The organism is Paracoccus lutimaris, assembly GCF_003337565.1.
In the GTDB taxonomy this organism is placed as follows: Bacteria; Pseudomonadota; Alphaproteobacteria; order Rhodobacterales; family Rhodobacteraceae; genus Paracoccus; species Paracoccus lutimaris.
This window is the reverse complement of record NZ_QPJL01000021.1, coordinates 1-54912: the sequence shown is the minus strand read 5'-3', so window position 1 is coordinate 54912 and position 54912 is coordinate 1. Positions and strand designations below refer to the sequence as shown.

The following is a 54912-nucleotide window of genomic DNA, read 5'->3' as shown; positions in this document are numbered from 1 at the left end:
GGGCGGTGCCGATCAGCGTGCCATCGGGATCGTCGCCCACGGTCACGCGGCGGATCTCGGTGCCCGGCAGGGCGTTCAGCTGCTGCGTCAGCTCTTCGATGGCGGCGTCGGCCTGTTCGCCGCGGCCCGGCAACGACTGGCTGGCACTGCGATCATCCAGCAGGATCACGATATCGGACAGCATGTTGCGCATGCCGGTTTCCAGCGCCGGCCCGGCCAGCGCCAGCGCCGCCGCAGCCCCGGCCAGCCCGCGCCAGAACCAGCCCCGCAGGCCCCGCCACAGCGACCACAGCATGACCAGAACCGCCAGCACGGCAATCGCGCCGACCAGCGGCCATGGCAGCAAGGGATCAAAGCTCAGCCCGTTCACCGGATCGCCTCCTCTTGCCGCAAGCGGTCAAGCAAGGCCGGGACATGCACCTGATCGGATTTATAGTTTCCGGTCATCACATACATGATCAGGTTGACGCCAAAGCGGTAAGCCATCTCGCGCTGGCGCTCGCCGTCAAGGCTGGAGCCGACGCTGAACATCGGCAGGCCGTTTTCATCCATTGCCCAGGCCTCGGCCCAGGAATTGCCGCCGATCACGACCGGCGAAACCCCGTCATTCAGGCTGCGAAAGGGCACGCCCTCGGCCGCGGCAGCATCCGCCGGCGGGGCCTCGGCCCAGATGTCGCGGCCCTGATAGCGGCCGGGGAAATCCTGCAGCAGGTAAAAGGTCCGGGTCAGCACATGATCACGCGGCACCGGCGCCAGCGGCGGAATATCCAGGGGCGCCGCCAGCCGTTTCAGCGCCGCCGCCCCGTCCGGCCCGCCAAGCCCGGCAATATCGCCGTCGCGGGTGTCAAACAGGATCATCCCGCCCGAGCGCAGGAAATGGTTCAGCCGAACGTAAGCCTGCGGCGAGGGAGAGGGCTGCCCATCCGTCACCGGCCAGTAAAGAAAGGTCAGCAAGGACAGGTCGTCCCGGTCCAGATCAAGGCCGATGGGCTCGCCCGGCTCGACAGTGGTGCGCGCGGCCAGCACCTGCGAGATGCCGCGCAACCCGGCTTCGGAGGTTTCGTCCACCTCGGGGTCGCCGGTCACGACATAGGCCAGCGCCACGTCATCGGCGGCGCGGATCAGGCGCGGGTCGGGCTGTTCCTGCGCCCACACCTGTGCGGCGCCAAGGATCAGGGCCAGAATCAGGAAAATCCGCGTCATGCCAGCCCCCTTTGGCCAATGCCGCGCGCCAGCCATGCGCTGCCCAATGCGTCCAGCGCGAACAGCAGCGCCGCCAGCGCGATCAGCCAGCCGCGCAGGTCCAGCCCCGCCGTCCGCGCCGCCGTTTCCACCCGCGCGCCCGGCCAGTCGGCCAGCGCCAGGGTCCCGCCCGCATTCAGCGCGGCGACCCGTTCACCGGCGCGATAAAGCCCCGCTGGCGCGCCCGGCCCCGCCCCCTTGGTGAAATCACCGGCCGAAACCGGCACCGGGTCCTCGGGGTCCTGCGCGCGGCCAAAGCCGTCCAGCACCTGCTCGGGCGTCCAGAACGTATCCTCGGCGGGGGCGGTGTCGGGCTGCGGGCTGCTGGCGCGGGCAGTCTGGACCAGCCGTTGCAGCATCTCGACGAACAGGCCCGAGATCGCCAGATTGGTCCATTCGGCATTGGCCGAGGTGTGAAACAGCACCATCTGCCCCTGTCCGTAAGGCGCGCGCGTGACCAAGGGCGTGCCGTCGGTCAGTTGCGCCAGCGTCTTTTGCGCAAGATCGGGCGCGGGTTCGGCCAGAAGCTGGGCGCGCACGGTCGCATCAGCCGGCACGTTCAGGCCCGAAAACGGCCCCTCGGCCGGAAAGGGCGTCAGCCCGCGCGGCTCTCCCCAGCTTAGCGCGCCGCCGATGTCGCGCCCGCCTTCGCGCAGCGTGACCGGCAGGAAAGGCTCGTCGCGCAGGTGCTCGGACGCGGCCATGCGCGGCCCGGCAAAGCGGATCAGCAGGCCGCCCTTGTCCAGCCATGCCGCCAGCGCCTCGCTGTCGGGCAGGCCGATCTGATCGACCATGATCACCACATCGGGCGAGGCCTGCAGCACGTCCTCAAGCCCGCCCTCGATCAGGTCGGTGCTGGGGATCAGCGCGCGGCGCAGGTAATGCAGCGGCGAGAGCAGGCGCTGGGTCTCGGTCGCGCGGTCGTCGCCGACCAGCGCCACCTTGCGTCGGCGCAGGCTGTCATCGGCCAGCACGATGGCCCCGGCGCTGCGCTGGCCCTCGATTTCAAAGCGGGTGATGCGGTTGCGCAGTTCCGAGGGCAGCTCGATCTGGATCATGCGGGTGGTGATGCCGGATTCGGTCACGGCCTCGGGTTTGGTGGGGTCAAGGCGGGCCAGTTCGCGCGGCATGCCCTGCGGATCAAGCCCCATGGCCAGCACGGCGGGGGGCGTGCCGGGGCTGGTCGCGCGCAGGTGCAGCGCCGGGCGGTCACCGGGAATCAGTTCCAGCGACAGGCGCGCACTGGTCGGGGGAATGACGGTGACTTCGCCGCGCACGGCCAGCGCCGCAAGCAGGCCGGCACGGCCCGGATGGTCCAGCCCGTCGCTGAGCCAAAGCGTCAAAAGCCCGGATTGCGGAGCCTCGGCCAAGGTTTCGGCCAGGATTTCGGTCCGTGCCTCGGGATAGCGGGTTTCCCATGCGGCGGGGGTCAGGGCGCGCAGCCGGGCCGCGACCTCACCGGCCGGCTGAAAAGGCAGCGTGCCGCTGGCCGTGCCATCCGCGACCAAAAGCGCGGCGGGCTGGCCCTGACCCGAGGCGCGGTCCAGCGCCCGCAGGACGCGGGCCTGACGCTCGGGCCAGTCGGGCGCGGCGGCCCAGCCGGCATCCAGAACGATCAGCAACGGCCCCTGCCCGGCCTGATCGGGCAGCGGCTTCCAGACCGGACCGGCAAAACCCAGGATCAGCGCCGCAATCGCCAGCACCCGCAGCAACAGCAGCCACCACGGCGTGTGCCGCGCCACGGGATGCGCGTCCCTGAGACCCAAAAGCAGCCGCGTGCCGGGAAAGCGCACCAGTTTCGGCGCAGGCGGCATGACCCGCAGGATCAGCCAGATCGCCGGCAGCGCGATCAGTGCACTCAGCAGCCAGGGCGCAAGAAAGCCAAGGGGGCCAAGCGTCAGCATCAGTCCTCCAGCGCCGACCAAAGCCACAAGAGCGCCTGCGCAGGCGACGCCGCCGTGTCATGGGTGCCGAAATGCCAGCTTGCGTTCAGCGCCGCGCGGCCCAGCAATTCGCGCCGCTCGGCCAGCCGCGCGAGATAGGCCTCGCGCAGCCCCCCAGCATCGCGGGTGTCGTGCTTGAGCGCCCCCGAGGCCGAGCGAAACAGCACCGCCCCCGTCCAGGGAAAGCCTTCCTCATCGGGGTCGAGGACCTGCATCAGCGCCCCCCGCACCCCCATCCCCGCCGCGCGGCTCAGATAGTCCAGCACCGGCTGCGGATCGCCCAGAAAATCGTCAAACAGGATCACCCGCTGGCCGGGGCGCAAGGCCTGAGCGGGCGGCGCGTCCTCATCGCCGGCAAGCGGCGGGCGCGTGACCAGCGATTGCGCGATGCGCTCGGCCTGAAAGCGGCCCGGACGCGGCGGATCGCCGGCCAGCGCCACGCGCTCGCCCCCGTCCAAGAGCGCCATCGACAACGCCAGCGCCAGCAGATCGGCGCGTGCGCGTTTGCTGGGGCGGTTCGCGCCGCCGCTGTAATCCATTCCCGCCGCCGCCGAGACCCAGATCGAGGCCGATTGTGGCACCTCGGCCTCGCGGTCGCGGACGAACTGCCCGTCCGAGCGCGCCGAGCGGCGCCAGTCGATGCTGCGCGCGGTATCGCCCGAGGTCGCGGGACGGTATTGCCAGAAATCCTCGCCCGGCCCGGCCCGGCGCTGGCCATGGGCGCCGGCGGTCAGCGCCGCCGCCAGCCGCTCGGCCGAGAGCATCAGCGCGGGCAGCCCGGCTGATGCCGCCTCGGCCCCGGCGCGCAGCTCGACCAGTGTCAGGCTTTTCGGGGCGGTGCTCACGCGGCGGCCTGCATCCGGTCGCCGGTCAGGCGGGCGATGACGCCTTCGATGGTTTCGCCGCGGGCGCGGGCGGCAAAGCTCAGCGCCATGCGGTGGCGCAGGACCGGGGCGGCCATGGCTGCGACATCGTCGAGCGTGGGCGCGAAGCGGCCGTTCAGCGCGGCGCGGGCGCGGGTGACCAGCGTCAGCGCCTGCGCGGCGCGCGGCCCCGGCCCCCAGACCAGCGTGTCGGCCATCCAGCCGGGCGCCTCGGGGGCGCCGGGACGGGCAGCGCGGACCAGATCAAGGATCGCGTTCAGGACCGATTCGCCCACCGGCATGCGCCGGATCAGCGCCTGCGCGGCGATCAGGTTATCGGGGGTGAAAACGGCATGCGCCCGGCCCTGCTCGGTCCCGGTGGTGGCCAGAAGGATCGCGCGTTCGGTGTCGCGGTCGGGATAGCCCACGTCGATCTGCAACAGGAATCGGTCAAGCTGCGCCTCGGGCAAGGGATAGGTGCCCTCCTGCTCGATCGGGTTCTGGGTCGCCAGCACATGGAAGGGCCGGCCCAGCGGGCGGTGTTCGCCGCCGATGGTGACCTCGGCCTCCTGCATGGCCTGCAAGAGCGCCGATTGCGTGCGCGGGCTGGCGCGGTTGATTTCGTCAGCCATCAGCAGCTGGGTGAAGACCGGGCCTTCGATGAAACGAAATGCCCGGCTGCCATCGGGGCGGATGTCCAGCACCTCGGAGCCGAGGATATCGGCGGGCATCAGGTCGGGGGTGAACTGGATGCGCGCGGTATCGAGCCCCAGCACCGTGGCCAGCGTATCGACCAGCATGGTCTTGCCCAAGCCCGGCTGACCGACCAGCAGCGCATGCCCCCCCGACAGGATCGCCGCCAGAACCTGCTCGACCACCGCATGCTGGCCGACAAAGCGGCGCTCGACGCTGGCGCGCGCCTCGGCCAGACGCGCGGTCAGAACCTGCACATCGGTTACCAGTTTGTGATCCTCGGCCATGACAACGCCCCAATTCTGATTTACGACAACATGAATGACAGCCGTGGCAGGGTCCACAGGGAATGGCGCAACCGAGTGACAATAGCGTGACTGACGCGGCCGGAATCGCCGCCGCCGCAGGGCGCGCCGCCAAGAGTGGCCAACCGCCCGTGCATCTGTGGAATCCGCCCTTTTGCGGCGATCTGGACATGGAAATCCGCAGCGATGGCAGCTGGTTTTACAACGGCACCCCGATCGGGCGGCCCGAGATGGTGCGGCTTTTCGCCTCGATCCTGAAGCGCGAGGGGGACAGCTATTTCCTTGTCACTCCGGTGGAAAAGGTGGGCATCCGGGTGGTGGATGCGCCCTTTGTCGCCATCGATGCCGATATCGGCACAGATATCGCCTTCACCACCAATGTCGGCGATCAGGTCACGGCCGGCCCGGATCATGCCATCGAATTGCGCGGCACGCTTGACGCGCCCCGGCCCTATGTTCATATCCGCCGGGATTTGTGGGCGCTTATTGACCGCAAGACATTTTATCGTCTGGCCGATGCGGCCGTGCCCGATGCAAGCGGGCGGATGAATGTGCATTCGCTGGGGACGGGTTTTCCTCTGGAGTTCTAAGTATGGCGCGATTCGCGGCCAATCTGACCTATCTGTTCACCGAGCTGCCGATGCTGCAGCGATTTGCGGCGGCGCGGCGCGCGGGATTCGACGGTGTCGAGATCCTGTTCCCCTATGACCTGCCCGCCAAGGAGTTGATCGCGGCGGCGCAGGAATCCTCGCTGCGCTTCGTGCTGATGAACACGCCACCGCCGAACTGGGCTGGCGGGCCGCGCGGCTTTGCCGCCGAGCCGGGCAACGAAACCCGCTTTCGCAGCGATTTCGACCGCGCCCTGCGCTATGCCGAGGCGCTGCAGGTCGCGCATCTGCATGTCATGGCCGGCAAGGCCGAGGGCCCCAAAGCGCGCGAGACGCTGTTGCGCAATCTGGAATGGGCCTGCGCCCGCGCGCCCGAAATGAGCCTGACCCTTGAGCCGATGAACAGCAGCGACATGCCCGGCTATTTCCTGGACAGTTTCGACCTTGCCAGCGAAATCATCGACGAGATCGACCAGCCCAATCTGGGCCTGCAATTCGACGTCTATCAGGCGCATATGATCCATGGCGACGTGATCCACACCTGGGAGCGCCACGCCCGCAACACCCATCACATCCAGATCGCCGGCTGCCCCGGCCGCCACGAGCCCCGCGCCGGCGAAATCAATTACGCCGGCTTTTTCCGCGCCGTCGATGCGGCGGGATTCCGGGGCTGGGTGGGGGCGGAATACACGCCCCGCACCTCGACCGAGGCGGGGCTGCGCTGGTTGCGCTCGGCCTGATCGGGGGCCTCGCGCGGAGGTGGACCGTCACGTCTTGCGCGGCGACATCACCTTGAGGTTCAGGTCCAACGCTGCCTCAAGCGCGGTCAGGGCTGGTTGCGGCGGGTTGGCCGCGCCATCCTTGGCCACATCGCCGCGCCAGTATTTCGTATGCGCAAACCACCCGTCCCGACCGTTCGGTTTCAGTGCAATGTCGTGGATGCCGTTGCCAAAAAGCGGCGCAACCGGACCCGAGATCGGATCGCCATGAACCAGCCAGCGCTGCACGACATGGATGTTGGTCCATCTTGTGACCGAGAACATCGCTGCATGCCCCAACAGACGGATGGTGCGGGGCTGCCCGCTCTGCGACGTGTAATTGCGGGGAAAGCCGATATCCTTCGTCCGGGGATCGACCAATGACGGGCAGGTCGGCAGCTCGCCGCTGGAAACGGCACCGTCAAACCCGTCGACGGAATCCGCCAGCACGATATCGGCATGCGCAAGCGGGCTGCCCATGGTCACGAAGTCGCTTATCCGCCAATCGTTGCCCAGCTCGCGTTGTTCAAGCCACAGATCGCGCTGCAGGTTCCGAACGGCGGCTCCGTCGCCAGCGGCGCTGAGCGCGGCCACCTGCTTCTGGACGGGTTGGGCGGGCGCATCCGGCAAGGCATGCCCTTCATGCTTGCGATACCACAGATAGCGCAGGATATCATAACCGATCACCGAACCCAGACTGTGCCCGCAGACGATGATACGGTCGTAGTTCCGGTCGGCCCCGTGCAGACGCTCAAGGAAATCCACACCCAGCTTGCGCACCTTGTTGCGGGCCTCGACATTGCGCGGGTCGGCGTCGAGATAGCGCGCGGCATCGCTGATCGTTCCCAGAAAGAAGCTGTTCAGCAGATAGCGCAGGCCATAATAGACCAGCATCACCGCCGGAACGGCAGCCACCAGCGTTGCCCAGCGATCCGCGCCCATCGAATACCACAGCCAAAGGCCGGCAAGGCCCAGAACCAGAGCCGCGACCCGAAGCGCGACCATCTTCCGCTGGTAGCGCTGCGGCAATTGCGACAGCGGCCGAAAGGCGATCCTGCCAAGCCAGACAAGGAATGTCCGCAGCGAGCTTTGCTCAAACAGATGTGCCCAATAAAGCTCATAAACATCGGTGACCGGTCTGATGCGGGTCGAGGCAAGGGTGAACCGATGATGCTCGAATCCGTCCGACACCTCGTCGGGTTTGGACCAGGTGCTTCCGCTTGTGGGGTATTTCCCGAGTTTCTGGATCGCCCCGGTAAATCCGCGCAGGGTCGCCATCGGCCTTTGCTCGCCAATGCCATGAATGATGACCACGGCCTGCCGTTTGATGGGATAAGGTTTCGACACTGACACTGTCCCGGGATCGCAATTCCACATGCCGGGGTCTGGCCGGTTCAAGCTAGCACAGCGCCATCGCAAATCATAGGAATCCGGCACCGCGCCACATTGCCGCCGGGGGGGGCGGCTCAGCGCCCCCGGATGCCGTTCCACCAGCGGCGAACGCGGCCCTGCGCCTCGCTGGCGATATGGTCGCGGGCGGCGTCGGCACGGGCATCCAGCCGGTCCCATGCCTCATCGGCGGAACGCACGGCGGGGTCGATGGTGCGCTCGCGGAACTGGTTCCACATCCGCCAGATCAGGAACAGGAAGGCGCCGATCAGCGCCAGGATCAGCTGCGCCGGCCAGTTGAAGGGCCGCACGTCCGGCCCCGCCACCGGCCGGACCGAGATCGCGTTGGGATAGATCGACAGCCACGAGATCCGCCAGCCATAAGAGGTCACATTGACCCATTGCGGAGCGGCGGCGGTGGATTTCAGGTCGGTCGCCTGCGCATGCAGGTTCGAGCTGTCATATTTGAAATAGGGCGGCCAGATCCAGCCGGTATCCTCGTTGCGATAGACATAGGGTTTATTGTTCTGGCGCACCGTATCGATGAAGCGCACATCCCGCTGGCCCTGCGCGTTCTGCACCGTGCCGGTATCGGGCGAGGCGTAAAAGAACGCATTCGCCCCGATTTCGGTCAGCCGGTTATAGGTGTTGGTGATCCGCACCGTCTGCCGCGAGGGCAGCGCGTAATCCAGAAACAGGAACACGGCGACACCGAAGATCACCCCAAGAACGGTCAGGAACCAGCGCATCGGCGCCCCCTCAGTTGTAATTCACAAAGACGACGATCGCGACGATCACGACCAGCGGCAAAACCAGCACCAGCCCGACAAGGCGCGCGCGCAGGGTCTTTTCGTACCCCCGCATCGAACGCTGCACAAAAGCATCGCGTTCCCCGGTCGGACCGGCACGGTCGGGATGACGCCTGTCCCATTCCTTTTCAAGGGATTCGCGGCGCAGGCTGCGCACATAGATGTAAATCAGCGCATAGAAGATCAGCTCGACGACAAGAACCAGCCCGACCAGGCGAAGAAATGCGATCATGATGCGATCATCCGGTGGCGTCCCTCTGTCGTGCCCTGCGCATGCTGGCATGAAACGGCTCGGGCCGCGACTGTCAATCGCCCCATTGCGGGATGGCGGCGACCGGCCTAGCCTTTCGCCATGGATGCCCTTGCCCTTGAGATCGAAACCCGCCGCGACGACCTGATCCGCCTGACGCAGGATCTGATCCGCATTCCGACGCTGAACCCGCCGGGGCGGCAATATCTCGACATCTGCGAGTATCTTGCGGCGCGGCTGGCCTCGCAGGGTTGGGAATGCCGGCTGATCCGCGCCGAGGGCGCACCCGGCGATTGCGAGGAATTCCCGCGCTGGAACCTCGTCGCCAGCCACGATGCCGGGCGGTCCGGCGAATGCGTGCATTTCAACAGCCACCACGACGTGGTCGAGGTCGGCCATGGCTGGACCCGCGATCCCTTTGGCGGCGAACTGGACGCGGGCCGCATCTATGGGCGCGGTGCCTGCGACATGAAGGGGGGCTTGGCCTCCAGCATCATCGCCGCCGAGGCCTTTGTCGCCCTTTACCCCGACCATCCCGGCCGGATCGAGATCAGCGCCACCGCGGACGAGGAATCGGGCGGATTTGGCGGCGTGGCCTATCTGGCGGGGCATGGCGCCTTTGCCCATGTCGGCCATGTCATCATCCCCGAACCGCTCCACAAGGACCGCATCTGTCTGGGCCATCGCGGTGTCTGGTGGGCGGAAATCGAGACCCATGGCCGCATCGCCCATGGCTCGATGCCCTTTCTGGGCGACAGCGCCATCCGCCATATGGGCGCGGTGCTGGATGAAATGGAACGCAGCCTGTTTCCACTGCTGAAAACCAAGCGCACCGAGATGCCGGTGATCCCCGAAGGGGCGAAAAACTCGACCCTGAACATCAATTCGATCCATGGCGGCGAGGCGGATCTGGGCCCCGGCTTCACCGGTCTGCCTGCGCCCTGCGTCGCCGACCGCTGCCGCATCGTGATCGACCGCCGCTTCCTGATCGAAGAGGACCTTGCCGAGGTCAAGCGCGAGGTCACCGCGATGCTGGAAGGCATCCGCACCGAGCGCCCGAATTTCAGCTATGAGATCCGCGACATGTTCGAGGTCATTCCCAGCATGACCGACCGCGACGCCCCCGTCGTGCGCTCGACCGCCGCTGCGATCGAGCGGGTCTTGGGCCGCGAGGCGGGCTATGTCGTCAGCCCCGGCACCTATGACCAGAAACATATCGACCGCATCGGCAAGTTGAAGAACTGCATCGCTTACGGCCCCGGCGTGCTGGATCTGGCGCACCAGCCCGATGAATGGGTGGGCGTGCAGGACATGCTGGATTCAGCCCGGGTCATGGCGCTGGTACTGGATGACATCCTGCGCGACGCAAGGGGCTGATCGGGGATTCCCCCAGCCCCCGGACTGTGGCATGATTGTCGGCAAAACGAACGAGCAGCAGCCATGACCCAACGCCTGTCGATCAGCGCCATCGTGTTTTTCGTCCTGATGGCGCTTCTGGGCGTGTATTTCGCCTATGCCGCCGTACAGGGGCCATCGGGCATCCTGCGCCGGGTACAGCTGGAATCCGAGACCCGCGACCTGATCCGCCAGCGCGACAGCCTTCAGGCCGAGGTGGACCAGATGCGCAACCTGACCCATCGCCTGTCCGACGAATATCTGGACATCGACCTTTTGGACGAACGCGCCCGCGACGTGCTTGGCCTCGTGCGCGCCGACGAAGTCATCATCCGCTAGCAGCTTTCACGCTGAAACATCGGGCGCAGCCCCGCTCGGCCCCCGCAGCTTCGGCGAAACGCCGCGTGCGGGCGGCTTTTCGCAACCCGCCCCGCAGCAGATGCAGAAGGCCGGTTTACTTCCCCCGAAAGCTTGTCCTAGAGTTAGTTTAACGGTGAACTATTTCCGCCCCGAGGAGGAGGCCAGCATGGTCAGAAAGCCTGCAGCCAAGCAAAACAAGCCAAACGTGTCCAAGGACGAGCTTCTCCAATATTACCGCGACATGCTTTTGATCCGGCGATTCGAGGAAAAGGCCGGCCAGCTTTACGGCATGGGCCTGATCGGCGGCTTCTGCCATCTTTACATCGGGCAGGAAGCCGTCGTCGTCGGCATGGAGGCCGCGACCAAGGAAGGCGACAAGCGCATCACCTCCTATCGCGACCATGGCCACATGCTGGCCTGCGGCATGGAGGCGCGCGGCGTGATGGCCGAGCTGACCGGCCGCATCGGCGGCTACTCCAAGGGCAAGGGCGGCTCGATGCACATGTTCAGCCGCGAGAAGCATTTCTACGGCGGACATGGCATCGTCGCGGCTCAGGTGCCGCTGGGTGCGGGCCTGGCCTTCGCCGACAAGTATCTGGGCAATGACAATGTGACCTTCGCCTATTTCGGCGACGGCGCCTCGAACCAGGGCCAGGTCTATGAGACCTACAACATGGCCGAGCTGTGGGAGCTGCCGGTCATTTTCGTGATCGAGAACAACCAGTATGCCATGGGCACCTCGATGAAGCGCTCGACCAAGTCGACGACGCTGTTCGGGCGCGGCGAGGCCTTCGGCATTCCCGGCGAGCAGGTGGACGGCATGGACGTGCTGGCGGTCAAGGCCGCGGCCGAGAAGGCCGTCGCGCATTGCCGCGCCGGCAAGGGCCCCTACATCCTTGAGGTGATGACCTATCGCTATCGCGGCCACTCGATGTCCGACCCGGCGAAATACCGCACCCGCGAAGAGGTTCAAAAGGTCCGCGACGAGCGCGATCCGATCGAGCATGTGCGCGAGCTGCTGTTGCAGGGCAAGCATGCCAGCGAAGATGACCTCAAGGCCATCGACAAGGAAATCAAGGAAATCGTGAACGACTCGGCCGAATTCTCGAAGGAAAGCCCCGAGCCGCCGCTGGAAGAGCTCTGGACCGATATCTATGCCGAAGCGAAAGCCTGAGCGGGGGAACTGACATATGGCAACCGAAATCCTGATGCCCGCCCTGTCTCCGACCATGGAGGAAGGCACGCTGGCGAAATGGCTGAAGAAAGAGGGCGATGCGGTGAAATCCGGCGACATCATCGCCGAGATCGAAACCGACAAGGCCACGATGGAGTTCGAAGCCGTGGATGAGGGCATCCTCGGCAAGATCCTGATCGCCGAGGGCACCGAGGGGGTCAAGGTCAACACCCCCATCGCCATCATGGTCGAAGAAGGCGAAAGCGCCGATGCCGCGGTCAGCGCCGCACCCGCCGCCGCCGTCAGCACCGAATCGGAAAGCACGCCCGCAACCGTGGCCGCTCAGGCCGCACCCGCCCCGACCCCGGCGCGCGATGTCTCGCCCGACTGGCCGGAAGGCACGCCGATGAAGACGATGACCGTGCGCGAGGCCCTGCGCGAAGCCATGGCCGAGGAAATGCGCCGCGACAGCACCGTCTTCCTGATGGGCGAAGAGGTCGGCGAATATCAGGGCGCCTACAAGATCAGCCAGGGCCTGCTGGACGAGTTCGGCCCCAAGCGCGTCGTCGATACGCCGATCTCGGAAATCGGCTTTGCCGGCATCGGCACCGGCGCGGCGCTTGCCGGCCTGCGCCCCATTGTCGAGTTCATGACCTTCAACTTCGCCATGCAGGCGGTTGACCACATCATCAACTCGGCCGCGAAGACGCTTTACATGTCCGGTGGCCAGATGGGCGCGCCCATGGTCTTCCGTGGTCCGAACGGCGCCGCCGCCCGCGTGGGCGCCCAGCACAGCCAGGATTACGCGGCATGGTATGCCCAGATCCCCGGCCTGAAGGTGGTGATGCCCTATTGCGCCGCCGATGCCAAAGGCCTGTTGAAAACCGCGATCCGCGACGGCAACCCGGTGATTTTCCTTGAAAACGAGATTATGTATGGCCGCAGCTTCGAGGTTCCCGACCTCGAGGATTTCACCATCCCCTTCGGCAAGGCGCGCATCGCCCGTCCGGGCAAGGACGTGACCATCATCAGCTTCGGCATCGGCATGACCCATGCGCTGGATGCGGCTGAAAAGCTGGCCGCCGACGGCATCGACGCCGAGGTGATCGACCTGCGCACCCTGCGCCCGCTCGATTACGGCACGATCCTTGAATCGGTGAAAAAGACCAATCGCTGCGTGACCGTCGAAGAAGGCTTCCCGGTCTGCTCGATCGGCAATCACCTCTCGGCCTATCTCATGGAAAACGCCTTCGATTACCTCGATGCGCCGGTGATCAACTGCACCGGCAAGGACGTGCCCATGCCCTATGCCGCCAATCTGGAAAAACACGCGCTGATCACGGCCCCCGAGGTCGTCGAAGCGGTGAAAAAAGTAACCTATCGCTAAGGGGGGCACGAAAATGCCGACTGAAATCCTGATGCCCGCCCTGTCGCCGACCATGGAGGAAGGCACGCTGGCGAAATGGCTCAAGAAAGAGGGCGATGCGGTCAAATCCGGCGACATCATCGCCGAGATCGAAACCGACAAGGCCACGATGGAGTTCGAGGCCGTCGATGAGGGAACCCTTGGCAAGATCCTGATCGCCGAGGGCACGGCAGGGGTCGCGGTCAACACCCCCATCGCCGTCCTGCTGGAAGAGGGCGAAAGCGCCGCCGATATCGGCAGCGCCAAGGCCGCAGCCCCCGCCGCCGCGGCCCCCAAGGCCGAGGCCGCACCCGCCGCCGCAGCACCTGCGGCAGCGGCCGCCCCTGCCCCGGCCGCCCCGAAGGCCGCCGATGGCGGGCGCATCTTTGCCTCGCCGCTGGCGCGCCGCATCGCGGCTGAAAAGGGCGTGAACCTTGCCGGCGTCACCGGCTCGGGTCCGCATGGCCGCATCGTCAAGGCGGATGTCGAGGGTGCCAAGCCCGGCGCCGCCCCGGCCCCCGCCGCAGCTGCTGCCCCGGCGGCTGCCGCCGCTCCGGCGAAAGCCGCACCCACGGGCGCATCGGCGGAAACCATCCTCAAGATGTATGCCGACCGCCCGACCGAGGAAGTCGCGCTGGACGGCATGCGCCGCACCATCGCCGCCCGCCTTGGCGAGGCCAAGCAGACCATCCCGCATTTCTACCTGCGCCGCTCGGCCAAGCTGGATGCGCTGATGAAATTCCGCGCCCAGCTGAACAAGCAGCTCGAAGGTCGCGGTGTGAAACTGTCGGTCAATGACTTCGTCATCAAGGCCTGCGCGCTGGCGCTGCAAGAGGTGCCGGACGCCAATGCCGTCTGGGCCGGCGACCGCATCCTCAAGCTCAAGCCCTCGGACGTGGCGGTTGCCGTCGCGGTCGAAGGCGGGCTCTTCACCCCGGTCCTGAAAGACGCGCAGCAAAAGACGCTGTCGACCCTTTCGGCCGAGATGAAGGACCTGGCAAACCGCGCCAAGACCAAGAAGCTGGCCCCGCATGAATATCAGGGCGGCAGCTTCGCGATCTCGAACCTTGGCATGTTCGGCGTCGAGAACTTCGACGCGGTCATCAACCCGCCGCATGGCGCCATCCTTGCCGTCGGCGCCGGCATCCAGACCCCGGTGGTCGAGGATGGCGAAGTGGTGATCCGCAATGTCATGTCGATGACGCTGTCGGTCGACCACCGCGTGATCGACGGCGCTCTGGGTGCGCAGCTTCTGCAAGCCATCGTCGCGCATCTGGAAAACCCGATGGGCATGCTGGCCTAAAACCAGCCCCAATCATCACGGCATACAAAGGGGGCCCCAAACGGCCCCCTTTTCTTTCATGTCAAAATATCCCGGGCTCTGGGGCAGCGCCCCGGTGCCAAGCTCACTCGCCCGGCGCCCCCGGCGCCGCATTCAGCCCCAGCCGCCGCACCAGCCAGCCCGACAGCCTGACCTGCCCGCCATGGACGACAGAAAACAGCGAGGGCACGAACAGCAGCGACAGCAACGTCGACAGCAGCAGCCCCCCGATCACCGCAATCGCCATCGGCGCGCTGAACTCGGCCCCCTCGCCGGTGCCGATGGCCGAGGGCACCATGCCCGCCGTCATGGCGATGGTCGTCATCACGATGGGACGCGCGCGCTTGTGAACCGCATCCAGGATCGCCTCGCGCTTGGGGGTGCCGGCCTCGATGGCACCGACTGCGAATTCGACCAGCATGATCGCGTTCTTGGTCACGATCCCCATCAGCATCAGAAAACCGATCACCACCGCCATGCTGATCGAATTCCCGGTCAGGAACAGCGCCAGGATCGCACCGCCAATGGCCAAAGGCAGCGACATCAGGATCGACACCGGCGTCACGAAATTATGAAACAGCAGGACCAGCACCACATAGGTCAGAACCACGCCAGAAATCATCGCCACCGAGAATGCCTCGAACACCTCGCCCATGATCTCGGCATCGCCCGAGGACTGGATTTCGGTTCCCGCCGGCAGCTCGACGGTCTTTTGCAGGGCGGCGACGGCGCTGTTGGCCGGACCCAGCAGCGCCCCCTCGGCCAGATTGGCCGAGATGGTGGTGCGATAGCGCCGGTCGTAGCGTTCGATCTCGGTCGCGCCGGCCGAGAAGGTGATATCGGCCACCGCCTCCAGCGGCACCTGCCCGGCGGAACTGGGCACGCGCAGGTTGCGCACCACCCACAGGTCGCGCCGCGCCGCTTCGTTCAGGCGCACCATGATCGGGATCTGCTTTTCGCCGGTGTTGAACTTGGCAAGATTCGACTCGTTCTCGCCCAGCGTCGCCACGCGCAGCGTCGTGGCCAGCGCGCTGGCCGTCACGCCCAGCTGGGCTGCGACCTCGGGCCGGGGATGGATCTCGATCTCGGGGCGCTCCAGGCTGGCGGATGAGGTGATCCCCTCCAGCGCTGGCAATTCGGCCATGGCCTTCATCAGCCGTTGCGCCGCCTCAAGCGCCGCCTCGTCGCTGTCGCCCAGCACCGCCACGGAAAAATCCGCCGCTCCGGATTCGTTCAGAAACTCGATGCGCATGTCGGGAATGTCCGACAACAGCAGGCGCAGCTCATCCTCGATGGCAAAGCTTGACCGCTCGCGCTCATCCTTGGGGCCATAATTCACCTGCAGGCGCGCATCGGTCACGCCGTCATCGCCGCCGCCATTCACAAAGACCGAGCGCACATCGCCCACCGCTCCGATCCGTTGGGACAGCAGGCGCGCGGCACCTTCGGTATCCTCGATGGTGGCGCCGGGCGGCAGCTCGATGGAAATCTGGCTGCGCCCGACATCCTGCGCCGGGATGAATTCGGTCGGAAGCAACGTCGCGGACCAGATCGAGCCGGCAAAGACCCCCAGCCCCAGCAACAGCGTCCAGCCGCGATGGCGCAGCGTCCAGCGCAGCACCGCCATCAGCCGACGCAGGACAAAGCCGTCATGCTCCTCGGCGACATGATGGTTGTCGCGCAGGAAATAGGCCGCAAGCATGGGCGTGATCAGCCGCGCCACCAGCAGCGAAAACAGCACCGAGACCGCCACCGTAAGCCCGAACTGCTTGAAATACTGGCCCGGAATCCCGCCCATGAAGCTGACCGGCGCAAAGACCGCGACGATGGAAAAGCTGATGGCGATGACGGTCAGGCCGATCTCGTTCGCGGCCTCCATGCTAGCCTGATAGGCGGGCGTGCCCATGTTGATGTGGCGCACGATATTCTCGATCTCGACGATGGCGTCATCGACCAGAATGCCGGTGACCAGCGTGATCGCCAGCAGGCTGATCCCGTTCAGGGTAAAGCCCAGCCAGGACATGACAAAGAAGGTCGGGATGATCGACAGAGGCAGCGCCACGGCAGCGATCAGCGTCGCGCGCCAGTTGCGCAGGAACAGGAACACCACGATCACCGCCAGCGCCGCGCCCTCGTAAAGCGTCTCCATCGTGGAGTGATAGCTGCCCGAGGTATGGGTGGTCGCATCATCGATCAGCGTGATCTGCATGCCGGGATGGCGTGCCATGATCTGGGCCACGCGCGCCTTGGTGCCATCGCCCGCCGCCAGATCCGAGGCCCCCTTGCTGCGAAAGACGCCAAAGGCCACGACCGGCTGGCCGTCCAGCAGCGCAAAGCTGCGCTCGTCGCTGGCACCGTCCTCGACCGTGCCCAGCTGGTCCAGCCGCACCGTGCGCCCCTGCGCGTCGCCCTGCCCGATCAGGATCGGCGTCTTGGCCAGCAGCGCCACATCCTCGGCCGAACCCAGCGCGCGGATGGAATATTCCGTCCCCGCCATGTCGCCGCGCCCGCCGCCCATGTCGATGTTCTTGGTCCGAAGCTGGTCCGAGATCTCGGCCGCCGTCAGCCCGAATGCCTGGATGCGGCCGGGGTCCAGCTCGACATTGATCTGGCGGTCGGCGCCGCCAATGCGCGAGATGCTGGCCACGCCCGCCACGTCCGACAGATCGCGCGCCACCACGTCATCGACGAAATCCGACAACTGTTCGATGCTGCGCGTGGGGTCGCTGACCGCATAGGTCAGGATCGCCATGCCCTCGATATCGATCCGGTGGATCAGCGGCTCCATGATCGATTCCGGCAGGTCGGCGCGGACATTGGCCACCGCATCCTTGACGTCGTTCACGGCCCGGTCGGTATCGGTCTCCAGCTCGAATTCGACATAGATGCGGGCCGAGCTGTCGGTGGCGCTTGAATTGATATGGCGCACACCGACGATGCTGGCGACGGAATCCTCGATGGGCTGGATCACCTGCCGCACCAGCTCCGAGGGCGCGGCGCCGGGCTGCGAGACCACGACGCTGACCAGCGGCAGGTCGATATTCGGCATTGCCGTGACCGCCAGCCGGCTGAAGCTGTAAAGCCCCATCATCAGCAGGACAAGAAAGGCCGCAATTGCGGGCACCGGTTGCCGGATGGACCAGGTCGAGAAATTCATGGCGCCACGCGCACCCGGTCACCATCGGCGAAAAACGCGCCGGCGCGGGCAATCACCTGTTCGCCCGGCTCAAGCCCTTCCAGCACTTCGCGCCGGCCCTGCCAGATCAGCCCGGCGCGGATCTCGCGCGTCTCGACCTGACCGTCGCGGACCACCTGCACCCGCTCGCCCGAGGCATCGGCAAGGATGGCAGCGGTGGGCACGGTCAGCGCCTCGCGCTTGTCGGTAATGATCCAGCCCTGCGCGAACAGCCCCACCCGCAGCCCCGGATCAGCGGTCAGCGACACGCGCGCCTGCCCCAGCCGCGTCAGCGGATCGACCGAGGCCGGAGCAAGCCGCAAACTGCCGGTGACAAGGCCGACGCCCGCCACCTCGATCTCGGCAAGGTCGCCGGGCTTCAGGCTGGTCAGCGCGGTTTCGATCACATCGGCATCCAGTTCGATCTCGCCCCCGGCGATCACCGTGAACAGCGGCTTGTCCCCGGTGCCGGAAATCGCCCCCAGCTCGGCGGTTCGGCCGACCACCACGCCATCGACCGGGGTGATGATCCGCGCGTAATCAAGGTTCAGCTGCGCCAGCCGGCGCGCGGCATCGGCCTGCATCAGGCTGGCCTGCGCCACGCGAAGCCCGCTTGAGGCGACAGCCGAGCCCGCCTGCGCCGAAGCCTCGGCCGCGACCGCCTGATCCAGCACCGCCTGACTGGCATTGCCGGATTTGCGCAGGCTGCGGGTCCGCTCCAGCGCTGAGGCGGCCTCGGTCAGCGTCGCCACCGCGCTGTCGATCTGGCTTTCGGCCTGCCGCACGGCGGCCTCGGCGCGGCGATATTCGCCGGTGGCCTGCTCGAATTGCGCCGCCAGCACGTCATCCGAAAGAAAGGCCAGCAGATCGCCCTGTTTCACACGGTCGCCGACATCGACCAGAATGCCCTTGATGTCATAGCCGGTGACATTGGCATGGATCTGCACCTCTTTGCGCGCCACCAGCGAGCCCGAAACCGGCACCCGCGCCTCGATGGGGGTACGTTCGACCGTTGCCAGCGTGACCAGCGGCAATTCCAGCGAGGGCGGGGCCTGTTCGGTCGCCGCGGCGGTCTGGGCCGGCGCCAGGCCGGGCAGACAGATCGTCAGCGCAAGGGTCATGGTCACGACCCGGGTGATCCGGCATGTTGCCGTCATCTTCCGCTCCTCAGCAATCAGGGGCGCAGCATAGACCTGCCGGAAGCGCGCAACAATGGCGGGGCTTCAGAAAGCGATGCTGACCCCGGGCAGGTTCAGTTCTCCGACCAGTTCGCGCAGCTCCTGCCGTGCGGCGATATTGGACATGCTCAGCTGTTCGGTGCCGATATCCTTGAGATCCAGCAGCGTTAACCCACGCGGAAACAGTTCGCGAAAGATCACCCGTTCCGAGAAACCGGGGGCGACGCGAAAGCCGATGCGCTTCGAGAGCGTCGCCAAGGCACCGCCCACCTTGCGCTTGTTGTGCATGGCCTGCGTGCCCAGACGGTTGCGCAGGACCAGCCAGTCGATGGGGCCTGCGCCCGCCTCGCCGCGCATCTGCCGCGCCGCCCAGACCATTTCGGCATAGATCGAGGGGCCCAGCACCTTGCCCTCGGGCGACAGCCGCGCCAGCAGGTCGAAATCGACGAAACTGTCGTTCATCGGGGTGATCAGCGTATCGGCCAGCGTATGCGCCATCTGGCTGAGCCGGGTATGCGAGCCGGGGCAATCCAGCAGGATGAAATCGCAGACCGCGTCCAGTTCCGCCACGGCTTTCGACAGCGGATCGATGCCGCCCTCGGCCTCGGGCTCCATATGGGCCAGGATCGGCATGGGCAGGTCCAGCCCCTCGCGCGCGGCATAGGCGGCGCGGTTTTCCAGATAGCGGCCAAAGGTGCGCTGGCGCACATCCAGATCCAGCGCGCCGACACGGTGGCCCATGCGCACCAGCGCCGTCGCCACATGCATCGAGGTCGTGGACTTGCCAGAGCCGCCCTTTTCGTTCCCGACAACGATGATATGCGCCACGAATCCTCCTGCGATGGCGGGCAGAATGCGACCGGACCATAAGATGCCGCCTGCGGGATGAAAAGCGCCCAAGCGATTCCGATGTGGCGGAGTCGCGGCTTTTCCCCAGCTTTTGCCCGGCGATGGGCGGATCGGCATCGCCGAAGTAAGATATTGTTCTTGCTTGATTCTTATATCACGATAAGTCTAGTAGATATTTTTCTTGCAATACACGACGAATCATGTCGTTATTACTTTACCGGGAACAAGCCCGGATGCACTCAGCCTTGGGAAGGAGCCAAAAGATGACCATGCTCAACCATCTGTCGGCCTTTGCCGATCGCGCGCTGCGGGCCGCCATACCCGCCCCCGCCCGCTATGCCGTCAGCCTGATCGACCGGCGCACGGGCAAGCCGCATCGGATTTCGGATATCCCGCTGAGGCTGATGACCTGCGACCCGTTTGAGGCGGCGCAGGAATTGATGCGCAACCGCGACCCCCAGATCTGGGACACGTTCATCGAACGTCTGGACGCAAAAGGACTCGTGCAATGAACATCGCCGTCCGCCCCCCCGTCGCGCAGCGCCAATATGCGACCATCGCGCTTTCTCCCTATCGCAGCGCCCAAGGCCCGGTTCTGCGGGAATATCTGGATGGCCGTGTGGTCATCGATACCGGCAATCGCCAGCTGACCGGCCGACCGCTGAACGCGGCGCCTCACATGCCGATCTGGATGCCGATGTTTGGCAGCCCTTTCTGAGGGCCGCCAGTACCGAACCGGCGCGGGCGCCCATCCGGTCCCTGCCCGCGCCGGACCCAGCGGAGCGCCCACCGACCGCATCCCGGCCCTGAAACGAAAAACGCCGCCCCAAGGGGCGGCGTTTCCAGATCGCGGCAGGCGTAGCTTAGAAGCCGAGGCCAGCGTATTTGTTCTTGAACTTCGACACGCGGCCGCCGGTGTCCATCAGCTTGGCCGAGCCGCCGGTCCAGGCGGGGTGCGAGTTCGGATCGATGTCCAGCGACATGGTGTCGCCTTCCTTGCCCCAGGTCGAGCGCACGGCATAGGTGGTGCCGTCGGTCATCTTGACCTCGATCAGGTGGTAGTCGGGATGGATATCTGCTTTCATGGCGCGTCTCCTCAGGCCTTGGCGTCGGCTTTGGGCTTGTAGTTGCTGACCTCGGCGATCCGGGCGGATTTGCCGCGACGATCACGCAGGTAGTACAGCTTGGCGCGGCGAACGCGGCCACGGCGCACGACGGTGATCGAGTCGATATTGGTCGAGTAAAGCGGGAAAACGCGCTCGACGCCTTCGCCGAACGAGATCTTGCGCACGGTGAAGGACGCGCCGATGCCGCCGCCCTTGCGCGAGATCACGACGCCTTCGTACATCTGCACGCGGGTGCGGGTGCCTTCGGTCACTTTATAGCCGACACGAACGGTGTCGCCGGCTTTGAAATCCGGGATTTCCTTGCCGAGCGAGGCGATCTGCTCGGCTTCCAGTTGGGCGATCAGGTTCATCGCTTTGGGTCCTCTGTTTGCTCGCGGTAAGTCCGCGATTGGTCTGATGCGCCCGAGAGCTGTCGGTCCTTTGTCGGGTCCATATGGGTTTCCCCATATGCCCGCCACAGGTCGGGGCGGCGTTCCTTGGTCAGCCTTTCGGCCATGTCGCGTCGCCATGTGGCAATAGCCGCGTGATTTCCCGACAGCAGAACCTCGGGGATCGCGCGGCCTTCCCAAAGGGCTGGCTTCGTGTACTGCGGATGTTCAAGCAGACCGTCGGAAAAGGATTCCTCGGCCAGAGAGTCCTGATTCCCCAGCACGCGCGGTATAAGGCGAACCGTCGCGTCGATCAAGACCTGAGCTGCAAGCTCGCCTCCGGTCAGGACATAATCGCCGATGCTGATTTCCTCGACCTGATGGGCGTCCAGCACGCGCTGATCGACCCCTTCGAAGCGGCCGCAGATCAGCACCATCCCGGGACCCTGCGCCAGCTCGCGCGCGCGGGCCTGGGTAAAGGGTTTTCCGCGGGGTGACAGGTAGATCACCGGCAAGCCGCCGCCCCCCGCATCGCGCAGGGCTGCATCCATGACATCGGGGCGGATCACCATGCCCGCGCCGCCGCCCGCAGGCGTGTCATCGACATTGCGATGCTTGCCGATGCCAAAAGGGCGCAGGTCGGTGGTGCGCAGGTTCCACAGCCCTTCGGCCAGGGCCCGGCCGGTCAGCGACAGGCCAAGAATGCCGGGAAAGGCCTCGGGGAACAGGGTCACGACATGCGCGGCCCAGGCGCCCTTGACCTGCGGCTCGGCCATCAGGTCGCGCGGCTGCAGGCTGGCGCGGATCGACAGCCGGCCATGGGATTTGGGCGTCTCGCTCATGCGTCGGGGCGCCGCAGCAGATTGGCGCCGGCGGCCAGTGCCGCGCCCGCGACAGCGCAGGCGACGGGCAGATAGCCCGCGATGGCGAAGGGGCCGAACTGCGTGCCCAGATACCACAGGCCCATGGCCACGCCGCCGCAGATCAGGATTGCCAGCACCATGGTCAGCGGGCTGGGCCGGATGTTCTGCCCGGCGATCTGCGGGATCACGCCCGCCAGCATCACCGGCGCAAAGATATAGGCATTGGGATTGGCATTCCCCGCCAGCCCCTGCAACAGCGGTCCGGCCAGCATCAGCGCATAGGCCAGAACCAGAATGATGGCCTGCATCATTCGCCCTCCTCTTCCTCGGGCGGGTCGGCGATGATGCGGCCCGCTGCCAGATCCACGGTCGGAACAAAGGCACGGGTAAACGGCAAAAGCAGGGTCTGCTTGCGACCCGGCCCAAAGATTTCAAGGATGTCGCCCGCGCCATGGTCATAGACCGCGCGGACCTTGCCGATCAGCACGCCGCCGGTGTCATAGACCGCGAGCCCGATCAGATCGGCATGATAGAATTCGTCATCGGGCAGCGAGGGCAGCTTGTCGCGATCCGCCCAGAGCGTCACGCCCTTCAGCGCCTCGGCATCCTCGCGGGTCTCGACGCCCGAAAGCCGGGCACCCAGCCCGCCCGTCACCGGCCGCGTCAGACGAACCGAGAAGCTGCGCTGGCCGTCCTCGGTCCAGAGCGGGGAATAGGATGCGATATCATTGGGTTCCGAGGTAAAGCTTTTCAGCCGCACCTCGCCCTTGACGCCAAAGGCGCCCGCGATCGCGCCGACACAGACCCTGTCCGACATCCGTCACTTTTCTCCGCATATTCCGGCGCGCAGCCATTGCCCGCCGGATTTCTGGCACAGGTCCTGCTGATGCCCCCGTTCGACGACCATGCCCGCGACAAAAGCCGCGATCAGCATGAAGGAAAGCCGGATCAGGCGCATGGCAGCAGCCGCAGTCTGGCGGGCGCCCGGAAAAGCCCGGGCACCACGCCTGGACCGTCTTACTCTTCGGCCGGAGCGTTGGCGGCGGCCTCACGGGCGGCGCGCTTGGCGGCGCGATCTTTCGCGGCCTTGCCCGGCTCGCCTTTTTTCAGGTTGGCGCGCTCGGCTTTCGGACGGGCGCCGGCGGCCTCCAGGAAGCGGGCAACGCGATCGGTCGGCTGGGCGCCCTGGCTCAGCCAGTACTGGACGCGCTCGATATCCATCTTGATGCGGTCTTCCGAATCCTTGGCCAGCAGCGGGTTATAGGTGCCCAGCTTTTCCAGGAAGCGGCCGTCGCGCGGCATGCGCGAATCGGAAGCCACGATCGAGTAGAACGGGCGTTTCTTCGAGCCGCCACGGGCCAGACGGATTTTCATTGCCATTGGGTTTCTCCTTTGAAATGGCGGGTTTGGCGGGGATATCCCGCCTTAGGATTGGTATTGTTCGTGGTGCCGGATCACTTCGGCGATCACGAAATTCAGGAATTTGCGCGCGAATTCCGGGTCGAGATCGGCCTCGCGCGCGAGGCGTTCCAGCCGCTCGATCTGGCTCGCCTCGCGGGCGGGATCGGACGGAGGAAGGTCGTGTTCGGCCTTGAGGCGGCCGACATTCTGCGTGTGCTTGAAGCGCTCGGCCAGCGTATAGACCAGGATCGCGTCCAGCCGGTCGATGCTGGCGCGATGCTCTTTCAGAAGGGCGGCGGCGCGGGCGGTCGGATCGGTCATGCGCGGGCTCCGATGGCAGGCGTGGTGGCAGGGGCTGTCTGCCCCCGTCGCCGGTTGGTCCTCGGACCAATGGCGTCCCAAACGGCGACCCCCGAGGATATTTGCATGAAGAAGAATGAGCTCATCATGCGGCCTCGGCGGGGTGGCGATAGATCAGGCAGGGCTGGCCCAGCAATTCGCTTTCGCGTTCGATCACCGCCCCCATGCGCTCGGCCAGACGGCGCGAGCGGGTATTCGCGGGCGCGATCAGCGAGATCATCGGCGGCAGGCCCATGACATGACAGGCGTGGCTGCGGGCGGCCATCGCCGCCTCATGGGCATAGCCCCTGCCCTCGAAGCCGTCATGGATCTGCCAGCCGAGTTCGGTTTCGGGCCAGCCTTCATGCGCGATCAGACCGGCGCGGCCAGCGACAGCGCCCGTCGCCTTGTCCTCGATGGTCCAAAGGCCAAAGCCGCGCAGGATCCAATGGCCGGTGCTGGCAGCAAAGCGGCTCCATGCCTGCATGCGATCCATCGGGCCGCCGACGAAACCGGCGCGCGGCGAGGCCGCAAAATCCGCATAAGCGTCGAAATCCGCCAGACGCGGCTCGCGCAGGATCAGGCGCTGGGTCTCCAGCACCGGCACCTGAACCGAGAGCGAGGCAGAAGCGGTCATCGGCTTATTTCTTTCCAAACAGCCCCGACAGGCCGCCGGGCAGGTTCAGCCCGCCAAGCTGGCCGCCCAACCCTTTGGGGTCTTGCAGCATCTTGGTCGCCTCGGCCATTTTCGCCGGATCGACATCGGCCATGTCGGGCAAACCGCCGCCCTTGCCGGTCATGGCGCGCATGGCCTGCTTGAGCATCCCGCCCTTGCCCATCTTGCCGAGTTTCTTCATCGTATCAGCCATTTGCTTCTGCATCTTCAGAAGCCGGTTCAACTCGGCCACATCCATGCCGGCGCCGGCCGCGATGCGCTTCTTGCGGCTGGCCTGCAGCATGTCGGGATTGGCGCGTTCCTTCTTGGTCATCGAATTGACCAGTGCCACCTGACGGCGGATCGCCTTGTCGTCAAAGCCCGCCGCCTCGGCCTGCTTGGCCATCTTGCCCATGCCCGGCATCATGCCCATGATCGACTGCATGCCGCCCATCTTCTGCATCTGCTCAAGCTGGTTTTTCAGGTCGTTCATGTTGAACTGACCCTTTTGAAAGCGCTTCATCATGCGCTCGGCCTGTTCGACCTCAAGCACTTCCTGGGCTTTTTCGACCAGCGCGACGATATCGCCCATACCAAGGATGCGGCCGGCGACGCGATGGGCGTCAAAGACCTCGATCGCATCCATCTTTTCGCCAAGACCGACGAAACGGATCGGCTTGCCGGTCACGGCACGCATCGACAGCGCCGCACCGCCGCGCCCGTCGCCATCCATCCGGGTCAGGACGACGCCGGAAATCCCGACCTTGCCATCGAATTCGGTGGCGACATTGACCGCGTCCTGGCCGGTCAGGCCATCGACGACCAGCAGCGTCTCGCGCGGGTTGGCGACATCGCGGACGGCCTGCACCTCATCCATCAGCACCTGATCGATATGGAGACGACCTGCGGTGTCCAGCATATAGACGTCATAGCCGCCCAGCGTCGCCTGCTGCTTGGCACGGCGCGCGATCTGCACGGCGTTTTCGCCCGGAACGATCGGCAGCGTATCGACGCCGATCTGCTGGCCAAGGATCGCCAGCTGCTCCATCGCGGCGGGGCGGTTGGTGTCCAGAGACGCCATCAGCACGCGCTTTTTCTCGCGATCCTTCAGGCGCTTGGCCAGTTTCGCCGTGGTCGTGGTCTTGCCCGAGCCCTGCAGGCCGACCATCAGGATCGGCGCCGGGGGGTTATCGATGCGCAGCGCATCCGGCGCGCCCTCGCCCTGCAGGACCTTGATCAGTTCGTCATGGACGATCTTGACCACCTGCTGGCCGGGGGTGATCGATTTCGTCACCGCCGCGCCCGTGGCCTTGGCGGTCACCGTCTTTACAAAGTTGCGCGCCACCGGCAGCGAGACGTCGGCCTCAAGCAGCGCCACGCGCACCTCGCGCATGGCGGCGGTGACGTCATCCTCGCTCAGCGCGCCCTGTTTGGTCAGCCGGTCGAAGACGCCGCCCAGGCGGTCGGAAAGGTTCTCGAACATGGCGGCCCTCCTTGCAGGTCCAAAACACGAATGCCCCCGTGGGCGCAACGCGCTGACGGAGGGCGATCCCCGCAGAATACGGGGACCGGAAGGGACGTCCTTCCGGGAATTAGGCGGCTTGATATGCAAAAACGGCCTCCGAGTCAACGAAGGCCGTTTTCACTTTGTCCGCGCAATCAGGCGGCCAGTTTTTCCAGCGCCTCATGGGCGCGGGCAAGACCCGCCTCGCGATCAAAGGCCAGACCGTCGGCAGCGACGAATTCCACGTCGGTGATGCCAAGGAAGCCCAGCATGAAGCGCAGATAGCCCGAGGCGAAATCCAGATCCGAGCCAAAGGGCGTGCCGCCCGCGGTATAGGCGAAGATCGCGCGCTTGCCCTTCAGCAGACCTTCGGGGCCGGCCTCGGTATAGCGGAAGCTGATGCCGGCACGGGCGATCTGGTCCAGCCAGTTCTTCAGCGCGGCGGTCAGGGTGAAGTTATAGATCGGCAGGCCGATCACCAGAACGTCGGCGTCCTGCACTTCCTTGAGATAGGCATCCGAGGTCGCGATCAGCTTTTGCTGTTCGGCGGTCGGCTCTTGCGGGGCAAGACGCACCGCCTTGAACCAGTTGGTGTCGATGCCCGGCACGCCGTCGTTCAGGTCGCGATAGGTGACGCTGGCGGCGGGGTTCGCGGCCTTCAGCCGGGCGACGATCTGGGCGGTCAGTTGACGCGAGACCGAGGCATCCCCGGTGATGGCGCTGTCGATATGCAGGATGTTCATCTGCTTGCTCCGTGAATTCGTTATGAGGGTGATTTAGCGCTTTGCATCAGCGAACAAAACAGCGATAAACGCGCATTATCTGTGCAAGGATGCACAATGCAGATCGAAAGCTGGGACGATATCCGCAATGCGCTGGCGGTGGCGCGGCTGGGCACGGTCAGCGCCGCCGCGCAGGCCCTGGGCGTGCACCATGCGACCGTGATCCGGCGCATCGACGCGCTGGAAACCGCGCTGGGGGTGCGGCTGTTCCAGCGCCATCCACGCGGCTATGCGCTGACCGAGGCCGGCCAGACCCTGCTGGACGAGGCCGGCGCGGCGGATGCGCGCTTCGCGCAGATGGCGGCACGGATCGCCGGCGCGGGCGAGCGGATCGAGGGCGAAATCGTCGTCACCTCGCTGCCCGAACTGGCCGGTCTGGTGATGCCGCGCCTGATCGCGCTGATGCGCGAGCATCCCGGCCTGCGGCTGCGCTATGTGACCGATCCGCGCCTATACCGTCTTGATACCGGCGAGGCGCAGGTCGCGATCCGTGCAGGTGCCCGCCCGACCGAGCCCGATTACGTCGTTCGCCACATGATGACCGTCAAGGCGGGGCTTTACGGCGCGCCGGGCTATGTCGCGGTGGCCGGCGCGCTTGAGGACCTGCGCGCGCATCGCTTCGTGCTGCCCGGCCCCGAGGCCCGGCGCGCGCCCTATATGCAATGGCTGGGCGAGCGGCTGGCGGCGGAAAACGTCGCGCTGATCAGCAACGACCCCGAGGCGCGGCTGGCCGCCATCCGGGCCGGGCTGGGTCTGGGCTGGATGGCGCCCGAACGCGCTGAGGGGCTGATCGAGGTGATGTCGCTGCCCGATTGGGAATCGCAGTTCTGGCTGGTCACCCATGTCGATCTGCATCGCAGTCCCAAGGTGCAGGCGGTGCTGAAGGCATTGCGCGAACCCGGCCTTGAGGCACCCGAGGAAGCCCGCGCCTGAGGGCTTCACCCTCCTGCCGATCCGGGTTATCCGCGTCAGGACGGCTCGCAGCAGACCGGCGCGCCGGAAACAGGATCTTTCCATGACCGCAGCTGCGCCGCATGCAATCTCGTCCCGGATGATGCCAAGCGATTGGGCACAATTGCTGCTTTTGTCGCTGATCTGGGGTGGCTCGTTCTTTCTGACCGGCATCGCGGTCAAGGGCCTGCCGGTGCTGACGCTGGTCGCGGTGCGGGTCTTCGTCGCGGCGCTGGTGCTCTGGGCGGTGGTCTGGGCGCGCGGCACCCGCATTCCGCGCGCGCCTGCCATCTGGGGCATGTTTCTGGTCATGGGGGCATTGAACAACGCCATACCCTTCATGCTGATCGCCTGGGGGCAGCGTTCGATCCCCTCGGGGCTGGCCTCGATCCTGAATGCGACGACACCGCTGTTCACGGTGCTGGTCAGCGCGGCGCTGCTGGCCGATGAGCGTGCGAGCGCACAGAAATTCGCCGGCGTGCTGATGGGGCTGGCGGGTGTCGCGGTGATGATGGGGCTGGACACCATCGCCGGGCACGGCCATGCGCTGCTGCCGCAACTGGCGGTTCTGGGCGCGGCGCTGAGCTATGCCTTTGCCGGCGCCTTTGGCCGGCGCTTCGGGCGGATGGGGCTGGACCCGATCCTGGCCGCCGCCGGCATGGTCACCGGCTCCAGCGTGATGATGATCCCCGCCGCGCTGGCGCTGGACGGCTGGCCGCAGGGCGTCGCCGCGACCTATTGGCTGGCGGCGGTCACCATCGGCGTGGTCGGAACCGGGCTGGCCTATGTGATGTATTTCCGCATTCTGGCCCGCGCCGGGGCGACGAATATCTCGCTGGTAACCTTTCTTGTCCCGGTCTCGGCCATCCTGCTGGGCTGGCTGTTTCTGGGCGAGGTGCTGGGGCCGGCCCATGTCATCGGCATGGTGATGATCGCCCTGGGCCTCATTCTGATCGACGGACGGCTGATCCGATGGCCGAGGCGGTGACGCGCTCCGCCGCCCGGGCGCAGGGCGTACCGCATACGCGCCGCGAATCCCTGCGCGGCCATGCGGCGATGCTGGCCTTTTCCGTGCTGATCGCGGGGTCGTTCTCGCTGGGGGCGCGGGTCGCCAACCTGATCGATCCGGTGGCGATCACGGCGCTGCGTTTCGTGCTGGCCTCGGTCGCGGTCGCGGTCTTTGCGCAGATTGCGGGGCCGGGCCTGCCGCGCCGCGCCTTTGCCGCCCCTTGGCGCTATCTGGTGCTGGGCGGGCTTTACGCCATCTATTTCGTCCTGATGTTCGAGGGGCTGAAAACCGCCCTGCCCGTCCCAGCGGCGGCGGTCTTTGCGCTGACGCCCCTGATGGCGGCGGGCTTTGGCTGGCTGGTCCTGCGCCAGATCACCGGGCCGCGCATGGCCCTCGCGCTGGCCATGGGCGGGATCGGCTCGCTTTGGGTGATCTTTCGCGGCGATCTCTCGGCCCTTGCCCGGATGGAGTTCGGACGCGGCGAGGCGATCTATCTGGTCGGCTGCGCCGCGCATGCGCTTTACACGCCGATGGTGCGCCGGCTGAACCGCGGCGAAAGCCCGGTCGTCTCGACCTTTGCCACGCTGGTCGCGGGATCGGTCATCCTGCTGGTCTGGGGCTGGGGCGCGATCCGGGCCACCGACTGGGCCAACATGCCGGCCATCGTCTGGATCACGCTGGTCTATGTGGCGATCTTTGCCACGGCGGCCACCGTGGTGCTGGTGCAATATGCCGCCCTGCGCCTGCCCTCGGCCAAGGTCATGGCCTATACCTATCTGACCCCGGTCTGGGTGATCCTGCTCGAGGCGCTGCTGACCGGCGGCCTGCCCGGGCTGATCGTCCTGCCCGGGATCGCCGCCATCGTGCTGGCGCTGGTCCTGCTGCTGAAGGACTGAGGCGCCTCAGAACATCTCGCCCTGGGCCGAGAAGCCGTCGCGCTCGATCTCGCGCAGGGCCTTGTAGCGCTTGACCATGACCGCGTGGCTGGACATGGCCTGCGTGACGCGGACCCAAAGCTCGCGATGTTCGGCATTGCATTGCTCGAGCCACGCGTCGGCATTGACGCCGCTTTCCATCCACGGCCCCACCGCCAGCAGGCGGGTGGCCCGGGCCGAGCCGGGACAGACCGCCAGCGCGATGCGGTCGGCCGAATATTCCTGCGCCCGCGTCGTCGCCAGCCCCAACAGGACGGTAAAGCCGGGCAGGATCCCGATCACCGCCCGCCACAGCGAGACATGGCGCAGCTTGTGGTGGCCCAGCTCATGCGCCAGCACGAACTCCACGACATCGGGCGCGGTCGGCAACAGCATGGCGATCTCGGCATGGATGACGACGTAATTGTAGCGCCGGTTGCATTCCAGCGCGAAGGCATTCACCACGCCATTGCCGTTCACGACGTAAAGCCGGGGCAGCTTCGGCATTTCCAGCCGCCGCCCGATTTCCTGATACATGGTGAACAGCTCGGGGAACTGGCGTTCGCCCACCAGAATGCCGTTCGCCCGCGACTGCGCCGCAAGGTAGAAACGATAGATATAAAGCCCGATCGGCGCGAACAGGATCAGGAACGCGGTCTCCGAGATGCCGCGCAGCAGGCTCGCGTCCTCTTGGCCCAACGCATCGTTCAGCGCCGTGCCCTCATCGACGGCAAAGATGCCAAGGCCAAGGATCACGGCGGCAATGGTGATCAATGCGCAAAGCCAGATCAGCGGCATTTCCCAGCGGTGACGATAGCGGGTGAAATCCTGCGGACGGGGGTCATGCGCGCACATCGGGAACCTCGTGAAAAACGCTGGCGGGGAAAGGGGCGGTGGCCCTGCGGCGCGATAGCCGCAGGCCGGGCACCGGACAAGCCTGCCCCAACGTCAATCCGCCCGCCACCGGGGTGACGGGCGGATCTTTGCCGTGGCGGGCCTCAGAACAGCCCGTAAAGGATCGCGCTCATCGCGGTCAGGCCGGCGATGGTCACGAAGATATTCGAGGCCGCGCCCCGATAGCGCGCCAGCGCCGGGACCTTGTGGATCGCATACATCGGCATCAGATAGAGGATCGCGGCGATGACCGGTCCGGCCAGCGTCTCGATCAGCCCGAGGATCGAGGGGTTCATCACCGCCACCGCCCAGGTGCTGAAAAAGATGAACAGCGCCACCCCGATCCCCAGCCCGCGTTCGCCCTGCTCGCCATGGCCGATGCCGGCGCCGCGCAGGATGCCTTTCAGCCCCTCGGCCGCGCCCATGTAATGGCCGAAAAACGACGAGACGATGGCGACAAAGGCCACGATCGGGCCGAAATAGCTGATGAAGGCGCTGCCATGGACATTGGCCAAATAGGACAGCACCGGCAGGTTCTGGGCCTTGGCCTCGGCCAGTTGCGCCGGCGACAGCGCCAGCACGCAGGAAAACACGAACAGCATCACGAAACCGACCAGCATGGCGGCGGTATTGCGCAGGATCAGGTCCGCCTTGGCCGAGCCATCCGCGCCGTATTCGCCCCGCATCGCCACCGCGAATTGCGAGATCGCCGGGCTGTGGTTGAACGAGAAAACCAGCACCGGCAGGGTCAGCCAGATGGTTTTCAGCGCCGTGCCCATCGGCGTGACCTCGCTGACGGCGGCCAGATTCCAGTCCGGGATCAGATAGATCGAGACAAAGATCAGGATCGCGACCAGCGGATAGACCAGCCATTGCGTGCAGACCAGCATCACCCGCTCGCCAGCCATCATCACCGCCATCATGCCGGCGATCAGCAGGCCCGACAGGATCCAGCGCGGCGGCGCCGTCATGCCAAGCTGGTTTTCCATGAAGCTGCCGACGGTATTGGTGATGCCGACGCCATAGATCAGCACGATCGGATAGATGGCCAGGAAATACAGCAGCGTGATGAACTTGCCGGCGCCGGCGCCGAAATGCTCGGCCACCACCTCGGTGATGTCGGCGTCGGGGCGGCTGCCCGAACAGACAAAGCGTGCAAGGCCCCGATGCGACAGGTAGGTCATCGGCCCGATCAGCAGCGCCATGACGACCAGAGGCCAGAAGCCGCCGATCCCGGCATTGATCGGCAGGAACAGGATCCCCGCCCCCACCGCCGTGCCGAACAGGCTCAGCATCCATGTCGTGTCATAGCGCGTCCAGCCAAGGCGTCCGGTCGCGGTCGAGATCGTGTCGGTCATGGCAAAACCTCCCTGTTTACTGGTCAGGCGTCGCGCCTGCGGCCCCCCTTGCACGGCCCCGGCGCTGATGCCGAAAGGCCCGCCCGGCTTCAAGAGATCGAAGTTCCGGCTGCGACGCTCTGGATTCAATGGATTTTCCGAAAATTCTCCCTGTGTTTCACCGGGCGACTCGGCGATCTGCCCGGCTCCTGCCCTTATTCCGCCCGATCTGCCCGCGCCTTGCAACAGCTAGCCATGGGATTGGGGCAACCTTGCCGACTTGATGGGCTGACCTGCTGGGGTGCGGTGGGACGGCCGGAGCGATCTAGCGCGCGCCGTAAAGCGCGCGGGCGCGGTCCTCGAAGGCGCGGACAATGCGCGACATGGCCTCGCCGAAGACGACGCCGATGACCTTGCCAAGGATGGCGTTGCGAAACTCGAAATCGACGAAGAAATCGACCTTGCAGCTGCCATGCGGCAGGTCGGCAAAGCTCCAGCCGCTTTTGAGATACTTGAACGGCCCGTCCAGATATTCCGTGTCGATGCGCCTGTCAGCGGGCCACAGCGTCACCCGGCTGCCAAAGCGTTCGCGAAAGACCTTGAAGCTGATGACCAGATCGGCCTCGACCAACTCGCCACCATCCGGGCCGGGGCGGCGCGAGCGGATGCGGGCGGCGGTGTTCCAGGGCAGGAACTCGGGGTATCTTTCGATATCGGCCACCAGCGCATACATCTGGTCGGCGGTATAGGGCAGGATGCGGCTGTCTTTGTGCTGGGGCAAGGGGTGGTTCCGGGCATTTCGATTTGGGCAGAACTAGCAAAGGACGGGGCAGATGAACAACCTAAACTGGCTGATCCGCGCATCCCGCTGGGCCAGAAATCCGCCCAGCCCGCGCATGGTCAATCTGGTGCTGGCGATCATCGCGCTGGGGCTGGCATTGAAGGGGCTTGAACATTTCGGCCTGATCCCCGACTGGGCGCAGATGGATCGGCCGCGCGGCATGCACCTGCCGCGGCCCTGACGGGACATCACGTCGCAGCCCCGCTTGGCCGTTGCATTTTTCCCGAACCCCGGTCACGTTCGCGTGACATGACAACCACCAGAGACCTGTTCACGATGCGCATTCTTCCCTTTGTTCTGGCGATTGCCGCCACTGGCCTGCTGGCGGCTTGCGAGCCCCAGGGCACCCGCCGCCCCGGCGACCTGACACAGTCCGACCTGAATGCCGGGCGCCGGATCGTCGCCACGGATCCCGCCCGGCGGCAAGATCTGCTCAACAACTGCCGCGCCGGTATCCGGATGAAACCAGAGCGGGAGCGCAACAATATGGCGACTCTGGTGGGGGTGACACCGGCACAGATGCCTGCAGTATTCTGCAATCGCATCATCAGCGCCATCGAGTCCGGACGCCTGACTGCGGCGGATCTGAACGCCGCCGGGCGCGGCGATATCTCTCGCAAGGTGCTTGCCGTCGTTCAGGGCCGCTAAGTCAAGGGGCCGGGCGCACAGCCCGGCCGTCTTGGCGCTGGCGGAGCTTACATCCCCGCCGCCTTGAACGTGTCGCATTGTCCCATCTGGCCCGACTGGAAGCCGCGCTGGAACCACTCCATGCGCTGCTCGGACGAGCCATGGGTAAAGGCGTCGGGCACCACCGCGCGGCCGGCATTGGCCATCAGCGTGTCATCGCCCACCGCCTCGGCGGCGCCGATCGCCTCTTCGACATCGCCGGGCTCCAACGAGCCGAACTGCTCATTGGCCTGACGCGCCCAGATGCCGGCAAAGCAATCGGCCTGCAATTCGGTCAGGACCGAGATGCGGTTGGCCTGCGCCTCGCCCGAGTGCTGCCGCACCGCCATGCTTTGTTCAAGGATCCCCAAGAGGTTCTGGACATGGTGGCCCACCTCATGCGCGATCACATAGGCATAGGCGAAATCGCCCTTGGCGCCCATGCGCTGGCTCATGGTGCGGAAGAAGTCGGTGTCCAGATAGACCTTCTGGTCATTGGGGCAATAGAAGGGACCCATCGCCGATTGCGCCGTGCCGCAGGCCGAGTTCACCATGCCCGAGAACATCACCAGCGACGGCTCGCGGTAATCGACACCGGCCTGCTGGGGCAGGACGCGGTGCCAGACCTCCTCGTTATCGGCCAGAACCACGCTGACGAACTGGCCCATTTCCTGTTCCTCGGCGGTCAGTTCGCGCGGCTCGCTGCTTTGGCCGCCCTGATCCAGCGCGCCGACAATCGGCGAGATGTCGATGCCAAAGAAATAGCCCACGGCCAGAACCGCCAGAACGCCGACGATTCCCATGCCCCCTGCCCGCGCGCCCGTGCCGCGCCGGTCCTCGACATTCCTGCTTCCGCGTCTGCCGCGCCATTCCATGCGTTACCCTCCTCGGCCTGTCCGCTGGCCGGTAAACTCTTTCCGGCTCAGAGCTTACCCGATCCGGCAGGGGCTGCAACGCCGCTGCGGGCTTGACAGTTCCGCCCGCGCCAGCGACCTAACCCGAAAGACAAGGGGTGTTTTCATGTTCGACTGGGTTGTGGCGACGATCGACAGCTGGGGCTATCTCGGCGTCTTCGTCCTGATGGTGGCCGAGAACGTCTTTCCCCCGATCCCCTCCGAGGTCATCATGCCGCTGGCCGGGTTTCTGGCTGGCAGCGGGCGCATGTCGCTGGTCCTGACCATGATCGTCGGCACGCTGGGTTCGGTCATCGGCACCTTGATGTGGTATTATGTCGGCCTGTGGTTCGGCGAAGAGCGCCTGAAACGCTTTGCCGCCCGCCACGGCCGCTGGCTGACGCTGTCGCCCGGCGATATCGACGCAGCGCATCAGTGGTTCGTGCGCCATGGCGCGGTGGCGGTGTTCTTTGGCCGTATGATCCCGGCGATCCGCACGCTGATTTCGGTTCCGGCCGGGCTGGCGCGGATGCCGATGTGGAAATTCCTGTCCTATACCGTGGCGGGCAGCGCGCTCTGGACCGGGGTGCTGACATTCGCCGGCCTCGCGCTGCATGAAAACTATGCCCGCGTCGCCGATTACGTCGATCCGGTCTCGAAACTGGTCGTCGTCACCGTGGTGGTGATTTACCTCTATCGCGTCATCACCTGGAAACCGCATTGAGAAGCCGCCTTGAGTTCACGCGATTGGCACTTGCCCGCGCGCGCGACCGGGCCTAACCCGTCGCCATGAACGGATATTCTGACGGCTTCTCGCCCCGCCTGATCGCCCTGACCGCCGCTGCCGGCTCGGCCGCGCTGCTGATCGCGGCGCTGGGATTTCAGGCCCTTGGCTATGCGCCATGCGAGCTCTGCATCCTGCAACGCTGGCCGCATCTGGCGGCCGCCATCGTCGGCCTTCTGATCTGGCGGCTGGGCTTTAACCGCTGGCTGGCGCTTCTGGGCGTGATCGCGGCGCTGACCGCGACCGGGCTTGCGATCTATCACGCGGGCGTCGAGATGAAGCTGTGGCTGGGGCCGCAGCATTGCTCGGGCGGGGTCTCCGGGCTGGCGCAGATGTCCACGCAGGATCTGATGACCGCGCTTGAGGCCGCGCCGGTCGTGCGCTGCGACGAAATCGCCTGGAGCCTGTTCGGCATTTCCATGGCCGGCTGGAACGCGGTGATCTCGGCGGGGCTCAGCGGGCTGTGGCTGGCGGCGCTGCGCGGACGCAAACGGGCCTCGGGCATCGCCTGAATCGGGATTTTCCGGCCTTGGACAGCCCTAAACCGGCGCGTCAAGATTGCGCCCGCGGCTGGTATGGGATAGACCCCGGATCAACAAAATCTTGAGGCGACCCATTGGCTGACACCCCCGAGAACGACGATGACGGCAGCACGGAAAACGGCGCCGGAAACGGCACTGCGGAACGCGCCGTGATGGCCCATGCCGGGCCGGTGATCGACATTTCCGAAGAGATGCGCTCGTCCTATCTGGACTATGCGATGTCGGTGATCGTCAGCCGCGCAATCCCCGATCTGCGCGACGGTCTGAAACCCGTGCACCGGCGCATCCTCTTCGCCATGCACGAGACCGGCAACACCTTCGACAAGCCCTATCGCAAATCGGCGCGTCCGGTCGGCGACGTGATGGGGAAATACCACCCCCATGGCGACGCGGCGATCTATGACGCCTTGGTGCGGATGGCGCAAAGCTTCTCGATGTCGCTGCCGCTGCTGGACGGTCAGGGGAACTTCGGCAGCATGGACGGGGATAGCGCGGCAGCCATGCGCTATACCGAAGTCCGCATGGCCAAGGCCGCCAATTACCTGCTGATGGATATCGAGAAAGATACCGTCACCTTCCAGGACAACTATGACGGCAAGGACCGCGAACCGACCGTCCTGCCGGCGCGCTATCCCAACATGCTGGTCAATGGCGCAGGCGGCATCGCCGTCGGCATGGCCACCAACATTCCGCCCCACAATCTGGGCGAGGTGATCGATGCCACGCTGGCGCTGATCGATGACCCCGACCTGCCCACCGAACGCCTGCTTGAGATCGTGCCCGCCCCCGACTTTCCGACCGGCGGGCTGATCCTTGGCCGCTCGGGCGCGCGCAAGGCCTATCTTGAGGGGCGCGGCAGCATCATCGTCCGCGCCAAGACCCGGATCGAGGAATTGCGCGCCGGGCGTCAGGCGATCATTCTGGACGAGATCCCCTATCAGGTGAACAAGGCCAGCCTGATCGAGAAGATCGCCGAACTGGCCAAGGAAAAGCGCATCGAGGGCATCGCCCATGTGCAGGACGAATCCGACCGCGTCGGCATCCGCGTGGTGATCGAGCTGAAGCGCGACGCCACCGCCGAGGTGGTGCTGAACCAGCTGTTCCGCTTTACCCCCATGCAGACCAGCTTCGGCGCCAATATGCTGGCACTGAACGGCGGCCGCCCCGAACAGCTGACGCTGCGCGACTTCCTGACCTATTTCATCACCTTCCGCGAGGAGGTCGTCGCCCGCCGCACCGCTTACGAACTGCGCAAGGCCCGGGAACGCGCGCATGTGCTGTGCGGTCTTGCCGTCGCGGTCTCGAATGTCGATGAGGTGGTGGCGACGATCCGCAGCTCGGCCGATGCCGCCGAGGCGCGCGAACGGCTGATGGCGCGGCGCTGGCCCGCCCATGACATCGTCGAATATCTGCGCCTGATCGACGATCCGCTGCATCCGGTCAATGATGATGGCACCTATAACCTGTCGGAAACCCAGGCCCGGGCCATTCTGGACCTGCGCCTGCAGCGCCTGACGCAACTGGGCGTCAAGGAAGTCACCGACGAGCTGAAGACGCTGGCCGATTCCATCCGCGACTATCTGGCGATCCTTGCCTCGCGCGAGCGGATCATGGGCATCATCGCCGATGAGCTGCGCGAGGTGAAATCCCTGTTCGCCGTGCCGCGCCGGACCGAGATCACCGACTGGGCCGGCGATCTGGACGACGAGGACCTGATCGAGCGCGAGGACATGGTCGTCACCATCACCTCGGGCGGCTATATCAAGCGCACCGCGCTGGCCGAATTCCGCTCGCAGCGGCGCGGCGGCAAGGGCCTTTCCAGCATGGCCACCAAGGAAGACGACGTCGTCACCACGCTGTTCGTGGCCAACACCCATACGGAACTTTTGTTCTTCACCACCGATGGCATGGTCTACCGGCTCAAGACGTGGCGCCTGCCGCTGGCCGGGCGCACCGCCAAGGGCAAGGCCATCGTCAACATCCTGCCCATCGATCCGGGCGTCTCCATCGCCGCCTTGATGCCGGTCGATGCGCCGCAGGCGGAATGGGACGATTATCAGGTGATCTTCGCCACCTCCGAGGGCGACGTGCGCCGCAACGCGCTGTCGGATTTCGCCAATGTCATGCGCAACGGCAAGATCGCCATGAAGCTGCCCGAAGGGGTCGAGCTGATCGGCGCCCGCATGGCGACCGAAAACGATGACGTGATGCTGGTCACCGATTCCGGCCGGGCGATCCGCTTCCAGACCACCGATGTGCGCGTCTTCAAGGGCCGCGATTCCACCGGCGTGCGCGGCATCCGTCTGGCCGGCGACAGCCGCGTGGTCAGCATGTCGGTCATCCGCCATTTCGAGGCCGACCCGGCCGAGCGCGCCGCCTATCTGAAGATGCGCCGCGCCGTCGAGGGCGCGCTGGATGACGGCGCCGAGGCCGACGAGGACGAGGAAAACGTCGCCGAGGCCGCGATCACCCAGGAACGCTATGCCGAGATGTCGGCGGCCGAGGACCTGATCCTGACCATCACCGCGCGCGGTGCCGGCAAGATCAGTTCCAGCCACGACTATCCGGTGCGCGGGCGCGGCGGTCAGGGCGTCATGGCCATGGACAAGGCCATGCGCGGCGGGCCGCTGGTCGCCAGCTTCCCCGTCGAACACGACGACCAGATCATGCTGGCCACTTCGACCGGGCAGTCGATCCGGGTGCCGGTCGAGGGGATCAGCTTCCGCTCGCGGACGGCTGGCGGCGTCCGGGTCTTCAATACCGGCGCGGATGAGACCGTGGTTTCCGTTGCGCGCATCGCCGAGAATGGCGAAGATGAGGGCGAAGAGGCCTGATATCCGGGCCTGACACCTGACCGGGGCGGCATCACCCTGCCCCGGCGGGAACCGGCGAAACCGCATGAGGACAGCCTTGCAATCAGGCGAATCGCAGTTGCGCGAGCGGCTACAGACAGGATTTCTGGGGATCGTCGCCTTTGCGCTGGTCCTGTTCCTGCTGGTGCAGGCGCGCTTCATGCTGATCTGTCTGGCCATTGCCATCATCATCTTTTCGCTGACCAGCGATGCGATTTCCGCCTTTGCCCGGCTCAAGGTGCCAAGCTGGCTTGCGACGACGCTGGCGCTGATCGCCATTGCCTTTGGCCTTCTATGGGCGGCGACGGCGGTGGTGACACAGGTCAACGAGGTGGTCTCGACCGCGATCCTGTATTCCGACCGCGCGCAAGAGGTGCTGACCCGGCTGACCGCCGATTTCAGCCCCCGCACCCGCGAGGGCCTGAGCGCGTTTTTCAGCGGCATCAACCTTGCCGGATGGATGCGCTCGGCCACCAGTCAGGCCTCGAACCTGATTTCGGGCGCTGTGCTGACGGTGACCTTTACCGCCTTCATGTTTGCCGAACGCGGCTGGTTCCCGATCAAGCTCGAGCGCATCTTGGGCGATCCGGTCCGCGCCGGGCGGGTGCTGCGCATCGTGCAGTCGATCACCCGGCGGGTGAACCGCTATCTGGTGGTGAAATCCGGCATCAGCCTGATCACCGCCCTGCTGATCTGGGTGATCTTCCGCATCGCCGGGCTGGAGCTTGCCGGCGCGGTCGCCATGCTGACCTTCATCCTGAACTTCATTCCCACCATCGGCTCGATCATCGCCACCGTGATCGCGGTGGTTCTGGTCTTGGCCCAGACCGGCGATCCGACCTTGACGCTGGTGATCGGCGGCGCCTGCACATTGGTGCATTTCGTCATCGGCAATGTGCTGGACCCGCTGCTGCTGGGTCAGACGCTGCGGCTCTCGTCCTTCGGGATCATCCTGTCGCTCGCTTTCTGGGGCGCGATCTGGGGCATTGCCGGGGCCTTTCTGGCGGTCCCGATCATGGTTGCCGCGATGATCGTCTGCGCCCATATCCCGTGGTTGCGACCAATTGCGGTGCTGCTGTCGCATGAGGGCCTGCCCGATGACGATGAGGCGCAGCCGCCCGAGCCATTGCGCGACGCCGCCTGAGCGGCTCCGCACTGGGTCAGTTTTCCGGGGAAGAACGCACCGTCGCGCGAAATCACAGGCTGGCTTGTCTGGTTCGAAGGCGGCCGAAACGCTGCGGCCGTTGTCCTGCGGCAGCCCCTTCTGATATTGATCGGGACAAAGGGAGAACCCCATGCCTCAAATCATCGAGATACTGCTCTACAAGCTCACGCCCGGAACCGGGGGCGCGTTCTTTGAGACCATGCAGAGCATCAGCGTTCCGCTTCACAAACAGAACGGCATCGACGTGGTCTGGCACGGGCAGTCGATGCATGATCCCGATGGTTACGGCCTGATCCGGGCCTTTGCGGACATGCCCGCGCTGGAGGCGGCGCAATCGGCGCTTTACGCCAGCGAAGCCTGGCGCGCAGGACCGCGTGAGGCGATCGTTTCCCGCATCGTGACCGCGACCAGGATCGTCATTCCAATGAATGCCGACGCCGTAAACGGGCTGCGAAAGCAAGGGTATTACGCACATTCGGCCGGCAGCTAGAGGCGCATCGCGTCGATGCTGCGGCCAAGGCTGAAACGCCGATCAGGCCGGAAACCCGACGCAAGGCCGAAGCCCTCCGCCAGATCTCCCTGCCGGCCAAGGTCTCAGCGTTCGCCGTCCGCGTCACCGTCATCCGCGCCGCCATCGCTTTCCGGGGCCTCGTCGGGCTGGATCGGGCGGCGCTTTTCCGGCACCTCCGGCGCCGGTTCGGGCTTGCTCGGGGCCTCGTCGGCCCCGGTCTCGCCCGAGGCCAGCGCCTTCTCGGCCTTGACCAGCGCCTCGGGGTTGCGGATCCAGACGTCACGCTGCGCATAGGGGATCTCGATCCCCTCCTCGGCAAAGCGTTTGGCGATGGCGTGGTTGATCTCGGAGGTGACGCCGACGCCGCCATTGATGTCCGACAGCATCGCCCGGATCTCGAAGTTCAGGCTGTCGGCGCCAAAGCTGCGAAACAGCACCGCCGGGGCCGGGTTGATCATCACCGTGGGCTGGTCCTCGGCGATCTCGCGCAGGATCTCTTCGACCCGGCGGGTATCGGTGCCGTAAGCCACGCCGACCGGCACGATGATGCGCCCGGTCAGGTTGCCCCGCGTCCAGTTGGTGACCGGCTGGGTGATCAGGTCCGAGTTCGGGACGATGATCTCGTTGCGGTCAAAGGTCTGGATCTGGGTGGCGCGCACGGCCATCTTCTTGACCACGCCCTGCTTGCCGCCGACTTCGATCCAGTCGCCGACCGCCACCGGACGCTCGACCAGCAGGATGATGCCGGACACGAAGTTCGACACCACCTGCTGCATGCCGAAACCGATGCCGACAGACAGCGCACCGGCGACAAAGGCCAGCGAGGTCAGGTCGATCCCCGCCGAGGTCACCGCCAGCATCGACGCGAGCCCGATGCCGATATAGCCGATGATCGAGACGACCGCATTCTGGCCGCCCGTATCCATATGGGTCTTGGGCAGGATGGTGTTGCGGAAGGCGCCCTGCACGAAGCGCGTGCCCGAATAGCCCAGCCCGAAGACGAGAAGGAAGGTCAGGATGCCCATCGGCGACAGGGTGACACCGCCCAGCGAGACCCCCTGCTGGACCTTGCTCCAGGCCTCGGACAGGTCATTGTTGCGCGCGCCCCAGATCAGCGCAAAGAACGGCAGCGAGATCAGCACCAGCGCAAAGCCGATCAGCCCCGGGATCAGCGATTCCCGGACCGAATCGTCGCCGCCCACCGCCAGCCGGTAAAGATCGGCGATGAAATCCTGCAGGATGATCAGCAGCCCGACCAGCGCCAGCGTCAGGACGGTGGCCCACAAAACAGCATTGGCCGCCGTCACATATCCCAGCGCCGCGCCAATGGGCGCACCCACCGCGACCAGCCGGCCCAGTCGGCCCAAAAGCGCCACGACCGGGACGCGATAGGGCGTCGGGGCATTCTCGGGGCCCTTCATCCGGCGCAGGATATTGCACAGGTTGAACAGGTAGAACGCACCCAGCAGGATCAGCATGAAGTGCCAGACCCCGGCCGAGGCATTGCTGAGCCGTTCCGGAACCGTGCCTATTTCCTTGTCGCCTTCGCTGTTGAAGCCCGCCAGCGGCAGCACGGTGCGCGCCACCAACTGGTGCATGGCCAGAGACAGCGCCAGCATCGTCGCGCGGAACCGCGCCTGTGCCCGCAGCTTTTCGGTCAGCGGCAGCGGCAGCACCACGCCTGACCCCTCCTCGGGGTAGAGCCTGCGCGCCAGCCAGACGCCGCCATAATAGGACAGTCCCGCCGCCGGGATCGAGAACAGCAGCGGCTCGCCCCATTCCCCGAACAGATCGGTGGCGTAAAGCGCCCCGGTCGCCAGTATCACCCCGATAAAGGGAATCGCGATCTGGCCCAGCGAAACCGCAAACAGCGCCGCCGCGCGCGAACGGTCGCCAAACCGCGCCGCAAGCCGCCCCGGCAGGGAATCGATCCACTTGCGCCCGCGTGTCAGCAGCAGCACGGCCATCAGCAGGAATCCGATCACAAAGGGCAGCCCGCCCCCGGCAATGCCCTTCATGCCGCCATTCGCGACCCAGCGCCCCCGGGATTCGGTGTAAATGCTGGTCGCGACCTTGGCCGCCTCGGTCATGGCCGGAGCCCAGTTCGCCGGATTGAGCGGCGAGGACGTGCGCTGGATCAGCGCATAGGTCTGCTGGGTGCGGATCGCCTGATCGATCTGGGCGATAATGCCGTCGGCCCGTCCATAGGCCTCGACCGCCTTCAGCCCCGGCGCCTGCAGCTCCGCCATCTGCTCGTTCAGTTCCTTGCGGCGGGCGGCGACGTCGTCGGTCTCGGTCTGGCCCTCGGCCGGGGGTGCCCCCAGGGCCGCGATCTGGTCCTTGAGCGTGGCGATGCGGGTCGCGTTCACGCCGTCCTGCGACTTGAACTGATCGCGCCATTTCACGACCTCGGTGCGGATCGCCTGCAGGCGGGCGGCATTGGCCTGTCCGGTCTCAAGGATCTGCTCGGCCTGATCGGCCTGCTTGTTCCAGGCGTCATAATTCGGGGCCTGCGGCTCTTGCGCGGCGGCCGGCAGGGCCAGCGCGAGACAGAGCGCCAGAAACAGGGCAAGGATACGGGAGAGCATGGGTCAATCAGTCCTGAAAGACTTCGGGCAGGATTGCCGGTTTGCGGGCCATCCAGTCCGGCACCGGCAGGCCCTTGGCGCGCAGGAAGTCCGGATTGAAAAGCTTGGTCTGATAGCGGTTGCCATAGTCGCACAGCACGGTGACGATGGTATGGCCCGGCCCCATTTCACGCGCCATGCGGATCGCGCCCGCGACATTGACCCCGGACGAGCCGCCAAGACACAGCCCCTCATATTCCAAGAGGTCAAAGATCACCGGCAGCGCCTCGCTGTCGGGGATGCGCCAGGCCATGTCGGGGGTGAACCCCTCGAGGTTGGCTGTGATGCGGCCCTGCCCGATACCCTCGGTGATCGACGAGCCGGGGCTGTCGAATTCGCCGCTGGTGTAAAAGCTGTAAAGCGCCGCGCCCTCGGGATCGGCCAGACCGATCTTGACGCCCTTGGGTTGCAGCGCCATGGCGACGCCCGCCAGCGTCCCGCCCGAACCCACCGCGCAGACAAAGCCGTCCACCTTGCCGCCGGTCTGTTCCCAGATCTCGGGGCCGGTGGTTTCCAGATGCGCCTGACGGTTGGCGGTATTGTCGAACTGGTTGGCCCAGATCGCGCCATTCGGTTCAGACTTGGCTAGTTCCTCGGCCAGACGGCCGGAATAGCGCACGTAGTTGTTGGGGTTCTTGTAGGGCTGCGCGGGCACCTCGACGAGTTCCGCCCCGGCCAGACGCAGCATGTCCTTTTTTTCCTGGCTCTGCGTTTCCGGGATCACGATGACCGAGCGAAAGCCCATCGAGGCCCCGACCAGCGCCAGACCGATGCCGGTATTGCCGGCCGTGCCCTCGACAATGGTGCCGCCGGGCTTCAGGTCGCCCCGCGCGACCGCGTCGCGGATGATGTAAAGCGCCGCCCGGTCCTTGACCGACTGGCCGGGATTCATGAACTCGGCCTTGCCAAGGATCTCGCAGCCGGTCTCTTCCGAGGCGCGGTTGAGGCGGATCAGAGGGGTATTGCCAATGGCCGAGGCAAGGTCGGGGCAAATGCGCATGGCGGGGCCTTTCGCAGAAATCATCGCACCGGTTTACACGTCAGCGGCTGACGGCGGCAACCCCGCCCCGGGCATGGCGGAATTGCATTCGCGCGAAAACCCGTTGAGGCCTAAGCCAGTTCCTGCCGGATTCGCCCCAGATTGAGCTCCAGCCACAAGGCCAGGGACAAAAGCGGGCCGTTCCGGATCTCTCCGGCCATGGCCATGCGGGTCAGCTCGGCGCGCGCCACGACATATGAACGGATATCCTCATCCTCGCTGTCCAGCCCGCCATAGCCCGCCACCTCGTCCGGCAGATCGGCGATGCCGACATAAAGATAGAGGAACTCGGCCATGATGCCGGGGCTTGGATAGTTGTGCGGGCCGGGAATCAGCCGATGGATCGTCAGCCCGGCCTCCTCCATTGCCTCGCGCAGCCCGGCCTCTTCGGGGGTCTCACCCGGATCGACGCGGCCCGCGACGGTTTCATAGAACCAGGGCTGGCGGTCGCCGCGCGCCACCGGCCCGGCGCGGAGCTGGTCGATCAGCAGCACCCGGTCGCGGATCGGGTCATAGGGCAGCACGACCGTGGCATCGCCCGAAACAAAGACCGCCCGCAGCATCTCGGGCGACCAGTCGCCGCGATGGCGGCGCTGGCGCAGGATGATTTCCTCGACCGAGAAGAACCGCGAATAGGGTTCTTCGCGCGCAAGGATCTGCAGGCGATCCTCGCCCGCGGGGCCGATCCGGGGCAGATCCGCGCTGTCTTCCAAGGCCCGCTGCCGCGCCGAGACCCAGGCCGCGATCATCGGCAGGCGCCGGCGGATCACCTCGGCCGGCAGATCCGCTGGCAAAGCCAGCAACCACTCGGCCATGGCGCCGGCCAGTTCCGGCTGCCACACGTTGCTGCCGCCCGGGGCCTGATCCTGAACGCCCAGCACCTCGCGGCCAGCTACCGTCACCAGCACCAGCCCGAAGATATCGGCATAGCGGCGCAACTCCGGCGTCCAGCCCGTTTCCCAGCCCGGAACCTCACCCGCCCCAGGATTCAGCACGGGCCAGCCCCCGGCCTCGATCCCAGCGAGCGGCGCGGCCGTAAGTGCTTGGCCGAGAAGCGGCGCGCCCGCCACCGCATCGGGGGCAAGGCGCGTGCGCAAGGCGGGATGGGCCAGCGCGCCGATCAGCAGCATGGAACGCCCCTGCCCCGGGTGCTGGAGGCACGGGTCGAGCTGAGTTTACGCGGCATGATGGCACCTGAACCGAAGGGACAAAAAAGTTTCGTGCTTTTCGCGCGAAGCCCCTTGCGCTTCAACCCCACCCCGTCTAAATCCCCGCCACCACACCAAAAGCGCGGAGAGGTGCCGGAGTGGTCGAACGGGGCGGTCTCGAAAACCGTTGAGCCTGCAAGGGTTCCGTGGGTTCGAATCCCACCCTCTCCGCCATTTACCATTGATTTCATTGGATAATTCGGCGATTTTAGCAATCTTTGCATGTTGGTTTGCATGTCAGGGAAACGGCTAGAAACGGCCACAGCGACCGGCTGAACGCTCACGAAACTGTGAATAGCGTGCTTGCCGCTTCGGTAATGTCGCACAGCATAGTGCGGGCAAGACATGTCAGGATTTGAGGGATAGGCGCTGCATGGGGAAGCTCGAAAAGGAACTTGAAGATTTGGTCGGGTTTGTCGGCAGCGGTGGCGGCTTTGGATCACCCGACGCCGCCGAACAACACCAACGCGAGATTGATCTTCTCAAATTCAAGATCACAAGACGCGACAATTTTAAGCTCGCAATCATTAGCGCAATCATCGGCGCATTGGTGGGCGCTGGCGTCACAGCGGTTAGCCAGATTATTTGACGAAAAAAGCCCCGACCGAAGCCGGGGCAGTTGCTCCAAGTTGGCCCTTGGAAGGTCTATTCAGCGGCAAGCGTCGGCACGGCCCAATCGGCGTTAACGTCCACAGCGCCAGCGGTCAGCGCAGCGACACTTTCGGCATAGAAGGCAGACCGCAGCCCATCGACCGCCTTGTCGCAGCGTTCCGCTTCGGTCGCCACAGCCTGCGCGGTCATCAGCCGTTCGGCTTGTTCGGGACTGTGGGCAAGCATGGCGTTGTGCATGAGACTGGCCTTTCGCGTGTCAGCGATGCCCGACAGGAACGCAGGCGCGGAACCAATCGCTGCGGCAACGTCACGGTCGGTTTCAACCAGCCGCGCCAGTTCGGCGGGGAATTCAGGATCTGCCTTCCGACTGGCGCAGTAAGCACGAATTTCACTGTAAAGCGCCGACTTCGAATTATCGGGCGTGAAGACTGCCGCCATGTTGTCGCGGGCGCTGTTCATTTCGCTATCGGCCCAACGCGACGCATTTTTCGCCGCGTCCTTCATTTCTTTCGCCATGCGATTATATAGCGTTTTAGCGTTTTCGTGTTTTACCGGGTCAGTCTTAGTCGGGTCTTTCGCCAGACGTTCCAACCGCCCGACGGCATCACGCAGGACATAACCCGCTTTGGTCAGGCTTGTGCCGGGTTCGGCAGGCATATCGTCAACATTACGGGCGAAATAGGTATTGAAGCCTACCGGCAGCTTCAACAGGTCAAGGTGCTTCTGAACAAGCGGATCATGGTTCAAATATCGGTTCATTTTTCAGTGTCCTCACTTAATTTCGACAGTTTGCCCGGTGTGGGTATCTGTCTCGAATTGCTTGCCGCCTTTGGTCGTATGCAGATAACGCTTGCCTTTATGGCCGGGCGGCAACGGTGCGCGTTCGGTCATGATGCCCACAATAGGCAGGCTTTCGGCTTGCGCGTCGTTGTCGTCGCCTTCGTCAAGCTGTGCCGCAAATTCGGCCAGTTCAGCCAAAAGGCGGCTTTGCTGATTACGGGCAAATTCTGCGTAGGTTTCTTCGGTGAAATATGACTTCCTGCGCCAGACGCCATTTTCATCCTCTTCGAAACGATCAGGAAAGCGGATTCCGATAACGCAGATTTCGCGCGGAACCCGTTTAGCTTTGCGGGCTTCCAATTTCGACAGGCGGGCGGCAAGGGTGCGGCTCATTGTTCAGCCTCTAAGGCAGCGATACGTTCGCTCAAGTCCGTATCAACGAAGCTGCGGGAAATCAGCGCAAGGACGTTCACAAGGCGGCTACAATCTTCGATCTTCAACCGGCCATTGCGGGCTTCACGATACAGCTTCGTCATTTCCAATCGGCAATCGACGGTCGAAGCCAAGCGAACCCGCTTTTGCGGGGCATGGGGGGTATCCTGATTATTCCAGACGGGACTTGCGGTTGCCATGATCCGACCATGCATATTCGAACGTGTAAGGCGGGTATAAGATATAGATATTGGGGCGTAAGGAATCGCCGTCAAGCCCCTTATTGCCATGCCTGCGTCAATATCTCACGGTCGGTATCGGTTAACTTACGCCGCATCCATTTCGGATTTTTGGGCTTATAATATTTTTTCTGCCTTTCAGCTTCTTGCGACGAATACCCAAGCCTTTCTTGCGCAATACCGCGACGACGCCAAGACAATTGTTCAGCCTTAATTCGTCTTTGCATTTCGGCGCAATCAGCGATGGTTAATTGCGACGGATTCTTAAACGCCTTCGCGATGTGCGTTTCATCGAATGTTTCAATCGTCATTTTACTGCATCCCCACATTATCCAATCGGCAGGCTGAAAGTCGCCCCTGCCGCCAGAGCCTCACAACGGCCCGCCTGATGCCCTTCCCCGTTCCGGGCGGCATAAGGCGGAAAACCTTGACCCTACCGTCCTGCGCCCGCCTACGCGGCCCCTGCCTCATGCAGAAGGTCGGCCCATGTATGAATGCCGCTGGGATCCCTAAATGATGCGGCTTCGGCTTCCTTCATCGCGTCATAGGTCAGGCCCGGTTCTAGCATTCCCGACCATCCATGATGGAATTCGCGGGGCATAATTTCGGCAACGCGGTTCAACGCATGAACTTCTGCAATACGAACAATATTGCGTTCATAGGTTTCGGACCCGAATGCTTTCAATCGCTCCATGTCATTTAGGAACCGTGTGAACGTCGCTGACGGCGCTTCTTCGGCAAACTGCCGACCCCGAACTTGAACGTAGTCGCGCGATGCAAACAGGGTGTCACGTTCGACCGAAAGCATGATGTTCAGTTTGAGAAATGCACGGCTGCAAAGCGGCTTCAACGCTTCAACAATCATGGGGATTTCGCGGCCTTGCATGTATCGCGATACGCGGAACGAAGACAGCTTCGCGAAATTCGCACGAACCCAATCGTCCAGAACTTCGTTCAACAGCCGTTCCGGTGTTGCGGTGGTTGGCAATTCCCGGCTTCGATTGATTAGCTTCAAGCCAAGATGAATGTCGAAGCTACCAGTTTCATCCATCATTGCGATAAAGTCTTCGGCAACTGCGCCGTGTCCTATTGCGGTCATTTCGTCTTTTCCTTTCAGGGCTTCGCCAAAACATGCAACGGAACATGCAAGACGTAGTTCGTTTGTAACTTCGGCATTGATTTCGTTTAATTTTGCGATAGAAATGGGGGATTCAGTATCCGCCACAGGTGCCCACACCATGCCACGCCGGTCGCGCTGATCTGAAAGAACTTCAAGCTGCTTCCTGCGCCGGACGGACACAGGACACGGACATACCCCTATAGGGGTATATGTCCGGTTGTCCGGGGCGGACATGTCCGGGCGTGTCCGGTATTTGTCCGCTTGTCCGCCCATTGATATTGCAGCGTTTTTCACGATACGACGCCTTCGATTGGAACCTGCGGCATCAATGCGGATGCAACGTCGTTTTCGACAAGGAATAGCCCTTTGTCTCTCAACTTTCCTAAATCGCGGCGGAAAGTTCGCTCTTTGCTTTCAGGCTGTAGCGTTGAATTTTTGCAAAACACCCGTCGCCACAGAGAAAGCGGAACACCATTCGGGCCGCATCCGTAGTCGTGTTTTCGGGCTTCATTGAATGCTTCCCAAAAGCATTTTTGCAGAAACTTTTCGCCTTCGCTCAACTTTGGGCCGCTGGCCGATTTACCCGTGGGAAGATCGGCAGGAACTACGACGCAGCTTGTAATATCTTCGCCGTCTTCGTCGGTTCCTAGAATTACGGTTTCCAATTTGAAGCCAAAGTAAGCGCCATCTTCGCCGTCCTTCACCTTATCCAATTTGAATTTTCGATTGTCCCCGTCGCGACTTACGATAATTGCGCCGTCAAGCGCACCGATGAAATCACTATGACCGCGAAAGCCTTTGCTCTCGTCCTTGCCTGTGTGATGAATGAGAATGACAACGCCGTTGATCCGTTCGTAAAGTTGCGTTGCGGCTGCGATGATTTTTCCCATGTCTTTCGGGGCATTTTCATCCATTCCCGGCGTTGCGCGGGCCAATGTGTCAATAATGAGAACAGAACCTTGCGGACATACTGCGGCCAAATCCTGAATATCTTGTTCTGACCCGAGGGATACGGGCTGCAAGATCACCCGAAAGTCACGCAAATCATCCTGCATGTGCTGGCGCAGTGCCTTGAACCGTCCGGGGATGCCAGTCGCACCCTCAAGACCGGCATATGTAACGGCGCAAGTTTCGACCTTATGTCCGAAGAAATCTGTGCCGGTTACAATCGTTCCACCCATAAGCATTGCGAGAAATGACTTAGCACTTCGCGACGGCCCGCCAATCGCGAAAAGACCCTTTTTCGGGATGATGCGCTTAATCCGCCAGTCAACCGGCCCCATCCGGTCCAATTCGTCGCCACTCAGCAGCTTGAAGCGGTTAGGGTTCGGCGCGACAATGGGCGGGGTCAGATTGTGGGCGACAAGTTCAAACTCTTGATCTGCGGCCTTGTCCAAAGTTCGTTCGATGTAGTCAGGGCGATGCGCCTTCGACCGCTGACCCAAGGCCGACGCTTGCCAGAGCCGAATGACCTGTTCAGCGTTTCGGCTATGGAACCAAAGAATGTTGGTCATAGCCTGATCGGCTGCGGAATGATCGAAGCCCGTTGCGCCGATGCCTAAGCCCTTATGCTGCCCCGCTTCCAGTTCGATGAAACTTGCGCCGTTCGATGCGGCCCGACATGCAGCAAGAACTTCGTTATCAGGCCGCGTCACTGGTCGGGACAAGCTGCGGGCAAACCCGGCTGCTTTCGGCTGCGGGAACCGAAGGGCTATGAAGCCCGGCAGAATGTCTGAACGGTCGGCAATTGGCCCCGCCGCAAACACGTCCCCTGTCATGGCGATGAACCGGCCTTCCGAATAGGCTTCCACGCCGGGAATGCGCCGACCGCCCCCCGGCACCTTGCCCTTGATCCAAATGTGCAACCCGCGCCCGCTGCGGCTGCGCTCGGTCCAGCTATCGAAGCCCTGGCCGATTTCTTGCGCAGGCGGCGACAGCACGTCACCGGGGCCAATGCAGCCGTCTAGGTCGATGCAGGTGAACGGGTCGCGTTCTGTCAGCACGAAGCCGATGCCCACACCCTTGCCAGCCGCTTGCGCACGGCAGGCTTCATCGAAGTTCGCCCATGTGGTCGGATCGGTCACGCTGGCGGGCTGGCCCGTGTGGGCATTGGTTGGTCGCTTGTCGGCATCATGGCAAACCCATTGCGGCCAGCTTCGGAGTTCTTGCGGAATATTTTCTGGCTGCATTTTTGGCCTTCGACATGCAATAGAACGTCACAAGGCACCGCCTTCGACTAATTCATTATTGTTTTTTAATGATAATTTGTGGTTGAAGGCGGAATATCAGTCCGTCGAACCGTCTTTCCGCGCCATACGTTTCGCGGTCAGTTCGACAACAAGCGCCTTCACGGCTTCATTATCAGCGCCTGCGGTTCGTGCGGCCAGAATTTCGGCAATCTCATGTTCAGGCCACGCCGCAGCGCGGGCACCGATCTTGACCGGCTTGGGCAGCAAGCCATGAGCGACATGCCAATGAACCGTGCTGTTCGCTAGGCCGGTGCGATCCATAAGCGCAGGTTTGCGCAGCATCCGTTGGGTTTGCATGATATTGGCTCCTTTCAAGTCTAATGACGTTGAAGGGACCGTAAGCCTGCCGTGATGGCCTGTGAGGGGTGAAACTTACAGTTGTTTCAGGTTCGATATTGTCTTCGAGAGACGATTTTCTTTGATAGATGCTTGTTCGTTTCGCTTAATCGAATATCGAGACATTGCCCAAAACACATGGATAGATTTCGGGCCTTTTTCTAGGTCTTCGTAAACGTATTTTACAAAATTCTTGCGGCGGTCTTTTTCGCCTTTTCCGCCAGCCAGTTCTGGAAAGTATGCGTCGGCGGCTTCGTATATACATGCGAAACGAAATGAGCGAATGGCATCAGCCGCTTTTTTCGCAATCATACGGTTTCGTTGCGGTTTCCGCTTCGGCGCTTCGTTCGCAGCGGCCAAAATTTCGTGCGGCGGTTCGGAAATAGGAAGCTCGCCCATCACACAGCCCCCGACCGGATCGGCACGACGTTTTCGGCGTCTTTTGGTTGCACCGTGCCGCAGTATTTCGACCAATCTTCCATAAGCTTACGGCGCTTCGGCATGAGCGTTCCGCGCTGATAGGCCGCCTCCGCCCGATCCTTCAACGAATGGGCGAGGGCATGTTCGATCACTTCGCGCGGATGCGCGGTCGTTTCACCGGCCCATTCGCGGAACGTGCTGCGGAAGCCATGTTGCGTAAGGTCATCGCGGCCCATGCGCTTCAAGACGTTGGTAAGAGCGTTTTCCGACAAGCCGCCGCTGCGGGCCGTGCCGATGAAAACATGCGGATTGCCGTCTTCGCGTGGCAGGGCTTCCAGAAGGGCAATCATTTCGTCGGTCAGCGGGATTTCGTGTTCCTTTTCCTTTTTCATACGTTCTGCGGGGATGATCCAAACCCGCTTTTGCAGGTCGAATTCTGCCCACACAGCACCCCGCGTTTCGCTGGAACGGGTTGCGGTCAGGATTGAGAATTCAAGGGCACGGGCGGCGGGCGCTTCACGGCTGCGCAGTTCGGCCATGAGTTCCCCGACTTCCGCATATGGCAGCGCGGCATGGTGCTGCGTCTTCTGCAACTTCGTGCGGGCGGTCAGTTCCGTTTCAAGGTGCCCTTTCCAGCGGGCGGGATTGTCACCCTGCGGGCGCAAGCCACGGAATGCCGCCCATGAAAGCACCGCTTCAATGCGACCGCGAAGGCGTGAAGCCGTTTCGGTTTTGGTGTTCCAGAGGGTTCCGACCATTTCCCCGGCCTTATCGCGAACGTCCTGCTGCAAGACCTTCAACACAAGATCGGTGTTAATTTCAGCGACATTCGACTTGCCAATAATGGGGTTTGCGTAAGCTTCAATGGTATTGCGCCATTGCTGCTTGTGCTTTTCGTTCTTAAAGCCGCCTTCTTTCGCGTCGATATAGGCGGTTGCGGCTTCCGCGAAGGTCGTAAGCCTGTGGGCATCCGTTGCAGCTTGCGCCCTTTCGCGCTTGCGTTCTTCCAGCGGGTCAATGCCCGCCGCTACCTGCCTGCGCAGTTCAAGCGCCTTGTCGCGGGCTTCGGCCAGCGTGACCAGCGGTGCCGCGCCTAGCCCCATGCCTGTCACCGGCTTGCGGCCATTGGCCCCCGGCAGCGCGGTCGGCGACACATACTTGAAGACCCATGACCTGCTGCCCGTCTTGCCCACAGCCAGCCACAGGCCGTCCCCGTCGCCGTGATAACCCGGCTTCAACTTCCCTTCGACCTGCTTGGCGGTCAGCCTCTTGCGCGCCATGATCCAGCACCTTTTGCATGTTCCTTTGCATGTCATGGTGCTGGATTTTCCAGAATCTAGCAAGGTCTAATTAGACACAAGCGCCAGCATATCCCTTTGAAATCAGCCTTCTAAATGGACGTTTTTAGCCGCTGTTAGACGCCGAAAACGGGGACACCCTCTCCGCCACATTCAGATACTGAATCCGACCAAGGGCCCCGATTGGGGCCTTTTTTCTTTTTGTTTCAAAGGGCGTTGGCAGGGCCATCCGCCCTTCGGAAACTGGGCGCTTGACGCGGAATGGGTCTCCGAATGGCCTGCGTCTCTCTTCGAGCGCCCCTCGACGATCACGGGACGGCGTAAAACATCCTCGCATTTCCAATGGGTTGCCGCGTTCATGGGGTCGTCCCTTTCGCGAGATAATCCGGTGGCGGAGACTGACACGAAGGCGCAGGGCGGTCAGAAGGACGGCTCTGTGGCGGCCGATCCCGAGTCCGGCGGCAGCGTTCGAAGCGAGCCAAGACCCTGCCAGAAGTCTCTGATGACAAACAGACTTCGCGCCCATAGCCTGGCGCAATGTCGAACGGCGCGTGGACAGATGAAGAGAACGACCTGATCGTCGCGGATTACTTCGCGATGCTGGCCGACGACATCTCCGCGCGCCGCTACAGCAAGGCCGAGCATCGCCGCGCGCTGCTGCCTCTGCTGAACAACCGGTCCGAGGGGTCCGTCGAGTTCAAGCACCAGAACATCAGCGCGGTGCTGAAGGGGCTCGGCGAGGACTGGATCTCCGGCTACAAGCCCGCGTTCAATTTTCAGATGACCTTGGTGGATGCCGTGGCGCGGTGGCTGGCGCTGAACCCGGCCTGGCTCGAGCGCCAACCGGGGCTTCAACCCGCCGCTGGCCTACGCGAGGCGGCACAGATTTGGATCGGGCCGCCGCCGACGCTGTCGAACCAGCCGCCTCCGCAGGAACTGGACCAGATGCTGCACATCGCTTGCAAGTTCGACGTGGCGGGTCGGGACGAGCGCAACCGGGCCCTCGGACGCGCGGGCGAGGAGCGCGTGCTGGCGCATGAGCGCGCGGCCTTGCGGACAGCAGGACGGGACGATCTGGCGCGCAAGGTGCGCTGGGTGTCGGAGGAGGATGGCGACGGCGCGGGCTACGACATCGCGAGTTTCGCCCCGGACGGGCTCGCCCGGCTGATCGAGGTCAAGACGACGAACGGATGGGAGCGCACGCCCTTCCACATCACCCGCAACGAACTGGCCGTGGCCGAGGAGCGCCGGTCGGAATGGCGCCTGTTTCGGCTCTGGAATTTCTCACGCGAGCCAAAGGCGTTCGAACTGCATCCGCCACTGGACGCGCATGTCTCGCTGACCGCGACGACGTTTCAGGCGAGCTTTCACTGAGGCTCAGTCGAACACCCGCTTCGGCTGTTCGTGCCACGGCAGGGCCGCGACATCGGTCAGTTTCAACAGGGTCACGGCGGGCACCTCACGCTTGTAGACGAGGCGCTTGAGGACTCCCGGCGCGAGATAAGCCAGCCGCAGCTGCCGGCTGACATGGCGTTCGGCCAGCCCCACGGCTTTCGCCAGATCGGTGACCGTATTGAACTCGCCAGCCTCCATGCGCCGCCGCCAGCCCCACGCCCGGCCGATGGCGCGCAGGATATGCGGATCCTGCGTCCGGTCTTCGCTGGGCAAATAGGTGGCGGGCGGCATGATCTTCGGCCGCCCGTTCTGCTTGCGGACCTTGAGCGGCACGAAGATCTGGATGGACTCGTCGGGTTTCATCATTCCGCCGCCACCTTCTTTCTTGGCGCCATCATGTCGCGCATGACGCCCGAGACGCCGTCGGTCCGGACATCGATCACCAGCCCCTCGGACGTCACGGTGACCCGGCGCACCAGCAACTGCACGATCCGGGTCTGCTCTGCAGGGAACAGCTGGCCCCAGACGTCAGCGAACGTCTGCAGCGCGGAAATCACGTCGGCCTCGGCGAAGGCGTGACCCTCGCGCGCCAAATGGGCAATGACCTGTGCCGTGATCGAGGGCGCGCGCATCACCCGCCGCAACTCGGTCACCACTGCCGCTTCCACGAGGTCTGCGGACAAGCGTCGCGGGATGCCCTCATCGCTGGGTTCGCGATTCTTGATGACGTCCATCGAGACGTAGTACCGGTACCGCCGCGCGCCCTTTTTCGTGCTGCTCGGGGTCATGGCGGCGCCCGTGGCCGTGAAGATCAGCCCCTTTAGCAAGGCGGGCGCCTGCGCGCGGGTGTTGTTGGCGCGCTTTCGCGGGTTCTGCCGCAAGATGGCATGGACCTGATCCCACAGCTGCTGGTCGATGATGGCCTGATGCTCGCCGGGATAGGCCTTTGTTGATTGCCACTGAGATTTGACCCGGCAACAGCGGAAATTGTCATTGAGAATTGACCCATGTGCAACCTTGCCCCGGCTTGAACCAGCTGGGG

Annotated in this window: 61 protein-coding genes and 1 tRNA gene (1 of these 62 only partly in view); 22 read left to right on the top strand and 40 right to left on the bottom strand. The window is 64.4% G+C overall.

Annotated elements, in window-relative coordinates:
- The 5 genes in view from DFP89_RS15695 to DFP89_RS15680 are tightly spaced (each overlapping or abutting the next) and all read right to left on the bottom strand, a layout consistent with a single transcriptional unit that may run on beyond the window.
- Window positions 1-370, bottom strand: partial view of a hypothetical protein gene (locus tag DFP89_RS15695; protein ID WP_114350334.1) — the 5' end (the start) only. 1736 nt of this gene lie to the left of the window's left edge; 370 of the gene's 2106 nt are visible here — the first part of the coding sequence; it begins with the start codon at window positions 368-370; its stop codon lies off the left edge, out of view.
- Window positions 367-1203, bottom strand: a complete 837-nt coding sequence (locus DFP89_RS21100) for a DUF4159 domain-containing protein (RefSeq protein ID WP_342770951.1) — start codon at window positions 1201-1203, stop codon at window positions 367-369. The genes DFP89_RS15695 and DFP89_RS21100 overlap by 4 nt, the downstream gene beginning before the upstream one ends.
- The gene (locus DFP89_RS15690; RefSeq protein WP_342770950.1) at window positions 1200-3146 is read right to left on the bottom strand and encodes a BatA domain-containing protein; all 1947 of its coding nucleotides are present in this window, start codon (window positions 3144-3146) and stop codon (window positions 1200-1202) included. The genes DFP89_RS21100 and DFP89_RS15690 overlap by 4 nt, the downstream gene beginning before the upstream one ends.
- Window positions 3146-4030, bottom strand: coding sequence for a DUF58 domain-containing protein (locus DFP89_RS15685; protein ID WP_245948802.1), 885 nt, complete (start codon window positions 4028-4030; stop codon window positions 3146-3148). The genes DFP89_RS15690 and DFP89_RS15685 overlap by 1 nt, the downstream gene beginning before the upstream one ends.
- Complete coding sequence (locus DFP89_RS15680) at window positions 4027-5028, bottom strand: AAA family ATPase (RefSeq protein ID WP_114350333.1); 1002 nt, start codon at window positions 5026-5028, stop codon at window positions 4027-4029. The genes DFP89_RS15685 and DFP89_RS15680 overlap by 4 nt, the downstream gene beginning before the upstream one ends.
- 62 nt (window positions 5029-5090) lie before the next feature.
- Here DFP89_RS15680 and DFP89_RS15675 point away from each other — a divergent pair, with 62 nt between their 5' ends.
- A complete protein-coding gene (locus DFP89_RS15675; protein ID WP_114350332.1) occupies window positions 5091-5636 on the top strand; it encodes a DUF1285 domain-containing protein in 546 nt (181 codons plus the stop codon).
- 2 nt (window positions 5637-5638) lie between these two features.
- Entirely contained in the window at window positions 5639-6394 is a 756-nt protein-coding gene (locus DFP89_RS15670) for a hydroxypyruvate isomerase family protein (RefSeq protein WP_114350331.1), read from the top strand.
- A gap of 27 nt (window positions 6395-6421) precedes the next feature.
- Here the strand turns inward: DFP89_RS15670 and DFP89_RS15665 are convergent, their stop codons facing one another.
- From DFP89_RS15665 to DFP89_RS15655, 3 genes are all read right to left on the bottom strand, one after another.
- Window positions 6422-7690: a hypothetical protein gene (locus DFP89_RS15665; protein ID WP_147273328.1), complete on the bottom strand. Its 1269-nt coding sequence runs from the start codon at window positions 7688-7690 to the stop codon at window positions 6422-6424.
- 188 nt (window positions 7691-7878) lie between these two features.
- Entirely contained in the window at window positions 7879-8550 is a 672-nt protein-coding gene (locus DFP89_RS15660) for a DUF1523 family protein (RefSeq protein ID WP_114350329.1), read from the bottom strand.
- Between the two features lie 10 nt (window positions 8551-8560).
- Window positions 8561-8842 (bottom strand): hypothetical protein, encoded by a 282-nt coding sequence (locus DFP89_RS15655; RefSeq protein ID WP_114350328.1) that lies wholly within the window; start codon window positions 8840-8842, stop codon window positions 8561-8563.
- 120 nt (window positions 8843-8962) lie between these two features.
- Here DFP89_RS15655 and DFP89_RS15650 point away from each other — a divergent pair, with 120 nt between their 5' ends.
- From DFP89_RS15650 to DFP89_RS15630, 5 genes are all read left to right on the top strand, one after another.
- The gene (locus DFP89_RS15650) at window positions 8963-10237 is read left to right on the top strand and encodes an acetylornithine deacetylase/succinyl-diaminopimelate desuccinylase family protein (RefSeq protein WP_114350327.1); all 1275 of its coding nucleotides are present in this window, start codon (window positions 8963-8965) and stop codon (window positions 10235-10237) included.
- Between the two features lie 63 nt (window positions 10238-10300).
- Window positions 10301-10594 (top strand): FtsB family cell division protein, encoded by a 294-nt coding sequence (locus DFP89_RS15645; RefSeq protein WP_114350326.1) that lies wholly within the window; start codon window positions 10301-10303, stop codon window positions 10592-10594.
- Window positions 10595-10781: 187 nt separating this feature from the next.
- Entirely contained in the window at window positions 10782-11789 is a 1008-nt protein-coding gene (gene pdhA, locus DFP89_RS15640) for a pyruvate dehydrogenase (acetyl-transferring) E1 component subunit alpha (protein WP_114350342.1), read from the top strand.
- A 16-nt stretch (window positions 11790-11805) separates the two neighbouring features.
- On the top strand, window positions 11806-13176 hold the full coding sequence (locus DFP89_RS15635) for a pyruvate dehydrogenase complex E1 component subunit beta (RefSeq protein WP_114350325.1): 1371 nt from the start codon (window positions 11806-11808) through the stop codon (window positions 13174-13176).
- 13 nt (window positions 13177-13189) lie between these two features.
- Window positions 13190-14497, top strand: coding sequence for a pyruvate dehydrogenase complex dihydrolipoamide acetyltransferase (locus DFP89_RS15630; protein WP_114350324.1), 1308 nt, complete (start codon window positions 13190-13192; stop codon window positions 14495-14497).
- A gap of 103 nt (window positions 14498-14600) precedes the next feature.
- On the opposite strand, the gene DFP89_RS15625 is transcribed toward DFP89_RS15630, so the two are convergent.
- The 3 genes from DFP89_RS15625 to DFP89_RS15615 form a co-directional block, all read right to left on the bottom strand.
- A complete protein-coding gene (locus DFP89_RS15625; RefSeq protein WP_114350323.1) occupies window positions 14601-17672 on the bottom strand; it encodes an efflux RND transporter permease subunit in 3072 nt (1023 codons plus the stop codon).
- Window positions 17669-18847 carry an efflux RND transporter periplasmic adaptor subunit gene (locus DFP89_RS15620; RefSeq protein ID WP_114350322.1) on the bottom strand — a complete coding sequence of 393 codons (1179 nt, stop codon included), beginning with the start codon at window positions 18845-18847 and terminating at the stop codon, window positions 17669-17671. Before DFP89_RS15620 ends, DFP89_RS15625 begins: the two co-directional genes overlap by 4 nt.
- A gap of 66 nt (window positions 18848-18913) precedes the next feature.
- Entirely contained in the window at window positions 18914-19696 is a 783-nt protein-coding gene (locus tag DFP89_RS15615) for a division plane positioning ATPase MipZ (protein WP_114350321.1), read from the bottom strand.
- A 284-nt stretch (window positions 19697-19980) separates the two neighbouring features.
- Between DFP89_RS15615 and DFP89_RS15610 the strand changes: the two genes are divergently transcribed.
- The gene (locus DFP89_RS15610) at window positions 19981-20229 is read left to right on the top strand and encodes a hypothetical protein (protein WP_114350320.1); all 249 of its coding nucleotides are present in this window, start codon (window positions 19981-19983) and stop codon (window positions 20227-20229) included.
- Window positions 20226-20435, top strand: a complete 210-nt coding sequence (locus tag DFP89_RS15605) for a hypothetical protein (protein WP_114350319.1) — start codon at window positions 20226-20228, stop codon at window positions 20433-20435. Before DFP89_RS15610 ends, DFP89_RS15605 begins: the two co-directional genes overlap by 4 nt.
- Window positions 20436-20580: 145 nt before the next feature.
- Here the strand turns inward: DFP89_RS15605 and rpmE are convergent, their stop codons facing one another.
- The 11 genes from rpmE to DFP89_RS15555 all read right to left on the bottom strand — a co-directional run bounded on the left by rpmE (window position 20581) and on the right by DFP89_RS15555 (window position 26717).
- Window positions 20581-20802 carry a 50S ribosomal protein L31 gene (gene rpmE / locus DFP89_RS15600; RefSeq protein ID WP_114350318.1) on the bottom strand — a complete coding sequence of 74 codons (222 nt, stop codon included), beginning with the start codon at window positions 20800-20802 and terminating at the stop codon, window positions 20581-20583.
- Between the two features lie 11 nt (window positions 20803-20813).
- Window positions 20814-21194: a 50S ribosomal protein L19 gene (gene rplS / locus DFP89_RS15595; protein WP_018000122.1), complete on the bottom strand. Its 381-nt coding sequence runs from the start codon at window positions 21192-21194 to the stop codon at window positions 20814-20816.
- Window positions 21191-22054, bottom strand: coding sequence for a tRNA (guanosine(37)-N1)-methyltransferase TrmD (gene trmD, locus DFP89_RS15590; RefSeq protein WP_114350317.1), 864 nt, complete (start codon window positions 22052-22054; stop codon window positions 21191-21193). Before trmD ends, rplS begins: the two co-directional genes overlap by 4 nt.
- A complete protein-coding gene (locus tag DFP89_RS15585; protein WP_114350316.1) occupies window positions 22051-22386 on the bottom strand; it encodes a hypothetical protein in 336 nt (111 codons plus the stop codon). The genes trmD and DFP89_RS15585 overlap by 4 nt, the downstream gene beginning before the upstream one ends.
- On the bottom strand, window positions 22383-22892 hold the full coding sequence (rimM, locus tag DFP89_RS15580) for a ribosome maturation factor RimM (protein ID WP_114350315.1): 510 nt from the start codon (window positions 22890-22892) through the stop codon (window positions 22383-22385). The genes DFP89_RS15585 and rimM overlap by 4 nt, the downstream gene beginning before the upstream one ends.
- Window positions 22893-22895: 3 nt before the next feature.
- Entirely contained in the window at window positions 22896-23033 is a 138-nt protein-coding gene (locus DFP89_RS20380) for a hypothetical protein (RefSeq protein WP_181870362.1), read from the bottom strand.
- Between the two features lie 59 nt (window positions 23034-23092).
- Window positions 23093-23455: a 30S ribosomal protein S16 gene (gene rpsP, locus DFP89_RS15575; RefSeq protein WP_114350314.1), complete on the bottom strand. Its 363-nt coding sequence runs from the start codon at window positions 23453-23455 to the stop codon at window positions 23093-23095.
- 45 nt (window positions 23456-23500) lie between these two features.
- The gene (locus DFP89_RS15570; RefSeq protein WP_114350313.1) at window positions 23501-23797 is read right to left on the bottom strand and encodes a chorismate mutase; all 297 of its coding nucleotides are present in this window, start codon (window positions 23795-23797) and stop codon (window positions 23501-23503) included.
- A 124-nt stretch (window positions 23798-23921) separates the two neighbouring features.
- Window positions 23922-24452, bottom strand: a complete 531-nt coding sequence (locus DFP89_RS15565; protein ID WP_114350312.1) for a GNAT family N-acetyltransferase — start codon at window positions 24450-24452, stop codon at window positions 23922-23924.
- Between the two features lie 4 nt (window positions 24453-24456).
- The gene (ffh, locus tag DFP89_RS15560; RefSeq protein ID WP_114350311.1) at window positions 24457-25953 is read right to left on the bottom strand and encodes a signal recognition particle protein; all 1497 of its coding nucleotides are present in this window, start codon (window positions 25951-25953) and stop codon (window positions 24457-24459) included.
- A gap of 176 nt (window positions 25954-26129) precedes the next feature.
- On the bottom strand, window positions 26130-26717 hold the full coding sequence (locus tag DFP89_RS15555; RefSeq protein WP_114350310.1) for an FMN-dependent NADH-azoreductase: 588 nt from the start codon (window positions 26715-26717) through the stop codon (window positions 26130-26132).
- A gap of 96 nt (window positions 26718-26813) precedes the next feature.
- Between DFP89_RS15555 and DFP89_RS15550 the strand changes: the two genes are divergently transcribed.
- From DFP89_RS15550 to DFP89_RS15540, 3 genes are all read left to right on the top strand, one after another.
- Window positions 26814-27689, top strand: coding sequence for a LysR family transcriptional regulator (locus tag DFP89_RS15550; RefSeq protein WP_114350309.1), 876 nt, complete (start codon window positions 26814-26816; stop codon window positions 27687-27689).
- An 82-nt stretch (window positions 27690-27771) separates the two neighbouring features.
- Window positions 27772-28695, top strand: coding sequence for a DMT family transporter (locus tag DFP89_RS15545; protein WP_114350308.1), 924 nt, complete (start codon window positions 27772-27774; stop codon window positions 28693-28695).
- On the top strand, window positions 28680-29612 hold the full coding sequence (locus DFP89_RS15540) for a DMT family transporter (protein ID WP_114350307.1): 933 nt from the start codon (window positions 28680-28682) through the stop codon (window positions 29610-29612). The genes DFP89_RS15545 and DFP89_RS15540 overlap by 16 nt, the downstream gene beginning before the upstream one ends.
- 6 nt (window positions 29613-29618) lie before the next feature.
- Here the strand turns inward: DFP89_RS15540 and DFP89_RS15535 are convergent, their stop codons facing one another.
- The 3 genes from DFP89_RS15535 to DFP89_RS15525 all read right to left on the bottom strand — a co-directional run bounded on the left by DFP89_RS15535 (window position 29619) and on the right by DFP89_RS15525 (window position 32642).
- Entirely contained in the window at window positions 29619-30485 is an 867-nt protein-coding gene (locus DFP89_RS15535) for a M48 family metallopeptidase (RefSeq protein WP_114350306.1), read from the bottom strand.
- Window positions 30486-30628: 143 nt separating this feature from the next.
- Window positions 30629-31882, bottom strand: a complete 1254-nt coding sequence (locus DFP89_RS15530) for an aromatic amino acid transport family protein (protein WP_114350305.1) — start codon at window positions 31880-31882, stop codon at window positions 30629-30631.
- Between the two features lie 304 nt (window positions 31883-32186).
- The gene (locus DFP89_RS15525; protein WP_114350304.1) at window positions 32187-32642 is read right to left on the bottom strand and encodes a type II toxin-antitoxin system RatA family toxin; all 456 of its coding nucleotides are present in this window, start codon (window positions 32640-32642) and stop codon (window positions 32187-32189) included.
- Between the two features lie 52 nt (window positions 32643-32694).
- On the opposite strand from DFP89_RS15525, the gene DFP89_RS15520 reads away from it, so the two are divergent.
- Together DFP89_RS15520 and DFP89_RS15515 are read left to right on the top strand one after the other, a co-directional pair.
- Window positions 32695-32883 carry a hypothetical protein gene (locus DFP89_RS15520; RefSeq protein ID WP_114350303.1) on the top strand — a complete coding sequence of 63 codons (189 nt, stop codon included), beginning with the start codon at window positions 32695-32697 and terminating at the stop codon, window positions 32881-32883.
- A 68-nt stretch (window positions 32884-32951) separates the two neighbouring features.
- Window positions 32952-33350: a hypothetical protein gene (locus tag DFP89_RS15515; protein ID WP_147273327.1), complete on the top strand. Its 399-nt coding sequence runs from the start codon at window positions 32952-32954 to the stop codon at window positions 33348-33350.
- 47 nt (window positions 33351-33397) lie between these two features.
- Here the strand turns inward: DFP89_RS15515 and ypfJ are convergent, their stop codons facing one another.
- Window positions 33398-34243: a KPN_02809 family neutral zinc metallopeptidase gene (ypfJ, locus tag DFP89_RS15510; RefSeq protein ID WP_114350301.1), complete on the bottom strand. Its 846-nt coding sequence runs from the start codon at window positions 34241-34243 to the stop codon at window positions 33398-33400.
- A gap of 145 nt (window positions 34244-34388) precedes the next feature.
- Between ypfJ and DFP89_RS15505 the strand changes: the two genes are divergently transcribed.
- The 5 genes from DFP89_RS15505 to DFP89_RS15485 all read left to right on the top strand — a co-directional run bounded on the left by DFP89_RS15505 (window position 34389) and on the right by DFP89_RS15485 (window position 40094).
- Entirely contained in the window at window positions 34389-34985 is a 597-nt protein-coding gene (locus DFP89_RS15505; RefSeq protein WP_114350300.1) for a DedA family protein, read from the top strand.
- A 65-nt stretch (window positions 34986-35050) separates the two neighbouring features.
- Window positions 35051-35557, top strand: coding sequence for a disulfide bond formation protein B (locus tag DFP89_RS15500; protein WP_114350299.1), 507 nt, complete (start codon window positions 35051-35053; stop codon window positions 35555-35557).
- Window positions 35558-35739: 182 nt separating this feature from the next.
- Complete coding sequence (gene gyrA, locus DFP89_RS15495; RefSeq protein WP_114350341.1) at window positions 35740-38421, top strand: DNA gyrase subunit A; 2682 nt, start codon at window positions 35740-35742, stop codon at window positions 38419-38421.
- A 76-nt stretch (window positions 38422-38497) separates the two neighbouring features.
- Window positions 38498-39583: an AI-2E family transporter gene (locus DFP89_RS15490; protein WP_245948799.1), complete on the top strand. Its 1086-nt coding sequence runs from the start codon at window positions 38498-38500 to the stop codon at window positions 39581-39583.
- Window positions 39584-39734: 151 nt separating this feature from the next.
- A complete protein-coding gene (locus DFP89_RS15485; protein ID WP_114350297.1) occupies window positions 39735-40094 on the top strand; it encodes an NIPSNAP family protein in 360 nt (119 codons plus the stop codon).
- A 104-nt stretch (window positions 40095-40198) separates the two neighbouring features.
- Here DFP89_RS15485 and DFP89_RS15480 read toward each other — a convergent pair whose 3' ends face one another.
- The 3 genes from DFP89_RS15480 to DFP89_RS15470 all read right to left on the bottom strand — a co-directional run bounded on the left by DFP89_RS15480 (window position 40199) and on the right by DFP89_RS15470 (window position 44911).
- Window positions 40199-42703 carry a DUF3772 domain-containing protein gene (locus DFP89_RS15480; protein ID WP_114350296.1) on the bottom strand — a complete coding sequence of 835 codons (2505 nt, stop codon included), beginning with the start codon at window positions 42701-42703 and terminating at the stop codon, window positions 40199-40201.
- A gap of 7 nt (window positions 42704-42710) precedes the next feature.
- A complete protein-coding gene (locus DFP89_RS15475) occupies window positions 42711-43742 on the bottom strand; it encodes a cysteine synthase A (RefSeq protein ID WP_114350295.1) in 1032 nt (343 codons plus the stop codon).
- A gap of 110 nt (window positions 43743-43852) precedes the next feature.
- Complete coding sequence (locus DFP89_RS15470; RefSeq protein ID WP_114350294.1) at window positions 43853-44911, bottom strand: NUDIX domain-containing protein; 1059 nt, start codon at window positions 44909-44911, stop codon at window positions 43853-43855.
- Window positions 44912-45073: 162 nt separating this feature from the next.
- Here DFP89_RS15470 and DFP89_RS15465 point away from each other — a divergent pair.
- Window positions 45074-45163 (top strand) — tRNA-Ser (locus DFP89_RS15465).
- Between the two features lie 199 nt (window positions 45164-45362).
- Entirely contained in the window at window positions 45363-45578 is a 216-nt protein-coding gene (locus DFP89_RS15460; protein ID WP_114350293.1) for a hypothetical protein, read from the top strand.
- A gap of 56 nt (window positions 45579-45634) precedes the next feature.
- Here DFP89_RS15460 and DFP89_RS15455 read toward each other — a convergent pair whose 3' ends face one another.
- The 9 genes from DFP89_RS15455 to DFP89_RS15425 form a co-directional block, all read right to left on the bottom strand.
- Entirely contained in the window at window positions 45635-46360 is a 726-nt protein-coding gene (locus DFP89_RS15455) for a hypothetical protein (RefSeq protein ID WP_114350292.1), read from the bottom strand.
- 12 nt (window positions 46361-46372) lie between these two features.
- Window positions 46373-46774 (bottom strand): hypothetical protein, encoded by a 402-nt coding sequence (locus DFP89_RS15450; protein ID WP_114350291.1) that lies wholly within the window; start codon window positions 46772-46774, stop codon window positions 46373-46375.
- Complete coding sequence (locus tag DFP89_RS15445) at window positions 46771-47013, bottom strand: hypothetical protein (RefSeq protein WP_114350290.1); 243 nt, start codon at window positions 47011-47013, stop codon at window positions 46771-46773. Before DFP89_RS15445 ends, DFP89_RS15450 begins: the two co-directional genes overlap by 4 nt.
- A gap of 80 nt (window positions 47014-47093) precedes the next feature.
- Window positions 47094-47363, bottom strand: coding sequence for a hypothetical protein (locus tag DFP89_RS20165; protein ID WP_147273326.1), 270 nt, complete (start codon window positions 47361-47363; stop codon window positions 47094-47096).
- A 140-nt stretch (window positions 47364-47503) separates the two neighbouring features.
- Window positions 47504-48466 carry a hypothetical protein gene (locus tag DFP89_RS15440; protein WP_147273325.1) on the bottom strand — a complete coding sequence of 321 codons (963 nt, stop codon included), beginning with the start codon at window positions 48464-48466 and terminating at the stop codon, window positions 47504-47506.
- Window positions 48463-50361 carry an AAA family ATPase gene (locus tag DFP89_RS15435; RefSeq protein ID WP_114350288.1) on the bottom strand — a complete coding sequence of 633 codons (1899 nt, stop codon included), beginning with the start codon at window positions 50359-50361 and terminating at the stop codon, window positions 48463-48465. The genes DFP89_RS15440 and DFP89_RS15435 overlap by 4 nt, the downstream gene beginning before the upstream one ends.
- Window positions 50362-50457: 96 nt before the next feature.
- Window positions 50458-50718 (bottom strand): helix-turn-helix transcriptional regulator, encoded by a 261-nt coding sequence (locus DFP89_RS15430; RefSeq protein ID WP_114350287.1) that lies wholly within the window; start codon window positions 50716-50718, stop codon window positions 50458-50460.
- Window positions 50719-50793: 75 nt separating this feature from the next.
- The gene (locus tag DFP89_RS20160; protein WP_147273324.1) at window positions 50794-51156 is read right to left on the bottom strand and encodes a hypothetical protein; all 363 of its coding nucleotides are present in this window, start codon (window positions 51154-51156) and stop codon (window positions 50794-50796) included.
- The gene (locus DFP89_RS15425) at window positions 51156-52457 is read right to left on the bottom strand and encodes a tyrosine-type recombinase/integrase (protein WP_114350286.1); all 1302 of its coding nucleotides are present in this window, start codon (window positions 52455-52457) and stop codon (window positions 51156-51158) included. Before DFP89_RS15425 ends, DFP89_RS20160 begins: the two co-directional genes overlap by 1 nt.
- 555 nt (window positions 52458-53012) lie before the next feature.
- Here DFP89_RS15425 and DFP89_RS15420 point away from each other — a divergent pair.
- Window positions 53013-53849 carry a protein NO VEIN domain-containing protein gene (locus DFP89_RS15420; protein ID WP_114350285.1) on the top strand — a complete coding sequence of 279 codons (837 nt, stop codon included), beginning with the start codon at window positions 53013-53015 and terminating at the stop codon, window positions 53847-53849.
- Between the two features lie 3 nt (window positions 53850-53852).
- Here the strand turns inward: DFP89_RS15420 and DFP89_RS15415 are convergent, their stop codons facing one another.
- Window positions 53853-54236, bottom strand: a complete 384-nt coding sequence (locus DFP89_RS15415; RefSeq protein WP_055663506.1) for a hypothetical protein — start codon at window positions 54234-54236, stop codon at window positions 53853-53855.
- Window positions 54233-54912: recombinase zinc ribbon domain-containing protein (locus DFP89_RS15410; RefSeq protein WP_220269852.1), on the bottom strand; the 680-nt coding region annotated here is incomplete at its 5' end. The genes DFP89_RS15415 and DFP89_RS15410, both read right to left, overlap by 4 nt.

Coding starts and splice junctions, on each gene's coding strand:
- DFP89_RS15505 (WP_114350300.1), top strand. CDS start 34,389: ATGTTCGACTGGGTTGTGGCGACGATCGACAGCTGGGGCTATCTCGGC.
- trmD (WP_114350317.1), bottom strand. CDS start 22,054: ATGAGCGAGACGCCCAAATCCCATGGCCGGCTGTCGATCCGCGCCAGC.
- ypfJ (WP_114350301.1), bottom strand. CDS start 34,243: ATGGAATGGCGCGGCAGACGCGGAAGCAGGAATGTCGAGGACCGGCGC.
- DFP89_RS15650 (WP_114350327.1), top strand. CDS start 8,963: ATGGATGCCCTTGCCCTTGAGATCGAAACCCGCCGCGACGACCTGATC.
- DFP89_RS15435 (WP_114350288.1), bottom strand. CDS start 50,361: ATGCAGCCAGAAAATATTCCGCAAGAACTCCGAAGCTGGCCGCAATGG.
- DFP89_RS15425 (WP_114350286.1), bottom strand. CDS start 52,457: ATGGCGCGCAAGAGGCTGACCGCCAAGCAGGTCGAAGGGAAGTTGAAG.
- DFP89_RS15630 (WP_114350324.1), top strand. CDS start 13,190: ATGCCGACTGAAATCCTGATGCCCGCCCTGTCGCCGACCATGGAGGAA.
- DFP89_RS15480 (WP_114350296.1), bottom strand. CDS start 42,703: ATGCTCTCCCGTATCCTTGCCCTGTTTCTGGCGCTCTGTCTCGCGCTG.
- DFP89_RS15460 (WP_114350293.1), top strand. CDS start 45,363: ATGGGGAAGCTCGAAAAGGAACTTGAAGATTTGGTCGGGTTTGTCGGC.
- DFP89_RS15610 (WP_114350320.1), top strand. CDS start 19,981: ATGACCATGCTCAACCATCTGTCGGCCTTTGCCGATCGCGCGCTGCGG.
- DFP89_RS15430 (WP_114350287.1), bottom strand. CDS start 50,718: ATGCAAACCCAACGGATGCTGCGCAAACCTGCGCTTATGGATCGCACC.
- DFP89_RS15635 (WP_114350325.1), top strand. CDS start 11,806: ATGGCAACCGAAATCCTGATGCCCGCCCTGTCTCCGACCATGGAGGAA.
- DFP89_RS15550 (WP_114350309.1), top strand. CDS start 26,814: ATGCAGATCGAAAGCTGGGACGATATCCGCAATGCGCTGGCGGTGGCG.
- DFP89_RS15675 (WP_114350332.1), top strand. CDS start 5,091: ATGGCGCAACCGAGTGACAATAGCGTGACTGACGCGGCCGGAATCGCC.
- DFP89_RS15520 (WP_114350303.1), top strand. CDS start 32,695: ATGAACAACCTAAACTGGCTGATCCGCGCATCCCGCTGGGCCAGAAAT.
- DFP89_RS15670 (WP_114350331.1), top strand. CDS start 5,639: ATGGCGCGATTCGCGGCCAATCTGACCTATCTGTTCACCGAGCTGCCG.
- ffh (WP_114350311.1), bottom strand. CDS start 25,953: ATGTTCGAGAACCTTTCCGACCGCCTGGGCGGCGTCTTCGACCGGCTG.
- DFP89_RS15690 (WP_342770950.1), bottom strand. CDS start 3,146: ATGCTGACGCTTGGCCCCCTTGGCTTTCTTGCGCCCTGGCTGCTGAGT.
- DFP89_RS15625 (WP_114350323.1), bottom strand. CDS start 17,672: ATGAATTTCTCGACCTGGTCCATCCGGCAACCGGTGCCCGCAATTGCG.
- DFP89_RS15645 (WP_114350326.1), top strand. CDS start 10,301: ATGACCCAACGCCTGTCGATCAGCGCCATCGTGTTTTTCGTCCTGATG.
- DFP89_RS15485 (WP_114350297.1), top strand. CDS start 39,735: ATGCCTCAAATCATCGAGATACTGCTCTACAAGCTCACGCCCGGAACC.
- DFP89_RS15665 (WP_147273328.1), bottom strand. CDS start 7,690: ATGGCGACCCTGCGCGGATTTACCGGGGCGATCCAGAAACTCGGGAAA.
- DFP89_RS15565 (WP_114350312.1), bottom strand. CDS start 24,452: ATGACCGCTTCTGCCTCGCTCTCGGTTCAGGTGCCGGTGCTGGAGACC.
- DFP89_RS15420 (WP_114350285.1), top strand. CDS start 53,013: ATGTCGAACGGCGCGTGGACAGATGAAGAGAACGACCTGATCGTCGCG.
- DFP89_RS15445 (WP_114350290.1), bottom strand. CDS start 47,013: ATGGCAACCGCAAGTCCCGTCTGGAATAATCAGGATACCCCCCATGCC.
- rplS (WP_018000122.1), bottom strand. CDS start 21,194: ATGAACCTGATCGCCCAACTGGAAGCCGAGCAGATCGCCTCGCTCGGC.
- DFP89_RS15540 (WP_114350307.1), top strand. CDS start 28,680: ATGGCCGAGGCGGTGACGCGCTCCGCCGCCCGGGCGCAGGGCGTACCG.
- DFP89_RS15680 (WP_114350333.1), bottom strand. CDS start 5,028: ATGGCCGAGGATCACAAACTGGTAACCGATGTGCAGGTTCTGACCGCG.
- DFP89_RS15570 (WP_114350313.1), bottom strand. CDS start 23,797: ATGACCGATCCGACCGCCCGCGCCGCCGCCCTTCTGAAAGAGCATCGC.
- DFP89_RS15530 (WP_114350305.1), bottom strand. CDS start 31,882: ATGACCGACACGATCTCGACCGCGACCGGACGCCTTGGCTGGACGCGC.
- DFP89_RS21100 (WP_342770951.1), bottom strand. CDS start 1,203: ATGACGCGGATTTTCCTGATTCTGGCCCTGATCCTTGGCGCCGCACAG.
- DFP89_RS15545 (WP_114350308.1), top strand. CDS start 27,772: ATGACCGCAGCTGCGCCGCATGCAATCTCGTCCCGGATGATGCCAAGC.
- rpmE (WP_114350318.1), bottom strand. CDS start 20,802: ATGAAAGCAGATATCCATCCCGACTACCACCTGATCGAGGTCAAGATG.
- DFP89_RS15475 (WP_114350295.1), bottom strand. CDS start 43,742: ATGCGCATTTGCCCCGACCTTGCCTCGGCCATTGGCAATACCCCTCTG.
- DFP89_RS15515 (WP_147273327.1), top strand. CDS start 32,952: ATGACAACCACCAGAGACCTGTTCACGATGCGCATTCTTCCCTTTGTT.
- DFP89_RS20380 (WP_181870362.1), bottom strand. CDS start 23,033: ATGCGCCTGATCCGGCTTTCCTTCATGCTGATCGCGGCTTTTGTCGCG.
- DFP89_RS15620 (WP_114350322.1), bottom strand. CDS start 18,847: ATGACGGCAACATGCCGGATCACCCGGGTCGTGACCATGACCCTTGCG.
- DFP89_RS20165 (WP_147273326.1), bottom strand. CDS start 47,363: ATGACGATTGAAACATTCGATGAAACGCACATCGCGAAGGCGTTTAAG.
- DFP89_RS15605 (WP_114350319.1), top strand. CDS start 20,226: ATGAACATCGCCGTCCGCCCCCCCGTCGCGCAGCGCCAATATGCGACC.
- rimM (WP_114350315.1), bottom strand. CDS start 22,892: ATGTCGGACAGGGTCTGTGTCGGCGCGATCGCGGGCGCCTTTGGCGTC.
- DFP89_RS15555 (WP_114350310.1), bottom strand. CDS start 26,717: ATGAACATCCTGCATATCGACAGCGCCATCACCGGGGATGCCTCGGTC.
- DFP89_RS15415 (WP_055663506.1), bottom strand. CDS start 54,236: ATGATGAAACCCGACGAGTCCATCCAGATCTTCGTGCCGCTCAAGGTC.
- DFP89_RS15450 (WP_114350291.1), bottom strand. CDS start 46,774: ATGAGCCGCACCCTTGCCGCCCGCCTGTCGAAATTGGAAGCCCGCAAA.
- gyrA (WP_114350341.1), top strand. CDS start 35,740: ATGGCCCATGCCGGGCCGGTGATCGACATTTCCGAAGAGATGCGCTCG.
- DFP89_RS15655 (WP_114350328.1), bottom strand. CDS start 8,842: ATGATCGCATTTCTTCGCCTGGTCGGGCTGGTTCTTGTCGTCGAGCTG.
- DFP89_RS15585 (WP_114350316.1), bottom strand. CDS start 22,386: ATGATGCAGGCCATCATTCTGGTTCTGGCCTATGCGCTGATGCTGGCC.
- DFP89_RS15660 (WP_114350329.1), bottom strand. CDS start 8,550: ATGCGCTGGTTCCTGACCGTTCTTGGGGTGATCTTCGGTGTCGCCGTG.
- DFP89_RS15455 (WP_114350292.1), bottom strand. CDS start 46,360: ATGAACCGATATTTGAACCATGATCCGCTTGTTCAGAAGCACCTTGAC.
- DFP89_RS20160 (WP_147273324.1), bottom strand. CDS start 51,156: ATGGGCGAGCTTCCTATTTCCGAACCGCCGCACGAAATTTTGGCCGCT.
- DFP89_RS15535 (WP_114350306.1), bottom strand. CDS start 30,485: ATGTGCGCGCATGACCCCCGTCCGCAGGATTTCACCCGCTATCGTCAC.
- DFP89_RS15470 (WP_114350294.1), bottom strand. CDS start 44,911: ATGCTGCTGATCGGCGCGCTGGCCCATCCCGCCTTGCGCACGCGCCTT.
- DFP89_RS15500 (WP_114350299.1), top strand. CDS start 35,051: ATGAACGGATATTCTGACGGCTTCTCGCCCCGCCTGATCGCCCTGACC.
- pdhA (WP_114350342.1), top strand. CDS start 10,782: ATGGTCAGAAAGCCTGCAGCCAAGCAAAACAAGCCAAACGTGTCCAAG.
- rpsP (WP_114350314.1), bottom strand. CDS start 23,455: ATGGCAATGAAAATCCGTCTGGCCCGTGGCGGCTCGAAGAAACGCCCG.